53 protein-coding genes (2 of these 53 cut by a window edge) are annotated in these 55,859 nt (G+C 64.5%); 29 read left to right on the forward strand and 24 right to left on the reverse strand.

The genetic code is table 11. The annotated features are described in order from the left end of the window. A protein-coding gene (locus AB7A72_RS01455; RefSeq protein WP_369458807.1) for a hypothetical protein crosses the window boundary here: on the reverse strand, positions 1–867 show its 5' portion. 750 nt of this gene lie to the left of the window's left edge; 867 of the gene's 1,617 nt are visible here — the first part of the coding sequence; the start codon lies at positions 865–867; its stop codon lies beyond the left edge, outside the window. Positions 868–1,123: 256 nt separating this feature from the next. Here AB7A72_RS01455 and AB7A72_RS01460 point away from each other — a divergent pair, with 256 nt between their 5' ends. Together AB7A72_RS01460 and AB7A72_RS01465 are read left to right on the forward strand one after the other, a co-directional pair. Further along, positions 1,124–2,320 carry a M20 aminoacylase family protein gene (locus AB7A72_RS01460; RefSeq protein WP_369458808.1) on the forward strand — a complete coding sequence of 399 codons (1,197 nt, stop codon included), beginning with the start codon at positions 1,124–1,126 and terminating at the stop codon, positions 2,318–2,320. 63 nt (positions 2,321–2,383) lie between these two features. Further along, on the forward strand, positions 2,384–3,505 hold the full coding sequence (locus tag AB7A72_RS01465) for a TraB/GumN family protein (RefSeq protein WP_369458809.1): 1,122 nt from the start codon (positions 2,384–2,386) through the stop codon (positions 3,503–3,505). Between the two features lie 79 nt (positions 3,506–3,584). On the opposite strand, the gene AB7A72_RS01470 is transcribed toward AB7A72_RS01465, so the two are convergent. From AB7A72_RS01470 to ylqF, 3 genes are all read right to left on the reverse strand, one after another. Beyond that, on the reverse strand, positions 3,585–5,558 hold the full coding sequence (locus AB7A72_RS01470) for an ATP-binding protein (RefSeq protein ID WP_369458810.1): 1,974 nt from the start codon (positions 5,556–5,558) through the stop codon (positions 3,585–3,587). 39 nt (positions 5,559–5,597) lie between these two features. Then, complete coding sequence (locus AB7A72_RS01475) at positions 5,598–5,843, reverse strand: hypothetical protein (protein WP_369458811.1); 246 nt, start codon at positions 5,841–5,843, stop codon at positions 5,598–5,600. Between the two features lie 446 nt (positions 5,844–6,289). Beyond that, positions 6,290–7,234 carry a ribosome biogenesis GTPase YlqF gene (gene ylqF, locus AB7A72_RS01480; RefSeq protein WP_369458812.1) on the reverse strand — a complete coding sequence of 315 codons (945 nt, stop codon included), beginning with the start codon at positions 7,232–7,234 and terminating at the stop codon, positions 6,290–6,292. A 70-nt stretch (positions 7,235–7,304) separates the two neighbouring features. On the opposite strand from ylqF, the gene AB7A72_RS01485 reads away from it, so the two are divergent. Then, a complete protein-coding gene (locus AB7A72_RS01485; RefSeq protein WP_021027316.1) occupies positions 7,305–7,556 on the forward strand; it encodes a hypothetical protein in 252 nt (83 codons plus the stop codon). After that, positions 7,553–7,780: an oxidoreductase-like domain-containing protein gene (locus AB7A72_RS01490; protein WP_369458813.1), complete on the forward strand. Its 228-nt coding sequence runs from the start codon at positions 7,553–7,555 to the stop codon at positions 7,778–7,780. Before AB7A72_RS01485 ends, AB7A72_RS01490 begins: the two co-directional genes overlap by 4 nt. A 25-nt stretch (positions 7,781–7,805) precedes the next feature. Here the strand turns inward: AB7A72_RS01490 and AB7A72_RS01495 are convergent, their stop codons facing one another. The 3 genes from AB7A72_RS01495 to AB7A72_RS01505 form a co-directional block, all read right to left on the reverse strand. After that, positions 7,806–10,181: an FUSC family protein gene (locus tag AB7A72_RS01495; RefSeq protein WP_312834713.1), complete on the reverse strand. Its 2,376-nt coding sequence runs from the start codon at positions 10,179–10,181 to the stop codon at positions 7,806–7,808. Positions 10,182–10,358: 177 nt separating this feature from the next. Further along, entirely contained in the window at positions 10,359–11,891 is a 1,533-nt protein-coding gene (gene gshA, locus AB7A72_RS01500; RefSeq protein WP_369458814.1) for a glutamate--cysteine ligase, read from the reverse strand. Positions 11,892–12,067: 176 nt separating this feature from the next. Next, on the reverse strand, positions 12,068–12,985 hold the full coding sequence (locus AB7A72_RS01505; protein WP_369458815.1) for an SDR family NAD(P)-dependent oxidoreductase: 918 nt from the start codon (positions 12,983–12,985) through the stop codon (positions 12,068–12,070). 369 nt (positions 12,986–13,354) lie between these two features. On the opposite strand from AB7A72_RS01505, the gene AB7A72_RS01510 reads away from it, so the two are divergent. The 9 genes from AB7A72_RS01510 to tolA all read left to right on the forward strand — a co-directional run bounded on the left by AB7A72_RS01510 (position 13,355) and on the right by tolA (position 20,112). Then, positions 13,355–13,645, forward strand: a complete 291-nt coding sequence (locus AB7A72_RS01510; RefSeq protein ID WP_239811386.1) for a 2Fe-2S iron-sulfur cluster-binding protein — start codon at positions 13,355–13,357, stop codon at positions 13,643–13,645. 166 nt (positions 13,646–13,811) lie between these two features. After that, entirely contained in the window at positions 13,812–14,933 is a 1,122-nt protein-coding gene (ribBA, locus tag AB7A72_RS01515) for a bifunctional 3,4-dihydroxy-2-butanone-4-phosphate synthase/GTP cyclohydrolase II (RefSeq protein ID WP_239811385.1), read from the forward strand. A 3-nt stretch (positions 14,934–14,936) separates the two neighbouring features. Further along, positions 14,937–15,398 (forward strand): 6,7-dimethyl-8-ribityllumazine synthase, encoded by a 462-nt coding sequence (gene ribH / locus AB7A72_RS01520; protein WP_312462983.1) that lies wholly within the window; start codon positions 14,937–14,939, stop codon positions 15,396–15,398. Beyond that, positions 15,395–15,931: a transcription antitermination factor NusB gene (nusB, locus tag AB7A72_RS01525; protein WP_312409675.1), complete on the forward strand. Its 537-nt coding sequence runs from the start codon at positions 15,395–15,397 to the stop codon at positions 15,929–15,931. Before ribH ends, nusB begins: the two co-directional genes overlap by 4 nt. A gap of 149 nt (positions 15,932–16,080) precedes the next feature. Further along, positions 16,081–17,265 carry a pyridoxal phosphate-dependent aminotransferase gene (locus tag AB7A72_RS01530; protein ID WP_312462982.1) on the forward strand — a complete coding sequence of 395 codons (1,185 nt, stop codon included), beginning with the start codon at positions 16,081–16,083 and terminating at the stop codon, positions 17,263–17,265. Positions 17,266–17,367: 102 nt separating this feature from the next. Then, positions 17,368–17,784 carry a tol-pal system-associated acyl-CoA thioesterase gene (gene ybgC, locus AB7A72_RS01535; protein ID WP_133858038.1) on the forward strand — a complete coding sequence of 139 codons (417 nt, stop codon included), beginning with the start codon at positions 17,368–17,370 and terminating at the stop codon, positions 17,782–17,784. Then, on the forward strand, positions 17,781–18,479 hold the full coding sequence (tolQ, locus tag AB7A72_RS01540; RefSeq protein WP_133858039.1) for a protein TolQ: 699 nt from the start codon (positions 17,781–17,783) through the stop codon (positions 18,477–18,479). The genes ybgC and tolQ overlap by 4 nt, the downstream gene beginning before the upstream one ends. 17 nt (positions 18,480–18,496) lie before the next feature. Next, positions 18,497–18,931, forward strand: coding sequence for an ExbD/TolR family protein (locus tag AB7A72_RS01545; protein ID WP_133858040.1), 435 nt, complete (start codon positions 18,497–18,499; stop codon positions 18,929–18,931). Between the two features lie 11 nt (positions 18,932–18,942). After that, positions 18,943–20,112 carry a cell envelope integrity protein TolA gene (gene tolA, locus AB7A72_RS01550; protein WP_369458816.1) on the forward strand — a complete coding sequence of 390 codons (1,170 nt, stop codon included), beginning with the start codon at positions 18,943–18,945 and terminating at the stop codon, positions 20,110–20,112. A 122-nt stretch (positions 20,113–20,234) separates the two neighbouring features. Here the strand turns inward: tolA and AB7A72_RS01555 are convergent, their stop codons facing one another. From AB7A72_RS01555 to AB7A72_RS01580, 6 genes are all read right to left on the reverse strand, one after another. Then, positions 20,235–20,960 carry an SDR family NAD(P)-dependent oxidoreductase gene (locus AB7A72_RS01555; RefSeq protein WP_369458817.1) on the reverse strand — a complete coding sequence of 242 codons (726 nt, stop codon included), beginning with the start codon at positions 20,958–20,960 and terminating at the stop codon, positions 20,235–20,237. 23 nt (positions 20,961–20,983) lie between these two features. Then, positions 20,984–21,958, reverse strand: a complete 975-nt coding sequence (locus tag AB7A72_RS01560; RefSeq protein WP_407064947.1) for a Bug family tripartite tricarboxylate transporter substrate binding protein — start codon at positions 21,956–21,958, stop codon at positions 20,984–20,986. Positions 21,959–21,997: 39 nt separating this feature from the next. Beyond that, positions 21,998–22,735, reverse strand: a complete 738-nt coding sequence (locus tag AB7A72_RS01565) for an SDR family NAD(P)-dependent oxidoreductase (protein WP_239811378.1) — start codon at positions 22,733–22,735, stop codon at positions 21,998–22,000. Between the two features lies 1 nt (position 22,736). Beyond that, positions 22,737–23,264 (reverse strand): 2,4'-dihydroxyacetophenone dioxygenase family protein, encoded by a 528-nt coding sequence (locus AB7A72_RS01570; protein WP_313333335.1) that lies wholly within the window; start codon positions 23,262–23,264, stop codon positions 22,737–22,739. A gap of 202 nt (positions 23,265–23,466) precedes the next feature. Next, complete coding sequence (locus AB7A72_RS01575; RefSeq protein ID WP_230771421.1) at positions 23,467–24,294, reverse strand: undecaprenyl-diphosphate phosphatase; 828 nt, start codon at positions 24,292–24,294, stop codon at positions 23,467–23,469. 107 nt (positions 24,295–24,401) lie between these two features. After that, complete coding sequence (locus tag AB7A72_RS01580; RefSeq protein ID WP_369458819.1) at positions 24,402–25,037, reverse strand: ABC transporter ATP-binding protein; 636 nt, start codon at positions 25,035–25,037, stop codon at positions 24,402–24,404. Positions 25,038–25,097: 60 nt separating this feature from the next. On the opposite strand from AB7A72_RS01580, the gene AB7A72_RS01585 reads away from it, so the two are divergent. Further along, positions 25,098–25,478: a hypothetical protein gene (locus tag AB7A72_RS01585; protein ID WP_369458821.1), complete on the forward strand. Its 381-nt coding sequence runs from the start codon at positions 25,098–25,100 to the stop codon at positions 25,476–25,478. 12 nt (positions 25,479–25,490) lie between these two features. Here the strand turns inward: AB7A72_RS01585 and argC are convergent, their stop codons facing one another. After that, positions 25,491–26,417 (reverse strand): N-acetyl-gamma-glutamyl-phosphate reductase, encoded by a 927-nt coding sequence (argC, locus tag AB7A72_RS01590; RefSeq protein ID WP_369458822.1) that lies wholly within the window; start codon positions 26,415–26,417, stop codon positions 25,491–25,493. 127 nt (positions 26,418–26,544) lie between these two features. Here argC and AB7A72_RS01595 point away from each other — a divergent pair, with 127 nt between their 5' ends. After that, entirely contained in the window at positions 26,545–27,429 is an 885-nt protein-coding gene (locus AB7A72_RS01595) for a LysR family transcriptional regulator (RefSeq protein WP_369458823.1), read from the forward strand. A 72-nt stretch (positions 27,430–27,501) separates the two neighbouring features. Here the strand turns inward: AB7A72_RS01595 and AB7A72_RS01600 are convergent, their stop codons facing one another. Beyond that, a complete protein-coding gene (locus tag AB7A72_RS01600) occupies positions 27,502–28,458 on the reverse strand; it encodes a DMT family transporter (protein WP_369458824.1) in 957 nt (318 codons plus the stop codon). A gap of 76 nt (positions 28,459–28,534) precedes the next feature. Here AB7A72_RS01600 and AB7A72_RS01605 point away from each other — a divergent pair, with 76 nt between their 5' ends. Beyond that, a complete protein-coding gene (locus AB7A72_RS01605) occupies positions 28,535–29,416 on the forward strand; it encodes a LysR family transcriptional regulator (protein WP_369458825.1) in 882 nt (293 codons plus the stop codon). Between the two features lie 27 nt (positions 29,417–29,443). Here the strand turns inward: AB7A72_RS01605 and AB7A72_RS01610 are convergent, their stop codons facing one another. Next, entirely contained in the window at positions 29,444–30,274 is an 831-nt protein-coding gene (locus tag AB7A72_RS01610; RefSeq protein ID WP_369458826.1) for a TOBE domain-containing protein, read from the reverse strand. A 178-nt stretch (positions 30,275–30,452) separates the two neighbouring features. On the opposite strand from AB7A72_RS01610, the gene modA reads away from it, so the two are divergent. The 3 genes from modA (at position 30,453) to modC (ending at position 33,249) form a co-directional block, all read left to right on the forward strand. After that, positions 30,453–31,208 carry a molybdate ABC transporter substrate-binding protein gene (gene modA / locus AB7A72_RS01615; RefSeq protein ID WP_369458827.1) on the forward strand — a complete coding sequence of 252 codons (756 nt, stop codon included), beginning with the start codon at positions 30,453–30,455 and terminating at the stop codon, positions 31,206–31,208. Positions 31,209–31,417: 209 nt separating this feature from the next. After that, positions 31,418–32,116 carry a molybdate ABC transporter permease subunit gene (modB, locus tag AB7A72_RS01620; protein ID WP_312409698.1) on the forward strand — a complete coding sequence of 233 codons (699 nt, stop codon included), beginning with the start codon at positions 31,418–31,420 and terminating at the stop codon, positions 32,114–32,116. Then, positions 32,113–33,249 (forward strand): molybdenum ABC transporter ATP-binding protein, encoded by a 1,137-nt coding sequence (gene modC, locus AB7A72_RS01625; RefSeq protein ID WP_369458828.1) that lies wholly within the window; start codon positions 32,113–32,115, stop codon positions 33,247–33,249. The genes modB and modC overlap by 4 nt, the downstream gene beginning before the upstream one ends. 81 nt (positions 33,250–33,330) lie before the next feature. Here modC and AB7A72_RS01630 read toward each other — a convergent pair whose 3' ends face one another. Further along, a complete protein-coding gene (locus AB7A72_RS01630; protein ID WP_239811367.1) occupies positions 33,331–33,951 on the reverse strand; it encodes an OmpA family protein in 621 nt (206 codons plus the stop codon). A 447-nt stretch (positions 33,952–34,398) separates the two neighbouring features. Here AB7A72_RS01630 and AB7A72_RS01635 point away from each other — a divergent pair, with 447 nt between their 5' ends. Both AB7A72_RS01635 and AB7A72_RS01640 read left to right on the forward strand, forming a co-directional pair. Continuing rightward, positions 34,399–35,028, forward strand: coding sequence for a TRAP transporter small permease subunit (locus AB7A72_RS01635; RefSeq protein ID WP_230771442.1), 630 nt, complete (start codon positions 34,399–34,401; stop codon positions 35,026–35,028). A 20-nt stretch (positions 35,029–35,048) separates the two neighbouring features. Continuing rightward, positions 35,049–36,881, forward strand: coding sequence for a TRAP transporter large permease (locus AB7A72_RS01640; protein ID WP_239811366.1), 1,833 nt, complete (start codon positions 35,049–35,051; stop codon positions 36,879–36,881). Between the two features lie 231 nt (positions 36,882–37,112). On the opposite strand, the gene AB7A72_RS01645 is transcribed toward AB7A72_RS01640, so the two are convergent. The 4 genes from AB7A72_RS01645 to AB7A72_RS01660 form a co-directional block, all read right to left on the reverse strand. Then, positions 37,113–38,198, reverse strand: a complete 1,086-nt coding sequence (locus AB7A72_RS01645; RefSeq protein ID WP_133858059.1) for a TRAP transporter substrate-binding protein — start codon at positions 38,196–38,198, stop codon at positions 37,113–37,115. 266 nt (positions 38,199–38,464) lie between these two features. Then, positions 38,465–40,378 (reverse strand): 1-deoxy-D-xylulose-5-phosphate synthase, encoded by a 1,914-nt coding sequence (dxs, locus tag AB7A72_RS01650; protein WP_369458829.1) that lies wholly within the window; start codon positions 40,376–40,378, stop codon positions 38,465–38,467. A 124-nt stretch (positions 40,379–40,502) separates the two neighbouring features. After that, positions 40,503–41,411: a polyprenyl synthetase family protein gene (locus AB7A72_RS01655; RefSeq protein WP_239811364.1), complete on the reverse strand. Its 909-nt coding sequence runs from the start codon at positions 41,409–41,411 to the stop codon at positions 40,503–40,505. Between the two features lie 9 nt (positions 41,412–41,420). Beyond that, on the reverse strand, positions 41,421–41,678 hold the full coding sequence (locus AB7A72_RS01660; RefSeq protein WP_369458830.1) for an exodeoxyribonuclease VII small subunit: 258 nt from the start codon (positions 41,676–41,678) through the stop codon (positions 41,421–41,423). A gap of 405 nt (positions 41,679–42,083) precedes the next feature. Here AB7A72_RS01660 and AB7A72_RS01665 point away from each other — a divergent pair, with 405 nt between their 5' ends. From AB7A72_RS01665 to AB7A72_RS01675, 3 genes are all read left to right on the forward strand, one after another. Continuing rightward, positions 42,084–43,223, forward strand: a complete 1,140-nt coding sequence (locus AB7A72_RS01665) for an aromatic ring-hydroxylating oxygenase subunit alpha (RefSeq protein WP_239811362.1) — start codon at positions 42,084–42,086, stop codon at positions 43,221–43,223. 262 nt (positions 43,224–43,485) lie between these two features. After that, positions 43,486–44,367: a DMT family transporter gene (locus AB7A72_RS01670; protein WP_369458831.1), complete on the forward strand. Its 882-nt coding sequence runs from the start codon at positions 43,486–43,488 to the stop codon at positions 44,365–44,367. Between the two features lie 101 nt (positions 44,368–44,468). Next, the gene (locus AB7A72_RS01675) at positions 44,469–45,389 is read left to right on the forward strand and encodes a sulfurtransferase (RefSeq protein ID WP_369458832.1); all 921 of its coding nucleotides are present in this window, start codon (positions 44,469–44,471) and stop codon (positions 45,387–45,389) included. Between the two features lie 69 nt (positions 45,390–45,458). On the opposite strand, the gene AB7A72_RS01680 is transcribed toward AB7A72_RS01675, so the two are convergent. The 3 genes from AB7A72_RS01680 to ppc form a co-directional block, all read right to left on the reverse strand. Next, entirely contained in the window at positions 45,459–47,402 is a 1,944-nt protein-coding gene (locus AB7A72_RS01680) for a trypsin-like peptidase domain-containing protein (RefSeq protein WP_369458833.1), read from the reverse strand. 127 nt (positions 47,403–47,529) lie between these two features. Further along, positions 47,530–47,862 carry an SMR family transporter gene (locus AB7A72_RS01685; protein WP_369458834.1) on the reverse strand — a complete coding sequence of 111 codons (333 nt, stop codon included), beginning with the start codon at positions 47,860–47,862 and terminating at the stop codon, positions 47,530–47,532. Between the two features lie 163 nt (positions 47,863–48,025). Next, positions 48,026–50,911 carry a phosphoenolpyruvate carboxylase gene (ppc, locus tag AB7A72_RS01690; protein ID WP_394681467.1) on the reverse strand — a complete coding sequence of 962 codons (2,886 nt, stop codon included), beginning with the start codon at positions 50,909–50,911 and terminating at the stop codon, positions 48,026–48,028. Positions 50,912–51,080: 169 nt separating this feature from the next. Here ppc and hemC point away from each other — a divergent pair, with 169 nt between their 5' ends. From hemC to AB7A72_RS01715, 5 genes are all read left to right on the forward strand, one after another. Beyond that, entirely contained in the window at positions 51,081–52,001 is a 921-nt protein-coding gene (gene hemC / locus AB7A72_RS01695; protein ID WP_239811358.1) for a hydroxymethylbilane synthase, read from the forward strand. Positions 52,002–52,019: 18 nt separating this feature from the next. Further along, the gene (locus AB7A72_RS01700; RefSeq protein ID WP_369458835.1) at positions 52,020–52,856 is read left to right on the forward strand and encodes a uroporphyrinogen-III synthase; all 837 of its coding nucleotides are present in this window, start codon (positions 52,020–52,022) and stop codon (positions 52,854–52,856) included. Further along, positions 52,853–53,998: a uroporphyrinogen-III C-methyltransferase gene (locus AB7A72_RS01705; protein ID WP_369458836.1), complete on the forward strand. Its 1,146-nt coding sequence runs from the start codon at positions 52,853–52,855 to the stop codon at positions 53,996–53,998. Before AB7A72_RS01700 ends, AB7A72_RS01705 begins: the two co-directional genes overlap by 4 nt. Before the next feature lie 3 nt (positions 53,999–54,001). Further along, positions 54,002–55,288 (forward strand): heme biosynthesis HemY N-terminal domain-containing protein, encoded by a 1,287-nt coding sequence (locus tag AB7A72_RS01710; protein WP_312461960.1) that lies wholly within the window; start codon positions 54,002–54,004, stop codon positions 55,286–55,288. Positions 55,289–55,562: 274 nt separating this feature from the next. Further along, a protein-coding gene (locus tag AB7A72_RS01715; protein ID WP_239811354.1) for a cytochrome b crosses the window boundary here: on the forward strand, positions 55,563–55,859 show its 5' portion. The gene runs 267 nt beyond the window's last position; 297 of the gene's 564 nt are visible here — the first part of the coding sequence; the start codon lies at positions 55,563–55,565; its stop codon lies off the right edge, out of view.

A 55,859-nucleotide genomic window follows, 5' to 3' on the forward strand; every position in this document is an offset into this window, starting at 1 on the left:
CCAGGTGCCGCTGTCGGGAACAACACCTGGAACGGGCCCCGAAGGTGCAGCGGCTGCGGCAGTGTCAAGCGGCTGCGTCTGCAGGCTCTGATCGCTGCCATGCACATACAGCAAGGGGCCTTTGAAAGCTTCGCTGCTACGCTCGGTCTCCAGCACACCAACAAGCTCGTGCAGATAGCGCTGCAGAACCACCCGGTCCAGCACCTCACCATCGTCCTTCAGTCGCTCGCACACCATGGCTTGCCGCACGGGCACCATTTTGCAAGGCCATCGGTTGTCTCGCCATGCACTGGCCTCCCGGTCAAAGCGCGGATACTGAAAATGGGCAACGCCTTGCACATCCATCTCCAGCGTGGCGAGCCTCGGCTCTGCTTCTGGCTCCGAGATGGCGCCCAAGTAAAACACCGCGCGCTGGCCTGGCTGGATCAGTGGATTGTCAAAATAAAAACGCTGGATACGCAGCGGCGGCTCGCCCGGCAAGGTCAAGGTAGCAGTTGTGGCACTGTCAAAATCAACCCTTACCTCTCCTGCTGTATCAAGCTCCTGGGCGTCGCGTGCATCACTGCCAAAGTAACGCCCTGATGTATAACGCTTAAGCGGCGCGACAAACGGGGTGCCTGCGGTCATCTCAAAATTACCGCTCGCCATATAGAAAGTGGGCGAGCCGTCTGGCTCGTAGGCATACAGCTGCAGCACCATCGAGCCAAACTGCACATCCAGCGCCAGTCCACGCCCCGGCTTGCCATCGAGCTCACTGCTCACCACCCAGGTGCCATTTTGTGGCGCGTAGCTCTTTTGCGCATATGCCCCCGATGCACCGAGCACCAACGCACTCATTCCAATACATCTCCACCAATTTATCTTCATGCCAATATCTCCTCCCGAAAACACCCCATTGCAACAATGCTGATTTGAGAGTTTTTATCAGAAAAATTTATATATCCATAAAAATATTCGCAGCAGACATTCAATATCGCTGCACACCTTAGGGCAACAGCCTTTTGAGCCGGCCAACCGAGGTGACAATAGCTGCCAGGGCTGTCTCACATTGATCGTTTCGGCAGCCGCATAATCGATGCCAGCACCCGTCCGGCTGCGGCCCGCGATCCGAGGAAATAAAGCCATGTACATCGACAAAGACCAAGGCCCCAATATCAACCAGCTCACCGCATTCCGCCGCGATCTGCACATGCACCCGGAGCTGAAGTACGAAGAGAACCGCACCGCCGACAAGATCGCAGCCTATCTGACGGCGCTGGGCATCCCGATGGTGCGCGGCCTGGGCACCACCGGCATTGTGGCCAGCATCCATGGCAGGGGGCGCGATGCCAGCAACCCCGGGCCTGCCATCGGCATCCGTGCCGACATGGACGCGCTGCCGGTGCAGGAGACCAACCAGTTCGGCCATATCAGCCAGTACCCGGGCCGCATGCATGCCTGCGGGCACGATGGCCACACGACGATGGTGATGGGTGCGGCCGAGCTGCTGGCCGGCCAGCGTGATTTTGACGGCACCGTGCACCTGATCTTTCAACCCGGCGAAGAAGGCGGTGCCGGCGCCCGCGCGATGATGAACGACGGGCTGTTTACCCGGTTTCCCTGCCAGGCCGTGTTTGCGCTGCACAACTGGCCCGCTCTGCCGCAAGGCCAGATGGGGGTGCGCGTGGGGCCGATCATGGCGGCCGCGCTGCGCTTTGAGATTGTGGTGCGCGGCCGGGGCGGCCATGCGGCACTGCCACACACCACGGTGGACCCGATTCCTGTCGCCTGCTCCATCGTCGGCCAGCTGCAGACCCTGGTCTCGCGCGGCACCGATCCGCTCGATGCGGCCGTGCTGACCGTCGGCAAGATCGAATCCGGTACGGTGGAGAACATCATCCCGGATGAGGCGCGCATCTACGGCACCTGCCGCAACCTGACCCTGGCCTCGCAGCAGTTCCTCATCGATGGGCTGCACCGGGTCTCCAGCCACATCGCCGAGGCGCACTTTGCCAGCGCCGAAGTTATCATCAAACCCGGCTACCCCAACACCACCAACCACCGCAAGGAAGCGCTCTTCATGGGCGAGGTGATGCGCGAGATGGTGGGCGCCACCCATGCCCACACCGATGTGCTGCCGGCCATGACGGCCGAGGACTTTGGCTTCATGCTCGAAGAAGTGCCCGGTGCCTATGGCTGGATCGGCAATGGCGCCGATGGCCAGCCTGGCGTGGGACTGCACAACCCGGGCTATGATTTCAACGACAACAACATCGCCCTGGGCGCCAAGTTCTGGGATCGCCTGGCACGCCGCTGGTTCGATACCCAGGCGCAGCGCTAAGGTCCCATCGCTGCAAGGGCGCGCACATCCGCAAGCCCTTGCGGCCATGATCTGGAGCCCGTTTTGCAGCGTTCAGCCACCCTCTCGCCCCTCCCCCACCGCCGCGCACGCGGCCTGCGCCTGCTGCCACCGCTGCTGCTGGGCCTGGTCTTGCTCGCCGGCGGCCATGCCGCCCAGGCCCGCACGCCGGCAGCAAGCTCGGCCACGCCAGCACCGCAGCTGGCACCAGCGGACAACCCCTCGTGCCCGGCGCCAGCCGCCAAAGATCCTGCGGTCTACCAGGCGGAATCGCGCAAGCCCCACCCGGACCGGGGTGTGCTGTGGGAACTGCGCAAAGGCGATGATCTCGCCTATCTCTGGGGCAGCATCCATGTGGGCCAGCTGCCCTGGATCTTTCCCGGCCCGCGCACCGCGCAAGCGCTGCGCGCAGCCCCCGCGATTGCGCTGGAGCTGGACCCGCTGGACCCCGCCACCCTGAAGGCGCTGACCGAGGCGATGCGCGAAGACAGTGACCGGCAAAAGCTGGTCATGCGCCAGAACCCCGAGCTGCAGACACGCATGGGCCGCATGGCCTTCGAATCCTGCGTGGACCAGACGACCTGGCACACCAATGCCGCCACCCTGGCCCGTCTGATCGCGCTGGGCATGCAGGACATGGCGCGCAGCGGCTACCACCCGGCCTACGGCATCGACCTGAACCTGGCAGCGATGGCGCATGCCGTCGGCAGACCGGTGCAGGCGATCGAGACGGCGCAGGAGCAGTTGCTGGCCATGGGCCTGGGCGGCGGCGGGGTGCCCGCGCAGCTGGCCACGCCCGATGACATCCGCAAGGCGCTGAACGACATCGACAGCGGCAAGAACCGCCAGGTCGCCCAGCAGCTCGCGACCTATTGGGAAAGCGGCGACCTCGCTGGCCTGCAGCAGCTGATGCAGGACTGCCAATGCCTGGGCGATGTGGGCATGCAAGCGGCGCTGCTCGATACCCGCAACCAGCGCATGGCCGAGCGGCTGCCGGCGATGATTGCCGCGCAGCCCAATCTCTTTATCGCCGTGGGCATGCTGCACATGGTGGGCGACAACAACCTGCTGCAGCTGCTGCAAAAGCAGGGCTTTACGGTGCGGCAGTTGACGGGCAAGGGGGCAGATGCCGCAGCGGTTGCCGGCACGCCAGCCAAGGCCCGGTAAGCGCAGACCAGCGCCCATAAAAAACGCCGCCTGCTTTGCAGCAGGCGGCGTAAAAACATCGGCGTCAATGCTGGCGTACTCAGGCCATGTGGGGGCGCTGATCGTGCCTGGCCAGCATCTCTGCATAGGGCTCCAACACCCATTTTTGTTCGGCGGCATCCGGGATCTGCGCCGCACTGGCGAGCACCACCTGGCCATGCGCGGCACACAGCTGCGCCATCGCGGCCGGGCTGATCAGGCCCTCCCGCAGCAGCAAGGCGGTCATCGCCATCAGCAAGGCGTTGTGCTGCACCAGCAGGTCCTGCGCACGCAGCATCTGCGCTTGCAGCAAGGCTTCGATACCGGCATTGGTAGGGGCCACTTCGGTATTGGTGTTGTCGCCGGGCTCCTGGGCCACATCGGTGCGCGACAGGCGCGCACCAAAACCCAGGTGGCGCAGGTAGCGTGCCGCGTCCGCCGTGGCCTGCCGGATGTCCTGCTCGGCGCCGGTGGTACAGGCCTCCTGGCCGAATACATGGCGCTCGGCCGCACGGCCGGCCAGACCCACGCAGACCATGTCCAGCATATTGCGCCGCGAGGTGGCCTGCAGCTCGGTAAAGCTGTTGTAGCCGCCTTCGAAGGTCGCGATATTGATCTTGAGCTCCTGCGGGGTGCGGCCAAACAGCAGCGCATAGACAAGACCATGGCCCGCCTCATGCACCGCCAGCAGCGCGCGGAAATCCGCGCTGGTGCGCTGCTTGACCTTGTTCAGATCCAGCGGCACCGCAAAGCACTGCTGCAGCACCTCGGGCGCATCCGGCAGCGCCAGTTGCACCTGCAGCTGGGCTGCGCCAGCGGCCATCTGCACCTGCAATGGCTGGCCGGCCTGCGCGCCCTGCTCCAACGCCCACAGCGCCGCATCCACCAGCGCACTCGAGAGGATCGTGTGCACTGACGAGAACAGCGGCCGCGTCCCCTGGGTGGGGAAGACGGCGTTCTGGTAGATCTGCGCCAGCACATCGTGGCCGATGACAAAGCGCAGCCCGCAGTTGGCCTCGATGCCCTGCACATAGTTGTGCACCGTGGTCGCAATCAGCTGCTCGTAGGCCGCACGGCTGAACGACGGGTAGATCACATGCTGGTTGCCCAGCCGCGCGATCTGCTCGGGCTTGAAGCGCTCGGCCAGCGCACGCTTGACATCGATCAGCGACAAGCGGCTGGTGAGCCGGTGAAAAATGTCGGCGTCGGTGTCGCAGTCCTCGACGCGGCTGGCCGTCTCCGTGTACATCTCATCGAGGTTGCCACAGACAAAGACCAGCAGCTTGCTGTAATCGGTCTCCCAGGATTGCTGGGAGCTGCGAAACTGGATCAGCAATTGGTGAATGTAGTCATTGCTCCACTGCATGATCTCGAGCAACGGCGCATCGAGCTTGAGGCTGCGCTTGAGTGCCTGCGCGTCCCAGGCATCGATCTTGTAGCGCATTTTCTGCTTTTTGTGCCGCTCCTGCGCATCGTCCTCGTCGGCCCGTTCGGCGTCGTAGAGCGCGTCCGCCAGCTTGCGCTCGATGCTGTGCAACTCCGACAAGGCAGGCGGCAGCTTGCCATCCGACAACAAGGCCCAGACATCCTGGTAGCGCTCGACCTTGCTGTCATCGCCACGGCTGCTCACCGTGCGGTAACGCTGGAACTCATCGAGCACCAGGATGCCGGGCGCAGCTTCCACCAGCCCGGCACTCTCGAGCGTGCCGGAGATGGTCGATGCGCCATAGCTGTCACCGTTCTGGCTGAAGCCGTCCATCTGGACTTCGACAAAGCGATCATAAAAACCCAGCAGCTGCGCCAGGCGGCGCGTCAGCTGGGTCTTGCCCGTGCCTGTCAATCCCCACAGGCACACGATCACGGGGCGGGTAATGAGCTGGGGCATCACATACCAGGCGCGCACAGCGCCCGTCACACGGTCAATCACGTCATCAATACCGATCAATTCGGTTTTCAGCTGGGCCGCAATGGCCTGCAGGTTTTGCTGACGCTCATGCATCTGTACGCGAAGCAATAGCTCCGGGGAGGTTTTCATTTCTTTCATCTGATGGTTCTCTTCATCCGGCGCGGCCGCTCAATCCCCGCAGTCGGCGCGGCGCGTCATCTGTTGCAAGGCCATCCGGTCGGCACGGCGCTGGGCGCCTTGGCTGCGGATGTGCTTGCCCGCAGCGCCGGACAGACGCCGCTGGGCCATGGCCTTGGCAACAGGGTTGAAAGGAGTGGCATCGGCCACGATCAGCAACGCCATAGGTTGCTTCATGCGGCGCAAGGCCTTGACCCGGCCATCTTCAAAGGCGCGGGAAACAGTTTTTGCACTCATCTGTGCGGTTCCTCAGGGGCCTCGCGCGCCAATGGCCTGGTGGCTGGCGCAGCAAAAACCCCAAAACAAAAAGCCCCGGCGCAGTAGCCAGGGCTTTTGTCGATCCCGGCTGCAGTGTGCAGGCGGCGATCTGGGCCAAGGCTAAACCATATGAACATGGTTTAGCCGGGGCAGAAACCGTGTTCAGTGGAGAGGGTTGAACATGAAACAGGACATAGCAAAAACTCCCAATGGTGCGCTGCAGAAGGTCGTTCGTTACTGCAGCGATAAGAAGACGAAAGGTGGACTATAGCGGTAATTTGTTAATTACGCAAGCCCCATATGCAGTCTGTTGCATAAAAATGACCGCCAACCGCTGGCTTCGGCCTCTTTTGCGCGGCTTTGTGCGCATAAAACGTAGCAACGCGCCAACCGGGCAGCCAACCACGGCCGGCGCAGCAGACGGGTCAATAACGCTTGCGGCCAGCCTTGCGGTGCTTGGCATGTTCAGCCTTCTTGGCCTGCTGCAAGGCCTCGGCCGCCTCGCCGGCCGCGCGCCATTGCTCAAACTCTGCCGGGGTCTCCACCGTGATGCGGCCCAGCATCTGGGTGCGAAAGTCGGTGATCAGCAGCTCAGCCGCCTTTTGCATGTTGATGCGCCCGCCGCTCATCACTGCGCCGCGCTTCTTGCCAATCAGGGTCAGCAGCTCGTCATCCGCGAGCGCCGCCATTTCTTCGTCATCGAGACCGAGCTTGTAGCGCTCGTCCAGTTGGCGGGCGTAGTGCTTTTGCAGGTACAGCAGCAGCTCCAGCGCCACCAGCTCGTCGTCATAGGCATTGCGGCCCACCGACCCGCAGGCCGCCAGGTTGTAGCCCGACTCCGGCACGATGATCTTGGGCCAGAGCATGCCGGGGGTGTCCCAGAGGTAGAAGTCATCGGCCAGCACAATGCGCTGCTCGTCCTTGGTCACACCAGCCTCGTCGCCGGCCTTGGCCTGCCCCTTGCCGCTCATGCTGTTGATCAACGTGGACTTGCCCACATTGGGCACGCCGCAGATCAGCACGCGCATGGGCTTGGACAGGCCGCCGCGCCCGGGCGCCAGCTGGCGGCAGGCTTCCACCAGGCGCTTGGCAGGGGCCGGCTCGCTGGCATCGAGCGGCAAGGCCTTGGTTTCGTGCTGGGCCTCGTACCAGGCCACCCATTGCGCGGTGCGGCTGGCATCGGCCATGTCCTGCTTGTTGATGATCTTGAGCGTCGGCTTGTGGCCGGTCAGCTCGGTCAGCGCCGGGTTGGCGCTCGATCCTGGCATGCGCGCATCCAGCACCTCGATGACGACATCGATGTCTTTGATGCGCTCGGCAATCAGCTTGCGCGTCAGGTGCATATGCCCGGGGAACCATTGGATACTCATACTCTTGCTTTCGGGGGGAATGGCAGGCAGGCGGTGCGCAGGCAGGCGCGCTGTGCCGGATAATGCTGCCATGTCTTCTTTATCTCAACGCCAGTGGGATGCGCAGCGCAAATCCGATCAGGACCTGCTCATCAAAGGCATCATCTTGGTCTTGATAGGGCTGGTGATCGTGGTCTCGCCCTATGTCGCTCAGGGCGATATTGTGCAGGGAGTTTTCGCCAAGGCGCCGGCAGTGGGTTGGTTTTCCCTGGTATTGGGCGCGGCTTTTGTGCTGCGCTTTGGCCTGCGCCGCAAGGCCGTGCCTCCCCGGCCCGAGCAGTGAACCCGGCCATCCCCCACATCCAGCCGCTGAGCAGCTTGCGGCAGGCGCGCCAGTGCTTTGCCGCGCTGCAGGCCAGCGCCAGCGCCCGGCAGATCAGCCTGCGCGAGCCCCCGCCAGCGCCCACCACCTGCTGCGGCCGGGGCTGCAATGGCTGCGTCTGGGAAGGCTTTTTTGCCGCTGCGATGTACTGGCAGGAATGCGCGCTGGAAGCGCTGCAGCCTTAAACCCTCGCCTCTTGGCTTGAACCCATTACGTAGATGCCGTCTGTGTAGCTTCCGCCTGCACCGGCGGCAAGGTCTCCTCACGCGCCAGCAACTGGCGGATCTGCGCCGCATCCTGTTGCAGCTGGCTGGCCAGGATGCGTGCAGTAGCCAGGCGCCGCATCAGCCAGGGAATGAGCTGGTCGCGGTCTTCGGGGCCCGGCACACGCTCGGGCGCCGGCATCTTGGCGGGGCGCGGGGCCTCGCCTTCTACAACGGCCGGTTGCTGAGGCGCCTGCAGCAGGCAGGCGTCGATGGTGGCCGCCGTGTCCTTGAGCTGCTGCACCGCAAACGGCGACGGGGTCTGGCCCCGGCGCATCATCAGCATGATCTTGACCGAGGACATCTGGCCCAGCAGCTGGTAGCAATGGGCCTGGAACAGCTCCAGCGCCTGCAGCGGTGGCTGCACGGCGCGCGGCTCCTTGAGCGAACGGTCCACGGCCTGAATCAGTGCAGACAGGCTGTCGTAGGCTTCGCGCCGGGCCAGGCGCCAGGCCAACTCGGGGGCATTGTCGACGGCCTGCAGCTGGTCCACCGCCAGCGAGGTGCTCGCATGCGCCGCCTGGGCCTTGAGCACGCGCTGCACCAGCGCCGGCAGCTGCGAACGCTCCCAGGACGGCAGCACGTAGGCGAAGGCCCAGGCAATGCCGGTGCCGATCAGGGTATCGACCACGCGCTCGAACATATGGAAGGTGGTGCTGCCACCGGCATGCAGCATATGGGCCTGCACCAGCCCCAGCACCGTGGCGCCCATCGCGGTGAACAGGTAACGGCGCAGCGCAAAGCCGTGCGACACGCCCTGGGCCAGGGTCAGGCACAGAATCAGGCCCAGCGGTGACAGATGCGCCGACAGGATGGCCAGTGCCGCCACGCAGCCCAGCAAGGTGCCCAGCACCCGCACCGTGCGCCGCTCCAGGGTCTGCGCCAGGCTGCCGCGCAGTACCACGACAATCGTCAGCAGCACCCAGTAGGCATGGGCATTCCAGGGCAGGACCTGCACGACCAGGTAGCCCACCGCAATGGCCAGCGCCGCACGGATCGCATGGCGCAGCGGAGGCGCATCCCAGCTCATCAGGCCCTTGAACGGCGTCCAGGACCAGGCAGTGGGGCTGACAAACATCTGCCAGCTGGCGCGCACCACGGCCAGATCGGGCTCGATCTCGTCGCGGCCCAGGCCGATCAAACGGTTGACCTCTTCATGGATGCGCACAATGCGTTCGCTCAGCTCACGCGACAGCGCCTGGGGCGACACATCCGTGTCGTAGTGGTCGGGCAGCGATTCCTCCAGCCGCTGGGCCGGCAGCTGGCTGGCCATCTGCATCGGGCGCAGCAACGCATCCAGATTGCTCATCGGCCGGGGCTTGCGGCCCAGCAGCAGGCTGTCGGCCAGGTGCACCACCTCCATCGCCAGCGCACGCAGCATGGCCTGCTGGGCCAGCAGCATCGGCGCCTGCTCGGGCGCCTTGCGCAAATGCTCCAGATCCAGCTCGCAGGCCAACAGGTGGTCGCGGATCTCCAACATCTGCATCAGCATGCCGGCCAGGCGCTGGCGGCGTGGCGTGCGCGGGCTCTCCAGCACGATATCGCGGGCGGCCTGCAACTGGTCTGCAAAGGCCGCGTGCCGGGCCATCAACTGGCCCATGTGCTGCAGCGGTGCACTCCCCCGCGAGAACTTGCCAAAATTGCGGTCCGCCAGGTTGTCGCCATAGGCCTCGCCGTCGACCGTCTCGCCTTCCAGGCCGACATGGCGGGCCGCCTCGGGCAGCACCATGCGGGCCTGCTCCAGCATCAAGGCAGCGAGCGACAGCACGGTATCGGCAATGAACTGCACGCGGTAGCGGAAATTGAGCAAGGTGTTGGCGATGACCGCATACACCAGGAACATGCCGGCACCGATGCTGAAGAACATCGTCGATTCGGCCGCTGCGGCCAGCAGCTGCCCCTCGGCTGGCTTGGGCACCGACATGCCCAGCACCATGGCCAGCACCACCGCAATCGCAATCGGCGCGCCGCGCTTGCCCCAGGCCATCCACAAAAAGCCCAGAAAGGTCGACACCACGGCCACCAGGCCCAGCAGCACCAGGTGCTGGTGCATCAACTGCACCATGAAAAACAGCGGCGCGCCCAGCAAGGGCGCGGGCAGCATGCGCCAGAACTTGCCCCGGCGCGGGGCCGGATTGTCGACAACGATGGTGACGATGACCCCAACCGAGGCCGCCGCCGCATGCTGGGTGCCCCAGATCAGTTGCACCAGGGTTGTGACCAGAAAGAGGCCCAGCGCCACTTCCAGCCCGTTGAGCACATAGTGGTTGAGCAGGCCACGCTTGAAGGTGCGCCAGCTGCGGTCGGAAGAGAAATGCGCCATGGAACAACAATACGAGAAATCAATACCGAATGATGTCGGACAAATGATAGCCAACGCGGGAAGCTATCAAATCAGAAGCACCCAGACTCATGCAAACGTTTGCATTCTGACCGCATCCGCTGCGGTATGCCAGCCACAAAAAAGCCCGCATCAGCGGGCTCTGGGGCAGCAGACCGGTCAGGACACGACCAGGTGCTCAGGCGACATATAGCACTGGCGCCATTCCTCAAACGGACCCGTGTCGGCCGCTTCCATGTCTTTTTGGGCCTGCATCGATTCGGCCGCCCGCTGCTGGTACTTGGCTGTCAGTGCATCGTTCCAGGGGCGGGCCAAGGTCTGCTCGCGGGCCCATTGCGACTGGGCAGCGCCAAAGGCCTTGAACGAGGCGCCGAACTGTTCGCTGACCGCCGCCAGCACCTGGGCCGAGGGTGTCTGCTCAGGGTGGGCCAGCAGATGCTGGGAGTGCTTGAGCGCCTGGCTGTAGTCGGTGGAGCCATGGGCCTGGTCCAGCGCTGCGGCAATCGGCTGGCAGGCTTGCAGAACCTCCTGGGCCCAGTCGGTCAGCAGCACTTCCTTGCCTTGGCGCTGCAGGTGCAGGCCAGGCTCACGGCCGCGCTCGGCCACCATGTGCTGGTTGTGCTTCATCTCGGCGATTTCAGCCGGCGAATCGGGCGGGCTGTCGCTCAGCAGGCAGTGCAGCAGGAAGATGTCGAGCAAGCGCATGGTGGGGGCGGAGATGCCCATGCTGTCGAACGGATTGATGTCCATCAAGCGCACTTCGACGTATTCAACCCCACGCTCGCGCAGCGCATGCAGCGGGCGCTCGCCGCGCTGCACGGTGCGCTTGGGGCGGATGGTGCCGTAGAACTCGTTCTCGATCTGCAGCAGGCTCGTGGCCAGCTGGTTGTACTCGCCACCGGGGTTGAGGATGCCCACCTTTTCATAGGCTGGGTAGGGCTGGGTCAATGCACCGTAGAGCGAATCGGCATAGCCCTTGAGGTGGTTGTAGCTGACGTTGATGGATGCCTGGGCATCGCTTTGGTAACCCAGGCGCCCCATGCGCAGCGAGGTGGCATGCGGCAGGTGCAGCGCACCCTGGCCGTCGCCCAACGGCTGCAGCTGGTGCGGGCGGCCCTGCACGAAACAGGGACAGAGCACCGGCGAGGCCCCAAAGAGGTAGAGCAGCAAAAAGGCCTGGCGGCGGAAATTGCGGATCAACCCGAAGTATTCCTCACTGCCGACGCCGGGCAGCGACCAGTTGTAGTGGATGCCCGAGATGGTCTGCATGCGGCGGCCATAGCGGTGGCCCAGGCCCATGCGGTAGATGCTTTTGGAGCGGCCGATGTGCGAGGTGCCGAAACGGCCCAGCGGAATGTTCTCATCCGACGGCAGCGAGCAGGGCATGCTCGAGATCCACAGGCGCTCGTCGTTGGTCTGCAGCACCTGGTAGACGTACTGGTGCACCTCGGCGAGCTCGTCGAGGCAGGCCTGCACCCCTTGGTGCACGCCGGTGATGATCTCGATCTGCGACTCGCTGAAATCAGTCGTGATGCTGCTGTGCGTGAGCGCCGAGCCCAAGGCAGCCGGGTGCGGCGTGAGGGCCAGCGCGCCGTCATCGTTCACGCGCAAGCCTTCTTTCTCGATGCCGCGACCCATCTGCAGCAGGCGCTGCGCGCCAATGGCATCAATACGTTGTTGGATATGGTTCATCTGCGTTGTTCTTGTCAAAGCCGGGCTGCACGATAGCAGGTTGCCCGGCGACTGGCAGAGTATTGCACGCTCAGCCTGACCGGCCTTCGGGATTTAACCCAGGGACTGACGCATGCCCCGGCAAGTCATAGTAAGAAGCTGTTGCAATCGCGCTATCTGTTGCTTTATGCGCAAGCTCAGTGCAGCTTTTGCTGTGCCTTGCGGATTTCCAGATCGCCTTGCACAAAACCGTTGTCCGGCACGATGTCGCCGCGGCGGTCGGTCAGCTCGGCCCACTGCTGGGCCAGGTGGCTGTCCATCTCATCCACCGGCACACTGTCGGCGCTCAGGTGGACCCCGCGTGTCATCGTGATGTGCGAGGCCTCGAAACTGCCCGCGCCCGCGCAGACAATGGCCCGTGTCGGTGCGCTCTCGTGCACCAGGGCCAGCATCGCGGGGCTGACCAGCTCGGGCCGCAGCGCACGCAGCATCTCGGGCGCCAGCAGGCCATCGGTCATGCGCGTGGCAGCCGTCGGCGCCAGCGCATTCACATGGATGTTGTACTTGGCCCCTTCCAGCGCCAGGGTCTGCATCAGGCCCACCAGCGCCATCTTGGCGGCGGCATAGTTGCTCTGGCCGAAGTTGCCGAACAGGCCCGACGACGAGGTCGTCATCAAGATGCGGCCATAGTTGGCCGCCTGCATATGGGGCCATACGGCCTTGCAGCAGTGCACGCTGCCCATCAGATGCACTTCCAGCACCGCGCGGAAGTCGTCCATCTCCATCTTGGCAAAACTCTTGTCGCGCAAGGTGCCGGCATTGTTGACCAGCACATCCACCTGGCCCCAGCGTTCCATCACCTGGGCGACCATGGCCTGCACGGCCGGCCAGTCGGTCACCGAGGCATGGCTGGCCATGGCGATGCCGCCCAGCGCCTCGATCTCGCGCACCACTTTTTCAGCGGCGGACGAGTTGCCCTGGCCATCCACCGCGCCGCCCGGGTCGTTGACCAGCACCTTGGCCCCGCGCCGGGCCAGCGCCAATGCATGTTCACGCCCCAGCCCGCCGCCGGCCCCCGTCACAATCGCTACCTTGTCGCTGAAATCCAGACCCATACATTCGCACCTTTACACCATGCGGGCGCTTTTGGCGCCCAATATTGGAAGAGGCCTGCTGCCTCTGATGCATTCGCACTGTACGTGTTCACATTTGCTTTGCACGGCGCTTGGGCGACAGACGCGGGGGAGACAACGCCGGCCGAGGCCGGCTACACGCTAGGGTTATCCCGAAAATGGCTGAACAACCATGTGGATAAGTGGCCATCGCGGGCCATTTAACCCGCTAAGCCCATGTTTTTATTAGCCACGTGTTACATTGCCCGCAATTTCAGCAAAACTGGCCTCATCCTTGCTTTCCAGCATCCATGCTTACCACACATGGCTGGGCAGCTATGCTTTTGATACAGGCCCCACTTTCCACACCCCATGCCCATCACCCCCGAGCTCTACAACGCCCAGATCGACAACGAAGACATCCAGGTCGATGCCTGGGCAGATACGCCGCTGCTGCAGTCGCTGGAAGAAGGCGGCGTGGACTGGCCCAGCTCATGCCGCAACGGCACCTGCCGCACCTGTGTCGGCCGGCTCAAATCGGGCAGCGTCCACTATGAGATCGAGTGGCCCGGGCTCAGCGCCGAGGACAAGGAAGCGGGCTGCGTCCTGCCCTGCGTGGCCTATCCGGATGGCAATGTCGTGCTCTTGCGCGGCGAATACTGAGCGCTGCCCGACAGCCAGGCTCGGCCGCAATTGACCCGGCACGCTACTCCCCAGAAGCGGCAAAGCCGCCCAGCAGGGGAGCAGCTGGTCTAAAATTGGGGTTTTTACTGTCTGACCTGCTGCAGATCTGCGGCCAGACATGACACAAGTTCTTTAAAGGCATTCCATGAGCAGCCCCCTGATCCCTGCGCCGATCTCTCCGGTGGAGGACATTGTTGCCGAGATGCGCGCTGGCCGCATGGTCGTTCTGGTCGATGAAGCCGACCGCGAAAATGAAGGTGACCTGGTACTGGCGTCCGACCATGTCACGCCGGAAGCCATCAACTTCATGGCCAAGTGGGGCCGGGGCCTCATCTGCCTGACCTTGACCCGCGAGCGCTGCGAGCGCCTGCAGCTGCGCCAGATGACCGCCAACAACGGTGCGCCGCTGTCCACCGCGTTCACCGTCTCCATCGAGGCGGCCGAAGGCGTGACCACCGGTATTTCCGCCGCCGACCGCGCCCGCACCGTACAGGCTGCGGTGGCACCCAATGCCCAGGCCAGCGATCTGGTGCAACCTGGCCATATCTTCCCGTTGCAGGCAGTCGATGGCGGCGTGCTGATGCGTGCCGGCCATACCGAAGCCGGCTGCGACCTGGCGCGCCTGGCAGGCTGCTCGCCCTCCTCCGTCATCTGCGAAGTGATGAAGGACGACGGCACGATGGCCCGCCTGCCCGATCTGCAGCTGTTCTGCGCAGAGCATGGCATCAAGATCGGCACCATCGCCGACCTGATCGAATACCGCAGCCGCCACGAATCGCTGGTCGAGCGCATCAGCAGCCGCCCGCTGCAAACGGCGCATGGCGAGTTCACCGCCCACCTCTACCAGGACCATGCCAGCCACGCGGTGCACATGGCCCTGGTCAAGGGCAGCGTGCAGGCCGACAGCGATGTGCCCGTGCGTGTGCACGAGCCCCTGTCGGTGATGGACCTGCTCGAGACCGGCCGCGCGATGCACAGCTGGACCCTGGACGCCAGCCTGGCCTACCTGCAGCAGCAAAGCTGTGGCGTCGCCGTGCTGCTCAACTGCAATGAAAGCGCCTCACAGCTGATCCGCCAGTTCGACGGCAAGGCACGCGCCGCGCAAGCCCCCGAGCGGGGCCGCATGGACCTGCGCACCTACGGCATTGGCGCGCAGATCCTGCGTGACTGCGGCGTGCAGAAGATGCGCCTGATGGGCGCGCCCCGACGCCTGCCCAGCATGGCCGGTTACGGGCTTGAGATCACCGGATACATCAACAAGGAATAACACATGTTTGGAGCAGAAAAAGGCAGCGCAGTAAACCTGGACGGCAGCGCGCTCGCCATCGGCATTGTGCAGGCCCGGTTCAACGAAAGCATCACCGACAGCCTGGCCCAGGCCTGCCTGCAGGAGCTGGCCGCGATGGGCGTGCAAGCCGAGAACATCCGCCATGTCAAAGTACCCGGCGCACTCGAAGTGCCCGTGGCACTGCAAGCCATGGCCGAATCCGAAGAATTCGATGCGCTGATCGCGCTGGGCTGCATCATCCGCGGCGAAACCTACCACTTTGAACTGGTGGCCAACGAATCGGGCGCAGGCGTCACGCGCATCGGGCTGGATTTCCAGATCCCCGTTGCCAACGCCATCCTCACTACTGAAAACGAAGCCCAGGCCATTGCCCGCCAGGTCGACAAGGGGCGCGATGCCGCCATCGTCGCCGTCGAGATGGCCAATCTGCTGAAAACACTATGAACGAAAACGACCAGAACGCGCCCTCCTCCAGCCCGCGCCCTCCGCGCCAGGCCCGCAAGGGCCTTACCTCCACCGGCGCGCGCAAGGCTGCCTCCAAGTCCACCCGCAGCCGCTCGCGTGAGTTCGCGCTGCAGGCGCTCTACCAGTACATCCTGAGCGGCAACAGCGCCACCGAGATCGACCTGTTCACGCGCGACCTGGCTGGCTTTCACAAGGCCGATGCCGCCCATTACGACGCACTGCTGCACGGCTGCATCGAATCGGCCGAGCAACTCAATGCGCAGATCGTCCCGCACCTGGACCGCAAGATGGACGAGATCTCGCCCATCGAGCATGCCTGCATGTGGATTGGCGTCTATGAGTTCCAGCACTGCCTGGATGTGCCATGGCGCGTGGTCATCAACGAGAGCATCGAGCTGGCCAAGGAATTTGGCGGCACCGACGGCTACAAGTATGTGAACGCGGTGCTCAACGCGCTGGCCCCGAGCCTGCGCGCCGTTGAGGTGGCGGCCGACCGCAACAACGCGGCCTGATCGCCCTGACAACCGATGCCCATGCCTGCGCGCTGGCATCGGTTTTTTCTAAGGGCTTAGCCGCCGCCAGTTATACTTTTGATAGCACACTCTGTGCTGGCCCATATGCCGCCAACGCTGTGGGTGCCCTCTGATCCAAGCCGAAGACCATGAAAATCGCCACCCGAGCCGAGCGCATTGAGCCGTTTTATGTGATGGAGGTCGCCAAGGCCGCCCAGGCACTGGCGGCCCAGGTGGCGGGCAGCGCGGAGCCGATGATCTTTCTCAACATCGGCGAGCCGGACTTCACCGCACCAGCGCTGGTGCAGCAAGCCGCCGACCGCGCCATCCGCGAAGGCCGCACCCAGTACACACCGGCGCTCGGGATCGAGCCTTTGCGCCAGGCGCTGTCCGATTGGTACCAGCAGCGCTTTGGCGTCGATGTGCCGGCGCGCCGCATCGTCATCACCGCCGGCGCATCGGCTGCCTTGCAGCTGGTCTGCCTGTCGCTGATCAACGCCGGCGACGAGATCCTGATGCCCGACCCCAGCTACCCCTGCAACCGCCACTTTGTCAGTGCGGCAGAAGGCCGGGCCGTGCTGCTGCCCACCACGGCCCAAGAGCGCTTTCAGCTGAGCGCCGATAAGGTGCAGGCCGCCTGGAGCGACCAAACCCGTGGCGTGCTGCTGGCCTCGCCCTCCAACCCCACGGGCAGCTCGATTGCGCCGCAAGAGCTGCGCCGCATCCACGAGGTGGTCAAGGCCCGCGATGGCGTGACCATCATCGACGAGATCTACCTGGGCCTGTCCTATGACGAGGCCTTTGGCCAGACTGCGCTGGCGATCGATGACAACATCATCTCGATCAACAGCTTCAGCAAGTACTTCAACATGACCGGCTGGCGCCTGGGCTGGGCCGTGGTGCCCGAAGCGCTGGTGCCTGTGGTCGAGCGCGTGGCGCAGAACCTGTTCATCTGCGCCAGCACCATTGCCCAGCATGCGGCACTGGCCTGTTTTGCGCCCGAGAGCATGGCCGAGTACGAGCGCCGCCGCGCCGAGTTCAAGGCCCGGCGTGATTACTTCATCCCGGCGCTTGAAGCACTGGGCCTGCCCGTGCCGGTCGCACCCGATGGCGCCTTCTACGCCTGGGCCGACTGCAGCGAGGCTGCCAGGAAGCTCGGCGTTGAAGGCTCCTGGGACTTTGCCTATGCGGTGATGGAGCGGGCCCACCTGGCGATCACCCCGGGCCGCGACTTTGGCAGCCATGACACCGGCCGCTTTGTGCGCTTTTCCACCGCCAACTCGATGGAGCAGCTGCAAGAGGCCATTGCCCGGCTGCGCAAGCTGCTGGCCTGATGATGACCGCTGCGCGCCGCTCTCTGCCAGCATCCTCGCACGAGGATCCGCGCGGCACTGCGCTGTTTCTTCGTTATAGAGCCAATTTGAAAGGCTATATCCATGGCCTTTGAGTTCCCGATCCGCATTTACTGGGAAGACACCGATGCCGGCGGCATCGTCTTCTACGCGAACTACCTCAAGTTCATGGAGCGGGGCCGCACTGAATGGCTGCGCTCGCTGGGACTGGAGCAGCAGCGCCTGCGCGAGCAGGTCGGCGGTATGTTCGTGGTCAGTGAAGCGACTATCAAATATTTACAACCTGCTCGCCTGGACGATGAACTCATCGTCACCGCAGAACTCCAAGATGCGGGGCGCGCCTCCATGCAGATCACACAGCGGGTGCTCTTAAAACAGAAGCAACCAACAGATACACCTCAACTGCTGTGTGAGGGCACAATTCGTATCGGCTGGGTCGACGCTGTCAGCATGCGCCCGGCAAGAATTCCTCAAACCCTGATCCAAACCATCTCCTCATGAATTCCCAAGAAATGTCCATTGCCAGCCTGGTCTTGCACGCCAGCTGGGTGGTGCAACTCGTGATGCTGATCCTGGTGGCCGCCTCGGTCGCCTGCTGGGCAACGATCCTGCGCAAGGTCGGCATGCTCAAAGCCATCAAGAACAAGAATGAGACCTTCGAGAGCGACTTCTGGTCCGGCTCCAGCCTCAACGAGCTCTACCAGAACGCGATGCACAACGTCAAAGCCTGCGGCCCGATGGAACGCATCTTTGCCAGCGGCATGCGCGAGTACCAGAAACTGCGCGAGCGCCACATCACCAACCCCGACACCTTGCTGGACGGCACCCGCCGTGCCATGCGCGCGAGCTTCCAGCGCGAGATGGACGAGATCGAATCGGGCCTGTCGCTGCTGGGCACGATCGGCTCCGTCTCTCCGTACGTCGGCCTGTTCGGCACCGTCTGGGGCGTGATGCACGCCTTCACCGGATTTGCCAGCATGGAGCAGATCACCCTGGCTACCGTTGCGCCCGGCATTGCTGAAGCCCTGGTGGCCACTGCGATGGGTCTGTTCGCGGCCATTCCCGCCGTGACCGCCTACAACCGCTTCTCCAGCGGCATTGACCGCATCGCCAGCCAGCAGGAAACCTTCATCGAAGAGTTCTCCAACATCTTGCAGCGCAACCTGGGCGCCCAGCCGCTGCACGCAGCGCACTAAATACAAAGGAAACAGCCATGCCGGCCGTAGCCTCCCGCGGTAAACGCAACCGCCGCACCGTCAACGAGATCAACATGGTGCCCTTCATCGACGTGATGCTGGTGCTGCTGATCATCTTCATGGTGACCGCTCCCATGCTGACGCCGGGCGCCATCAACCTGCCCAAGGCAGGCAAGAGCGAGCGCCCGCCCACCAAGAACATCGCCCATGTCCTGCTGGACAAGGACGGCTCGATCCAGCTCAAGACCGGCAATGTCACGCAGACCGTGGCCGCTGGCGATCTGGCCGACCGGGCCAAGGCCTGGCAAGCGGACAACCCGCCTGAGGACAGCGCGATGCTGATCGTGGCGGACAAGGACCTGACCTACCAGAAGGTGATCGATACGATGTCGACCCTGCAGAAGGCCGGTGTCAAACGTGTTGCCTTGCAAGTGGCAGGCGGCAGCCAGTAAGAAGAGTCGCCATGTCCCCTCGTCAAGAGCGCGATCAGCTTGCTCCACCCCGTCCACCGTCCCGGACCAAGTCCTGGGCGGTGGCGACTGCCGCCCACCTGTTGGTGGTCGTCGCCCTGCTCTGGACCGTGCGCAACCCGCGCGACAGCGACCAGCCCTCGGTCGAGGCCGAGTTATGGGCGCCCACCAATGAGCAGGCTGCGCCCGCACCGCTGACGCCGCCCCCACCGCCTCCGCCCGTGGCACCGCCACCACCGGCACCGGTGCCGCCGCCTCCCCCGCCCACACCCGCCCCGGCCGTGACCACGCCCAAACCCGTGGCCGCCGTGCCGGACGAGGATGACCGCGAGTCCGAGATTGCGCTGCGCAAGAAGAAGGAGCAGGAAGCCAAGCAGCGCGAGCAAAAGGAGCGTGAACTGGCCCAGCGCAAGGAAGCCGAGCGCAAGAAACAGGCCGAGCAGGACAGGAAGGAGCGCCTGGAAGAAGAGCGCCAGGAACGCCTGCAAAAGGAAAAGGACGCCCGCGAAAAGGCCGAAAAGGCGGAGCGGGACCGCAAGGAAGCCGACCGCAAGAAGCAGGCCGAGCAGGACAAGAAGGACCGTCTGCAGAAGGAAAAGGACGCCCGCGAGAAGGCGGAGAAGGACAAGGCCGAACGCGAGAAGGCAGAAAAAGCCAAGGCAGAAGCCGACGCCAAAGCCAAAGCTGCAGCCGACGCAAAGGCCAAGGCTGCCGCCGATGCCAAGGCCAAGGCCGCTGCAGACGCCAAGGCCAAGGCAGCAGCGGACGCCAAGGCCGCCGAAGCCCAGCGCCAGGCCAATCTGGCACGCATGGCGGGCATGGCCGGTGCGGCAGGCGCCAGCGGCAGCAGCCAGGGCGGCTCGACGTCGGGCACCGCCAGCGGTCAGGGTGGCCCATCGGCCGGCTATGGCGGCAAGGTGGCCGCCAAGGTGCGCCCCAACATCACCTTCCCGGATGACATTCAGGGCAATCCGCGGGCCGAGCTGGAAGTGCGCGCCGCCCCGGATGGCACCATTGTGGGTGTGCGCGTCACCAAGTCCAGCGGCAACAAGGCCTGGGACGATGCCGTCGTCCGCGCCATGCACAAGACCGAGACCCTGCCGCGCGACACCGATGGCCGGGTGCCTTCCAGCCTGGTCATTGGCTTCCGCCCCAAGGACTGAAGACCTGTTCGTCTTCCTGAAAAAAATGCCCTCGGCCACCTTGGCCGAGGGCATTTGTCCTTTGAAAGGAAGCGTGCAGGCACCGCCCTTGCGGGCGCCCGCCATGGAAGGTGTTTACGCGCTCAGGTCACCATGTAGCCGCCATCGACCGGCAGCACCACCCCGGTCATGAAACTGGCTGCCGGCGTGCAGAGGAACACCGCTGCCTGCGCCACATCCTGCGGGGTGCCCCAGCGCCCCAGGGGCGTGCGCGCGAGGATGGGGCCTGAACGGGCCGGGTCGTCCTGCAGCGCCTGGGTCAGCGGCGTCGCAATCCAGCCCGGGGCAATCGCATTCACCCGGATGCCGTCGGCCGCATAGGCAATCGCGAGCGACTTGGTCAGCTGGCCAATACCACCCTTGCTGGCCGCATAGCCGGGCACCAGGCCGCCGCCGAAGAAAGTCAGCATCGATGCGGTGTTGACAATGCAGCCGCGCCGGGCACGCAGCTTGTCGCGCGTGGCGGTGCAGACCCGCATGGTGCCGGTCAGGTTCACCTCCAGCACGCGCTGGAAAACCTCCACATCGTGCTCCAGGCCGCGCTTGATGATGCCCGCGCAGTTGAAGACGATGTCGAGTTCGTCCAGATCGGCCAGCGCCCCATCCAGATCGGCCTGGCGGGTGACATCGGCCTGGCGCACTTCCACCCCGGCGTCCAGCGTGCCGTCGCCGTCGCCCAGGCCCATCGCAATCACCCGCGCGCCCAGCGCGGCCAAATGGTTGGCAATCACCGCGCCAATGCCTTGGGTGGCACCAGCCACCAAGGCAGTCTTGCCTGTCAACAGGTCTTTCTGGTAGGTCGTAGTCATCACTCGCATCACTCGCTTGGGGCTCAGTTCTTCATGTCCAGCAGTTTGATCAGGTCAGCGAAATAGCTCGCGTCCTTCATCATCTGGTTGCGGAAACCCTGGTCGTCGGCATAGACAAAGCCCAGGTTCTGCTTGGCCAGCACCTCCTGGAAGGCGGGCTCATCCACCGTCTTCTTGGCGGCCGTCTTAAGGTAATCCAGCACATCGGCCGGCAGCTTCTTGGGGCCGGCAATGCCGCGCCAGGTGCCAATGTTCAGGTCGATGCCCTTTTCCTTCAACGTGGGCACCTTGTCGAAGTTCTTGACGCGCTGGTCGGCCATCACGGTCAGCATCTTGAGCTTGCCTGCCTGCAGCTGCTGGGCCACTTCGGCCGGGCTCACCGCCACCGCGTCGACGTGGCCGCCCATCAGCGCCAGCACGGCCGGGCCTGCCCCCTGGAATGGAATGTGGTTGAACTTGATGCCGGTCTTGTCGCCCAGCGCGGTGGCTGCAAAGTGCCAGATCGAGCCATTGCCGGCGTTGCCCACGCCCATCTTGCCGGGCTCCTTCTTGGAGGCGGCGAGGAACTCCTCAATCGTGTTCCACGGCGCATCGGCGCGCACGGTGATCGCGGCCGGGTCGGCGTTGAACTGGATGATGGGCTGCACATCGTCGTACGAGAACTTGGCCAGTCCCATCGGCTTGAGGGTGACCAGCTCCACCGTCACCACGGCCAGCTTGTAGCCGTCGGGCTTCGCATTGATCATGTCGGTCCAACCGATGGCGCCGCTGGCTCCGGGTTTGTTGATCACCACCACGCTTTGCGGAATGTGCTTGCGCGCCGCCTCGCCGAAGGCGCGGGCCACGCCGTCGGTGCCGCCACCAGGCTGGAAGGGCACGATCAGCTCGATCTGGCGCGCCGGAAAGTCCGCCGCCGCCGCCCAGCCGCTGATGCCCATCAGCACAGCGCTGGCACCGGCGGCGACAAAGCCCATGGCGCTGCGGCGCGTTTTGTTCATGTTCATACCGTCTCCTGCTTTTTACTTTGTCGTGCAGTTTCAATAGGTCGCACGTCCACCGGATACATCAAACACCGCGCCTGTGCTGAATGAGCAGGCATCCGACGCCAGCCATAGCACCTGGGCGGCAATCTCCTCGGGCTCACCCAGGCGCCCCATCGGACTCTTGGCGACCATCGTGGCCACATGCTCGGGGGCCATCTGCTCCAGAATCGGCGTGCGCACCGCCGCCGGCGCTACCGCATTGACCAGCACACCACTGCCCGCCAGCTCCTTGCCCAGCGACTTGGTCAGCGCCAGCACCCCGGCCTTGGCCGCGCTGTAGGCCGATGCATTAGGCGTGCCTTCCTTGCCCGCGAGCGACGCGATGTTCACCACCCGGCCATAGCCCTGGGTGCGCAGCACCGGCACCACGGCCTTGCAGACGTTGTAGACGCCCACCAGGTTGATCGCAATCACCCGCTGCCAGACAGCATCGTCAAACGCATCCAGTGCCATCGTGGGCCCGGTGATGCCGGCGCTATTGATCAGCATGTCCACACGGCCCAGGCGGGCCAGGGTCTGCGCCAGCGCAGCCTGGATGCTGGCTGGCTCGGTCACATCGACCCGGCAGAACAGCGCGTCGCCGGCGCCTGCTGCGGCAGGCGGCTGCAGATCCCAGACCGCCGCCCGCGCGCCCGCCTGCTGCAAGGCCTGCACCAGGCTGGCACCAATGCCGCTGGCGCCGCCGGTCACCACGGCCACCCGGCCGCCAAATTGGTAGCTGCAATCGGCCATGTCAGCGAATGAACTGGTTCGTGTAATCCGCGCCCAGGCCCACGGCCTCGAAGTGCTTGCGGCACATCTCTATCTTGGTGAACACGTCCTCAAAGCCCATGCCCTTGCCCCAGGGATCGGTGTAATACATGACACCGTTGACCTGGAAGTAGGTGATCATTTCCTCGCAGTCTTCGGGCACGTACAAGGTGTGGGTCTCGCCAGGCGGCTCAAACACATAGCTGCCTTCCTTGGCCCACCAGTCGTGTTCCAGGTATTTCCAGCGGCCCTTGAGCACAAAGCCATGCACCGCCTGCGGGTGGCGGTGGCGGCTGAGCACGCCGGACTTGCGCACTTTGAGCAGGTTCATCCAGTAGCCCTGGCTCGCATTGAGGCACAGGGGACGGAACCAGACGTTCTCCGCCTGCGGCACCCACAGCCGGTCATCGGTGGGGATGGCGCTCTCCACCACGATCTCGGGCAGCGCATCGGGCGGGTTCGGGTACTGGTAGGGCATCAACGGGGTCTGGTCGGGGCTTTCTATGGGCATTTATCCACCATATGGACAGAAGTTCATAATATGGATAATTGTAGAGATCACCGCAAGACCTGCAGCCCAGGCAAACCCCAGGCCTTGGCGGGCACAGACATGTTGGCGACAGAGACCCGACTGCATCAGCGAGCAAACGGGCACAAAAAAGCCCGGCTGTGGAGCCGGGCTTCAGTGTGAAGAGGCGCAAGCCAGTGCGCGATCAGGAATCCACCCAATTGACCATGCCGCTGAAGGCCGTCACCAGCACGATGATGCCAAACACGATGCGGTACCAGGCAAACGGCACAAAACTGTTGGAGGCGATATAGCGCAGCAGCCAGCGCACGCACAGCCAGGCGCTGATGAAAGAGAAGATGAGACCGGTCGCGAACATGGGGATGTCGGCCATCGACAGCAGTGCGCGCTCCTTGTAAAGGCTGTAGACCCCTGCGCCGATCAAGGTGGGGATCGCGAGAAAGAACGAAAAGTCGGTGGCCGCCTGGCGCGACAGGCCCATCAGCATGCCGCCGATGATGGTCGAGCCGCTGCGGCTGGTGCCGGGGATCATCGCCAGACACTGCACCAGGCCCACCTTGAGCGCATCGAGCGGCGTCATTTCATCGACGGTCTGCACCCGCACATGGGCGGACTGGCGCTTTTCGGCCCAGAGGATGACAAAGCCGCCCAGGATAAAGGTGGTGGCCACCACGACCGGCGTGAACAAATGCGCTTTGATGTACTTGCCAAACAACAGGCCCAGCACCACCGCCGGCAAAAAGCCGATGAAGACATTGAGCGCAAAGCGCTGCGCCTGGCGGCTCGATGGCAGCGCTACCACGGTGCTGCGAATCTTTTGCCAGTACACCAGGATCACCGCAAAAATGGCGCCGGTCTGGATCGCGATGTCGAACACCTTGGCCTTGGCATCGTCAAAGCCCAGCAGGCTGCCGGCCAAAATCAAATGGCCTGTCGAGGAGATCGGCAAGAACTCGGTCAGCCCCTCCACCACGCCCATGATGGCGGCTTTGATCAACAGCAAGGTATCCACAACAGTCTTTCAAAAAAATCGGTCTGCCCGATTATCCAGCGACCCAACACGCGCCACAGGGCTGGCCCCCGGGCGCGCACGAAAATTTACACAATGCAGCGCAGCCTCTAGAGCGCTGGCAAGGCCACCACCTGCGCGGCGCCGCCGGCAGGCAGCAAGGGCTCGTAATGCGCCAGCACCAGGTAGCGGCCCTGCGCGGCCAGTTGGGGGGCCGCCGTTTGCAAGGCCTCGCGCAGAAAGCCCAGCGCCGGTTTGTCCAGCCCCGAGGTGGGCTCATCGAGCAGCACCAGCCGGGCGCCGCTGGCCAAGCCCAGCGCGATGACCAGCTTGCGCAGACTGCCGGTGGACAGCGCCAGCAAAGGCTTGGCGCCATGCGGGGCCAGATCAAAGCCCGCTTGCCATTGCCCAAAAAGTGCCTCATCCCAGCCCGGGCAGCCGCGGCGCATCTGCGCGATCCAATCCGCCACCACCGTCGTGCCGGCTGGCATCGTGGCGGGCAGGCGCGGCTCATGCCAGAACACCGCGCCAGCGCTGTTGAGCGCCTGCGCTGTCTGGCCATCGATCCGCAGACTGCCGCCGCTGGCCTGCAACTGCCCGGCCAGCAATTGCAAGGCGGTGGTCTTGCCGGCGCTCAGGCCATCGACCAGCTGCACCAGGCCGGGGGCGGCCTGCCAGTGCCAGCCGGCCAGCAGCGGGCCCGCTTGCGGGTATGAAAAATCCAGCGCATTCCAATCCAGGCTCATAGGGGTATCCGGCTTGCTTGCTTAACTCCTAAAAACATAGCATAAAATCCCGCCATATCGATGAAAACCCCGCACATGCTCGACTATTTGGACTTTGACACCAGCGATGACGGCGAAGGCATCAGCAGCCTGGATGCGATGGCCTACGCCAAGGCCGCCCAATGGCCTGCGCTGGCGGCTGAAGTCACGCAGCTGCTGGCCTGGTGCAGCGATGCCTTTGGCGCCCCCGGCGCGCTGGAAGAGGGGCATGCCTGGGATCTGGACCTGCAGCTGCAAAGCGATGCCGGCGATGCGCTGGCCTTGCAATGGGATGCACGGCAACGCCAGCTGCTGGCCCCCCAGGCCGCGCAGCAGCCCGCGCTGCAACTGAGCCTGACCCTCAGCGGCCCCGATCCCTTTTCCCAACAGGTAACCGAGCAGTTTCTGGGCGATAACGACTAAGCTATCTCCCTCTTAAGCAGCCAGCATCAGGTCCAGGTTCTGCACCGCCGCACCCGATGCGCCTTTGCCCAGGTTGTCAAAAATAGCCGCCAGCAGCACCTGGCCCTGCGCCTCATTGTGGAAGACGCTGAGCTGCATCGCATTCGTGCCGTTGAGCAGTTGCGGATCCAGGTGTTTGAGCGCCTTGGTCTCGTCCAGCGACAGAACCTGCACATCGGGCGCCTGCGCATAATGCCGCGCCAGGCAGGCCTGCAGCGCAGCGGCGTCCACACCGGGCGGCAGCAGGCGCAAGGCCAACGGCACCGTCAGCACGATGCCTTGGCGATAGTCGCCATAAGCGGGCACAAACAGCGGGCGCGCGGCCAGACCGGCGTGCAGCGCAATCTCCGGCGCATGCTTGTGCGCCAGCTCCAGCCCATAGACCTGGAAGGCCGGTGCCGGGCTATCGCCACCGCCCTCATGCGCCTCCACCCCAGCGCGCCCGCGCCCGGAGTAGCCAGACACCGCATGCACGCTGATGGGGTAGCTCGCAGGCAGCAGCCCGGCCTGCACCAACGGCAGCAGCAGGCCCACCGCGCCGGTCGGGTAGCAGCCCGGGTTGCTGACGCGGCGGGCTTGCGCAATGCGCGCTGACTGCGCGGCCGACATCTCCGGAAAACCGTAGACCCAATCGGCCTGGGTGCGGTGCGCCGAACTGGCATCGATCACCCGCACGGCAGGATTGACGATGGACTGCACCGCCTCGCGCGCAGCCGCATCCGGCAAGCAGAGGATGGCGATGTCGCAGGCGTTGATGGCTTCGGCCCGGCGCTGGGCGTTCTTGCGCTCTGCCGCAGGCAAGGTCAGCAGGCGGATATCGGAGCGCCCGCGCAGCCGCTCATGGATTTGCAGACCGGTGGTGCCCTGGTCGCCGTCGATAAAAACAAGAGGAGTGCGCATATGCAGATGACTTCCGAGAATGCGGGCGCTGCCCATCGATGAAGCCGCTATGTTCCTCTGCCCTCTAGAATAATGAAAGTTGAATTTCATAAACCAGACATTCAGATTTTCTGAATTTGGAGCCGCGATGCGAGAAATCAGCCTGGACCGTTTGCGCACCTTGGTGGCGATTGCCGACCAGGGATCGTTCATCAAGGCCGCCCATAGCCTGCACCTGGCACCCCCCACGGTCAGCCTGCATATCGCCGAGTTGGAGGAGCGCATTGGCGCGCCGCTTCTGTCGCGCAAGCGTGGCCAGGTCAGGCCCTCGGCCATTGGGGAGGTGCTGGTCGCACGCGCCCGCCGCCTGCTGGGCGATGCCGAGCAGGCGTTGAGCGACATACAACGCCAGGTGCAAGGGCTGGAAGGGCGGGTGCGGCTGGGCGCCTCGACCGGCGTCATCGCCCATCTGCTGCCGCAGGCGCTCGCCGTGCTGCGCGACCAGCATCCCGGCATTGACATACAGATCAGCGTCCAGACCTCGGAAGAAACACTGGCGCGGCTGGTCGATGGCAGCCTGGATGTGGGGGTGACGGCCCTGCCCCAGCCGGCCGTGGCTGGCCTGGTGATCAAACCCTGGCGCCGCGATCCCGTGATGGCCTTTGTGCCTGCCGATTGGAAAAGCCCAGCCCGTATCACGCCCCAGTGGCTTGCCAGCCAGCCCCTGATCCTCAACGATGCCAGCACACGCCTGTCAGGCCAGACCAGCGAATGGTTTGCCGCCGGCGGCCACCACCCGGTGCCACGCATTGCGCTGAACTACAACGACGCCATCAAGAGCCTGGTCGCCGCCGGCTATGGCGCCACCTTGCTGCCGCACGAGGCCACCGCCCCTGCGCCGGATGCGCGCATCGCCATGCGCCCGCTGCGCCCAGCGCTGTGGCGCCGGCTGGGCATGGCCCACCGCGCCGGCTATGTGGAGCCTTCCACCCAGCATGTGCTGGATGTGCTGTGGGGGCTGCGCCTGGGGTGAGAGGCACACCGGCAAGGCCGGGCTGAAAAGCCAGGCCTGTGCAGCACCCCAGCCGCCCAGTCACTCGCGCGATCAACCGGTCCTTGCACTGTCTGGCGCGATGCGCTTTGGGCGCTGCGCCAGCCGCATGCGGCCCGCATTCATCAGCAGCATCCCGGCAATCGCCGCGCCACCGCCACGCAGCAAGGAAGCCGTGACCGGCTCAGCCAGCCACAGGCTGGACAGCAGCATGCCAAACAAGGGCACCAACGACATATAGGCGGCCGCTGCCCCGGCGCCCAGCTCCTGCACGCCCTTCAGGTACCAGGCATAGGTCAGCGCGGTGGCCCCCAGCGCCAGCGCGACCAGGCTGTACCACACCTCGACGCGCACATGCACCAGGCCTGCCCAGGCGCTTGGCCCCTCCGCCACCAGACTGGCGCCCAGCAGCAACAGCGCGCCGATACTGGCGGTCGCAGCCGTCGTGGTGAGCGGATCGATGCTGGCCAGCACCAGGCGGCCCAGCAAGGTATAGCCCACCCAACAGGCCGCGCAGCCCAGCAGCAGCCATTCGCCGGCCCCCGCAGCGCTACCCTGGGCCCAGCCCCAATGGCCACCGCTCAGGGCATACAAGGCGCCGCCCACCGCCAGCCCCAGGCCGATAAAAATGGGCAGATTGATCCGTTCACGAAACAGCAGCACCGCCAACAGCATCGTCAGCACCGGGTTGAGCGCAACCACCATCGCCGCCTTGCCTGCGGGCACGGTTTTGAGCGCCAGCAAAAAGAACAGCGAGTAGCCCAGCACGCCCACCGCCGACGCAGCCGCCAGCCCGAGCCACTGCCGCCACGCCAGATGCCACAAACGGCCCATGCGCCCGGAATGGCCTAGCCACAGCAGCAGCACGGCACTGGCCAGCAAAAAACGCAGACTGGCCGCAGCCAGCGGCGGCATGGCCTGCGCCACAACGCGGCCCCAGGGCCAGGATGCGCCCCACAGCGCCGCCATGCCGATAAGACCCAGATGGGTGGAGTATTTGGAGGAGTTCATGCGCTGTTACTATCCGCTAATCACCATTGATGGTCGAATGAGCAAATACTCATAGGCCATGTACCTGGTTTCCGCCATGACCTTCACCCAGCTCCACGTGTTTGCCACCCTGGCCAAGGTGGGCAGTTTTTCCCGCGCCGCAGCGGCCCTCGGCATCTCGCAAAGCGGGGTGAGCCATGCGATCAAGCAGCTCGAGGCAGCTTGGTGCGTCAGCCTGTTCAGCCGCGACGGCGCAGCGGTCAGCCTGACGGAGGTCGGCAGCCGCCTGCTGGTGCGCGCCCAGGACATGCTGCAGCAGCAAGAAGCACTGTTACAGGAAGCACAGGCTGCGCAGGGCGTGGCGCGCGGGCGCCTGCATATCGCGTCGTTTGGCGCGACCTCCTCGCTGCGCCTGCTGCCGCAGTTGCTGGCAGCCTTTCGGCAGGCGCATCCGCTGGTCGAGGTGCATATCGAAGAAGCGGTGGACAGTGTGGTGCTGCAGTGGCTGCTGGAGCGCCGCGTGGAGCTGGGCTTTGTGGTCTTGCCCGATGAGCGTTTTGACACCGTAGCGCTGCTCGAAGACGAGCTCGTGGCCGTACTGCCTGCGGCGCACCCCCTGGCCCAGAAGGCCAGCATCAGCGCGCTGGATTTCCATGGCCAGCCATTTATCCGCACCTCCGCAGGCTCGGGCCCCCGGGTCGATCTCTTTCTGGGCCAGAAGGGCTCGGTGCCCAACACCTTGTACCGGTTTGAACAACTCAGCTCGATGATGGGCTTTGTCGCCCAAGGCGATGCGCTGACGATTGCCGCGCGCCTGGCACTACCTGCGCCACCGGCCGGCGTCGTCTACCGCCCGCTGGCGCCGCGCAACCACCGCCACATCGCGCTGGCGGCGCTGCGCTTTGACCGGCTATCGCCCGCAGCGGCAGCCTTCGTCGAGTCCACCCGAAAAGCCCGCAAGCGCCTGGTGATGGAATAAAGCGCCTGGGTGCCAGGAGCAGGCCAGTTACTCCCCGCTCAGCGCAATCACCACGGCCGAGGGCTCCACCGTCACCTGCACCGCAGAACGCACACGCAGCGACGATGCCTGGCGGCTGAAACCCACCAGTTGCACGCCGGACTGCAGGCGCACGGCCAGCTCCTGGACCGTGCCACCCCGCGTGGCACGCGTGACGGCGCCCTGCCAGCCATTGCCGCCCGGCGCCAGCGCGGTGGCCCCGGATGCGGCCTGCACCGTCACTGCGGTGGCCTTGCACATGGCCAGCACCGGTAAGCCCTGGCGCAGGCCCAGCAGCTGCGCGCTCTCGTCGGTGATGTGGGATTGCAGCCCAAATTGCGCCCCGGCAGCGGCGCCCTGCAGCTGGACCTGCACCAGCGGGCCGCTGCGGCTGAGCTGGGCCACCACGCAGGGCCATTGGTTGCGCATGCTGGTCATCACCTGCAAACGCGCCAAGGTGGTGGCGACGGAGATGCCTGCAGCCCCGGCAGTGCGCGCCTGGGGGTCTGCGGCCACCGGCAGTTGCCGCGCATGCTCCAGCTGCACATGCAATTGCTCGCGGGCCTGGCCCATGGCATTGGCCGCTTCGAGCAGCAGCAACGCATCGGCCGTGAGCTGGGCGCCCCCGCCGCCCCTGCCACCCACGCTGCGCTGCACCAGCTCCACGCCTGCCAGGTTGGACAAGGTATCCAAGGCTTGCCAGGCCGCCTTGTAGCTGATGCCCACGCGGCGCGCGGCCTCCGAGATGGAGCCGCATTCCTGGATATGGCGCAGCACGTCGATGCGGCGGTCAGAGCGCTTCTCGGAGAGCGCGGCGGCGAGCGATGCTTGGGGAATCATGGCGCGAATCTTCGCATGCTTTACCACCCGGTGCAGATGCCCATATCGCCACACCAGACATGCAACGCGCGCAATAGCGTGGCAACGCGGCGGCCTATGCCCCCCACCATTTGGCAGGTCCCCGCAATCTCGTTACACTCGCGCTATTCACTAACAGAATAGCGACCTGACGACTGCCATGACCGCACACCGCCTTGCCCCTCTCGCCCTGTCCCTGTTGGCAGCCTTCGCAACCGGTGCCCATGCCGACGAAGTCTCGGTGGCCGTCGCTGCCAACTTCACCGCGCCGATGCAAAAGATTGCCGCCGCGTTCGAAAAGGACAGCGGCCACAAGGCGGTGCTGTCGTTTGGCGCCACCGGCAAGTTCTATGCGCAGATCAACAACGGCGCGCCATTTGGCATTTTGCTGGCCGCCGACGACACGACACCGGCAAAGCTGGCCCAGGAAGGCAAGGGCGTGGCCGCCAGCCGCTTCACCTACGCAATTGGCCAGTTGGTGCTGTGGAGCAGGCAGGCCGGCTATGTGGACGACACCGGCGCCGTGCTCAAGACTGGCGACTACCGCCACATCGCCATCGCCAACCCCAAGCTGGCCCCCTACGGCCTGGCCGCGATGGAAACGCTCCAACACCTGGGCCTGACCGACGCGGTGACGCCGAAGATCGTGCAAGGCGAGAACATCGGCCAGACCTACCAGTTCGCAGCCAGCGGCAATGCCCAGCTGGGTTTTGTGGCACTGTCGCAGGTGATGGAAGACGGCAAGCTGCGCGAGGGCTCGGCCTGGATTGTTCCATCGGCCATGCATGAACCCATCCGCCAGGACGCGGTCTTGCTCAACAGCGCCAAGGACAATGCTGCCGCTACTGCCTTGATGCAATACCTCAAGGGTGACAAGGCGCGCGCGATCATCCAATCCTACGGCTACGCGTTTTAAGAGACGGGTGGAGAACGCGGCCCGCCCGCACGCTGGCCGGTCCTGGTCAGCCAGACGGAAGCTGAGCGGCCAGCCTTTATGCCACCCGCGAGCCAGCGGCTTCAGCGCGTGGGCCCGGCTACACATTCCGCTTGCCGCGCCCGCGCTGAGCGTGCACCATGGGCGCAGCGCCCTCCCCCTTGTTGCCACCTTGCCAGCCCCCGCCTGCCGTGAGTACTTCCTTTCTCAGCCCCGACGATTGGGCCGCCATCTGGCTGACGCTTGAGCTCGCCAGCTTCACGACGATCTTGCTGCTGGTGCTGGCCACGCCGCTGGCCTGGTGGCTGGCGCATACGCCATCGCGCTGGCGCGGCCCCATCGGCGCGGTGGTGACGTTGCCGCTGGTGCTGCCCCCCACGGTGATTGGCTTCTACCTGCTCATCACGATGGGCCCCAACGGCCCGCTGGGCCAGCTCACCCACGCGCTGGGCCTGGGCTATCTGCCGTTTACCTTTGCCGGGCTGGTGGTGGGTTCGCTGGTCTATTCGCTGCCCTTCGCAGTGCAGCCGCTGCAGCGGGCATTCGAGGGCCTGGGCCGCCGCCCATTGGAAGTGGCCGCCACCCTGGGCGCAAGCCGCATCGACAGCTTCTTCAGCGTGGCGCTGCCGCTGGCGCGCCCCGGCTTCATCACCGCTGCCGTACTGACCTTTGCCCATACCGTCGGTGAGTTCGGTATCGTGCTGATGCTGGGCGGCAATATCCCTGGCAAGACGCGCGTGGTTTCGGTACAGATCTATGACCACGTGGAAGCACTGGAATACACCCAGGCGCACTGGCTGGCGGGTGGCATGGTGGTGTTTGCCTTTGTGGTGCTGGTGGCACTGCAATGGCTGCAACCCCGGGACAAGAACCACGCGAGCCCGCTATGACGCACGTCCAGAACATCTATAACGGCATTCACGCGCGCCTGCAGCTGCAGCGCGCCTCGTTCCAGTTGCAGGTCGAGCTGCAGCTGCCCGGCCAGGGTGTCACCGCGCTGTTTGGCCCCTCGGGCTGCGGCAAGACGAGTTGCCTGCGCGCCATCGCAGGGCTGGAGCGTGCCCAGGGCGAGGTCTCTGTCAATGGCGAGCGCTGGCAGGACGACGACAGCGGCCACTGGCTGCCCACGCACCAACGCGCGCTGGGCTATGTCTTTCAGGAGGCGAGCCTGTTCCCGCACCTGAGCGCCCATGACAACATCCGCTACGGCCTGCGCCGCACACCGGCGGCGCGCCAGCGCGTGCAACTGGAGCGGCTGGTGGAGCTGCTGGGCATCGGCCCGCTGCTGGCGCGCAAGCCCGCGACCTTGTCGGGTGGTGAGCGCCAGCGGGTGGCCATTGCCCGTGCGCTGGCCACCAGCCCGCGCGTGCTGCTGATGGACGAGCCGCTGGCCGCGCTGGATGCCGAACGCAAGGCCGAGGTGCTGCCCTACCTCGACCAGCTCAGCGCGCAGCTCCAACTGCCGATTCTTTATGTCAGCCACTCGATCGACGAAGTGGGCCGCCTGGCCGACCAGGTGGTGCTGCTGCAGGCGGGCCGTGTGGTGGCACAAGGGCCGGTGGCAGAGCTGCTGAGCCAGCTTGATACACCGCTTGCGAAAACCTTGCCCGATGCACAGCAGGCCAGCATCCTGGAAGGCCTGGTCTGCGGCCACGATACGCAGGACCACCTGTGGTCGATGCAGATACCGGGCACCCCCCCACAGCAATTGCACTGGACGCAGGCCGATGCCCACTACCAGCAAGGTGAGCGCGTGCGTCTGCGGGTCATGGCACGCGATGTCAGCCTGTCGTTGATGCCACAGGCGGGCAGCTCCATCCTCAACAGCCTGCCGGCCGTGGTGACGGCGATGCAGGCCAGCAGCCCGGGCCAGGTGCTGGTGCAGCTGCGCCTGGCGCCCGGTGGCGCCGACGGCGCGCCCCATCTGCTGGCACTGGTGTCTGCCCGCTCGGCGCGCCTGTTGCAGCTGACGCCGGGCCTGCTCGTGCATGCCCAGCTCAAGGGCGTTGCGGTCCTGCGCTGACCGCCAGAGCCACTGGCGCCTGGCGCCAACAACAAAAAAAGCCCGGACGCATCCGGGCTTTGTCGTTCCAGGTGGGGCCGTTTAAGGGGCCAGCACCACTTCCACGCGGCGGGCTTGGGCATTGTTGCCAGCGTTTTCCACCGCTTCGGGCTTCTTCAGCTCCAGCTTGTCTTCGGTCACGCCCAGGGCCAGCAGCGCATCACGCACGGCAAAGGCGCGTTGCTTGGCCAGCTCGGCGTTCTTGTCCGCGTCGCCGGTGGCATCGGTGTAGCCCGAGATAACCGCACGTTGACCGGCTTTGACGCCAGCGATCACGTCCACCAGCGCTTCGTTGGCGCCCGCAGCCAGCTCGGCCTTGGCGGTGGCGAAGTAAAACTTGACCACACCATTTTCGATGACCACGGCGGCGGCATCGTCGGCAACCACGGCAGCGCCGTTGGCAGCAGCAGCGCCGGCCGCGCCAGCGGCATTGGCCGCCTCAGCAGCACGTGCGGCGGCCACGGCAGGAACGGTACCGCCCAACACCGCACCGCGCTTGGCGCCATCGGCCGTGGCGGTCACGGCGGCGTTGCCGGACTTGGCTCCATGGATGCCCTTGTAAGCACCGAACCAGACGACACCCAACACCACCAAAATGATCAGGGCAAAAACCAGGCCCAAGGCAAAGCGCTCATCACCGTCATTATTTTGCGAAGAACTCACGGTCAGACTCCAGGCACCCGTAGTGCGTAAAAAGACAGAAAAGGAAAATGTTTTGGCAGCAGGCCAGGCCCCCAAGAGCTCCGCCGCTACTGCCAGGTACGCGCGAGATTGTACATGGCAGCACCGCGCCTGCGTGTCGAACCGGCAGCGGCGGCGAACGCCCCCAGCGCCGGCGATCTACGGGTCTGACCGGTAGCGAACGCCCGCCAGTCGCTTGAAAATAGATAGCAGCACATGCCGACACCATGCCGCTCCACTAGTAGTTACCCTTGATTTTGCGGCAGGCGCACAAAAAAATTTTCTTCCTTGCTCCTGTTCACAACATCGACGCATCAATTTGTAGGGCAAAAGGCATAGTTATTCGTAAAATCAGTGCTTTTCGAAAAAGTGCATTTGCTTACCAGCATTGAGCACTTATTACAGGACTAGCCAACCATTGGAGACACCATGCAGGCTTTACTCGCCCTATCCAGGGCCATAGACAGGCTCAACGCCTTCGTCGGCAAATATTCGATATGGCTGATCTTTGCCGCCACCTTCATCAGCGCGGCCAATGCCATTGTCCGCAAGGCCTTTGACGCCAGTTCCAACGCTTTTCTGGAAGTGCAGTGGTACCTGTTCGCGTGGTCCTTTCTGCTGGCCGCCGGCTACACCTTGCTGCACCGGGAGCATGTCCGCATCGATGTGATCAACTCACGCCTGTCCAAGACCAAGCAGGTCTGGATCGACATCATCGGCTTTGCGCTGTTCCTGACGCCGCTGTGCCTGACCATTCTGTGGCTGAGCATGCCCGTGGTCATTCAGATGTACCAGTCCGGTGAAATGTCCGGCAACCCGGGCGGCCTGATCCGCTGGCCCGTATGGGCCGCCATTCCTGTCGGGATCACCTTGCTCATGCTGCAGGGCCTGTCCGAGCTGGTCAAGCGCATCGCCTTTTTGACCGGCGACGGCCCCGATCCAATGGGCAAGCTCAGCGACAAGAGCGCCGAGGAAGAGCTGGCAGAGGCACTGCGTGCCGAAGCTGAAATCAAGCAGGCGCAGGCCGCCGCAGCCCAAGCTGCCGCGCGCCAGGTCTAAGGCCGGCCAGAGGACCTCACATGGACTTTATCGTTACCAACTACGCCCCGATCATGTTCGCGGGCCTGATCGTCTTCCTGCTGCTCGGCTTCCCGGTGGCGTTCAGCCTGGGCGCTGCCGGCCTGATGTTCGGCTTTATCGGCATTGAGCTCAATGTCTTCCCCTCGTCGGTGATGGCCTGGTTGCCCCAGCGCCTGATCGGCATCATGGCCAACGACACCTTGCTGGCCGTGCCCTTTTTCACTTTGATGGGTTTGATACTGGAGCGCAGCGGCATGGCCGAGGACTTGCTCGACACGGTGGGCCAGGTCTTTGGTCCGATCCGGGGCGGTCTGGCGCTCGCCGTGATCTTTGTCGGCGCACTGCTGGCCGCCACCACCGGCGTGGTGGCCGCATCGGTCATCTCGATGGGCCTGATCTCGCTGCCCATCATGCTGCGTTATGGCTATGACCGGCGCCTTGCATCGGGCGTGATTGCCGCGTCGGGCACGCTGGCCCAGATCATTCCCCCATCGCTGGTGCTGATCCTGATGGCCGACCAACTGGGCAAGAGCGTGGGCGACATGTACAAGGGCGCCTTCATCCCCGGCTTCATGCTGATGGGTCTGTATGTGTTGTGGGTCGCGTGTTTGGCGATCTTCAAACCCAAGATGGTGCCAGCCTTGCCTGTTGAGGCCCGTATCTACCGCGAAGCCAATGGCAACGCCGGCTACACCTCGCTGATCGTCGTGATGGGCCTGTCGACCATTGTGGCGATCTTCCTGGCCAACCATATGGCTGACATCCACACCTGGTGGGAAGGCAAGCTGGTCACCGATGTGGCCACCGACGAAAAGATCGTGACGGCCATGTGCGGCGGCACCTTCATCGCCTTCGTGATCGCGTCGATCAACCGCATCTTCAAGCTGGGGCTGCTGTCCAAGCTGGCCGAGCGCGTGACCTTTGTGCTGATCCCGCCACTGCTGCTGATCTTCCTGGTGTTGGGCACCATCTTCCTGGGCATCGCCACCCCCACCGAAGGCGGCGCGATGGGTGCGATGGCTGCCCTGATCATGGGCTTTGCCCGCAAGCGCCTGAACATGAACCTGCTCAAGCAGGCGCTGGGCTCAACCACCAAGCTCGCCAGCTTTGTGATGTTCATCATGATTGGCGCAACCACCTTCAGCCTGGTGTTCCAGGCCGCTGACGGCCCCAAGTGGGTCGAGCACCTGCTGACCAGCCTGCCAGGCGGCCAGACCGGCTTCCTGATCGTGGTCAACATCATGATCTTCTTCCTGGCCTTCTTCCTGGACTACTTCGAGCTGTCCTTCATCGTTGTGCCGCTGCTCGGACCGGTGGCCGACAAAATGGGCATCGACCTGATCTGGTTCGGTGTGCTGCTGGCGGTCAACATGCAGACTTCGTTCATGCACCCGCCATTCGGCTTTGCACTGTTCTTCCTGCGTTCGGTGGCGCCTGACAAGCAGTATGTGGACCGGGTCACGCACAAGGTCATCGAGCCGGTGACCACGATGCAGATCTACAAGGGTGCCGTGCCGTTTGTGCTGATCCAGCTGGTCATGGTGGGTGTGCTGATCGCCTTCCCCGGCATCGTCACCGGCGCATTGGATAAGCCGGTAGCCGTCGATATGCAGAAGGTCAATGAGCAGATGATGAACCAACTGGGCAATGCGGACGGCGGCTACGGGGACAACCCGTTTGCCACCCCGGATGCCCCTGCCGATGCAGGTGCAGCAACCGGTAGCGATGCAGGTGCAGTGCCAGCACCTGCTGCAGAAGGCTATGGCTCGGACGACCCGGCCAAGGCCCTGCAGGACTCGTTGGGCACCGCCCCCGCTGCCGAAAGCAAATAAAGGGCTCCCAGCCCATCCCCCCGAACCCTGGCTTGCCAGGGTTTTTTTATGGCTGCCTGCAGCGGGGCCCAGCCTCTTCTATGCGCCGGCTGCCCGCCCCCCTGCAGCCCCTCTGAATACGCCAGCGGAGCACCAGCACCTGCCTGTGCCCCACAGACGCAAAAAAGCCGCAGCAAGCTGCGGCTCTCACCTTGCACTGCCAAACCTCTAGAGGCCCGGCGCCAGCGGCTATCAGGGCAGTTTGACCTGGGCCATGTACTGGTTGAATGGGTACTCGGAGAAGCGGTTCCACAGGATCTGGTCCTTCTGGAAGGCGCGCATGTCCTGGTGGATCTTCTTGAACTCGGGCGAGCGCGCTTCGTGCTCGGCAAAGGTTTCCATCGAGGCCTTGAAGCCGGCGTCCATCAACTCCTTCGAGAAAGGCTTGAGCTGGGTCTTGTTGGCCACCAGGTTCTTCAGCGCGATGGGGTTGAGCACCTGGTACTTGGCGGTCATGTCGGCCGCTGCCACGCGGGTGGCGGCATCCAGGATGGCCTTGTTCTCGGGCGACAGCGCGTTGTACTTCTTGATGTTGATGAAGAACTCCAGATCGGCCGAGCCTTCCCACCAACCGGGGTAGTAGTAGAACGGCGCGACCTTGTTGAAGCCCAGCTTTTCATCGTCGTAAGGACCGACGAATTCCACGGCGTCCAAGGTGCCCTTTTCCAGCGCCTGGTAGACGTCGCCGGCAGGCATGTTCTGCGCCACCACGCCCAGCTTGGCCATGGCCTCGCCGAACACGCCGCCGCCCATGCGCATCTTCAGGCCCTTCAAGTCGGCCACGGTCTTGATTTCCTTGCGGTACCAGCCGCCCATCTGGGTGGTGGTGTTGCCGGCCGATGCGGTCTTGAAGTTGTACTTTTCAAAGAACGCGTCGAGCAGCTTGCGGCCGTTGCCGTGGTCCTTCCAGCCCGCCATCTGCAGGGTGGTCAGGCCAAAGGGCACCGCGCAGCTGAACGCGAAGATCGGGTCCTTGCCGGTGAAGTAGTAGGCCGCCGTCTGGGCCATGTCGATGGTGTCGCCCTGCAGCGCATCAACCACGCCGAACGCGGGCATCAGCTCGCCTGCGGGGTGGACCGAGATTTCAAACTTGCCGCCCGACATGGCCTTGACGGCCGAGGACAGCTTTTCAGCAGAACCGAAGATGGTGTCAAGCGACTTGGGGAAGCTCGACGCCAGGCGCCAGCGCACTGCTGCCTGCGCATGCACCGCCGGCGCTACGCCAGCAGCCAGCACGCCAGCAATACCGGCATTTTTGATAAGCGAACGACGATCCATGTATGTCTCCAAGTATTTGTAGAAAGTAAAGGTAGCTATCCTGCCATAGGCAAGAGCCGCTTTGAGCTTTGCAAATTGTAGAAATGGTTGCAGTAGTGACTTCAGCGGGTTTTCCCCAGCGTAGGACCCAGGATTTTGTTCGCATTGCGCCACAAGCGAGGCAGAACCAGCAGCGGCGCCGCCGCAGCGCTTTCGCAGGCAACAAAAAGCCCGGTACACCATGACCGGGCTTGTCGCTATGCGCCAGGCGCGGGCCTGGCGGCAGATCAGGCGGCAGCGCTCTGGCCGGCTGCCGCCTCAGGCACCGCAAAGCGCTCGCGAATGCTGCGCTCGATACCGGCGGCATCGAGGCCCTGCATGGCCATCAGCTTGACGGGGTCGCCATGCTCGATAAAGACATCAGGCAGACCCAGCTGCAGCACCGGCACATCGATGTGCAGTTGCTGCAGCGCCTCGAGCACGGCGCTGCCGGCACCGCCCATCAGGCAGCCATCCTCGACGGTGACCAGGGCCTCATGGCTTTGCGCCACCTGCTGCAGCAGCTCGGTATCGAGCGGCTTGGCCCAGCGCATGTTCACCACGCTGGCGTTCAGCGCCTCACCCGCCTGCAAGGCCGGGTAGAGCAAGCTGCCAAAGGCCAGGATGGCGATGCGCGGACGGCCCGCAACGGCAGGCTGGGCCTGGCGGCGGATCTCGCCCTTGCCAAAGGGCAGGCCCTCCAGCGATTCGAGCGGGGCCACACCGGCACCAGCGCCACGCGGGTAGCGCACCGTCACCGGGTGGTTCTGGGCAAAGGCGGTGCTCAGCAGCTGGCGGCATTCGCGCTCATCGGCCGGGCAGGCGACGCTCATGTTGGGAATGGCGCGGGTAAAGGCGATGTCGTAATTGCCGGCATGGGTGGCGCCATCGGCACCCACCAGGCCGGCACGGTCCAGCGCAAACACCACGGGCAGGTTTTGCAGTGCCACATCGTGGATCAGCTGGTCATAGCCGCGCTGCAGGAAAGTCGAGTAGATGGCAACGACGGGCTTGAGCCCTTCGCAGGCCAGACCGGCGGCGAAGGTGACGCTGTGCTGCTCGGCGATGCCGACATCGAAATAGCGCTTGGGAAAGCGCTTTTCAAACTCGACCATGCCCGAGCCTTCGCGCATCGCCGGCGTGATCGCCACCAGGCGCTCGTCCTGCGCTGCCATGTCACACAGCCAGTGGCCAAACACCTGGGTGAAGGTCGGCTTGGGTGGCGTCGCGGGCTTGACCAGGCCGATGGCCGGGTCGAACTTGCCCGGGCCGTGGTAGGCCACCGGATCGGCCTCGGCCAGCTTGTAGCCCTGGCCTTTTTTGGTGACCACATGCAGAAACTGCGGGCCCTTGAGCTGGCGAATGTTTTCCAACGTCGGGATCAGCGAATCGAGGTCATGGCCATCGATGGGGCCGATGTAGTTGAAGCCGAAGTTCTCGAACAACGTGGCAGGCACCACCATGCCCTTGGCCTGCTGCTCCAGGCGCTTGGCCAGCTCCAAGAGCGGCGGTACCTGCTTGAGCACGCTCTTGCCCACGTCGCGCGCCTTGGCATAGAACTGGCCGCTCATCAGTTGCGCCAGGTAGCGGTTGAGCGCACCCACCGGCGGGCTGATGCTCATGTCGTTGTCGTTGAGGATCACCAGCAAGTTGGCATCACTGACCCCGGCGTTGTTCAGCGCCTCGAAGGCCATACCGGCGGTCATCGCCCCGTCACCAATGATGGCGACGGCCTGGTGATCGCTGCCCTTGATCTTGAAGGCCTCGGCCATGCCCAGTGCCGCCGAGATGCTGGTCGACGAGTGGGCCGTGCCGAACGCGTCGTATTCACTTTCGCTGCGCAGCGGGAACCCCGAGATGCCGCCCCACTGGCGCAGCCCCTGCATGCGGTCGCGCCGGCCCGTCAGGATCTTGTGCGGGTAGGTCTGGTGGCCCACATCCCAGACAAAGCGGTCGTGGGGCGTGTCATAGACGGCATGCAACGCGATCGTCAGCTCCACCGTGCCCAGGTTGGAGCTCAGGTGCCCCCCGGTCTTGGACACGCTCTCGAGCACAAACTCCCGCAGCTCACGCGCCAGCGTCTTGAGTTCGGCGCGCGACATCTTGCGCAGATCCGCCGGATCGTTGACGGTGGCTAGCAGGGGAAAGGTCTTCGTGGACATACTATGGTTTGGTCACTTGCTACGCATACCTCGGAAGCATCCGCGCAGTTTTTTTACTGGAATGGCAAGGGGCTATGTTAGCGCCTTGACGCCGGTTAAGCGGTCACAGGCGCATTTGGCCTACTCAATGGCTGCGGCGCACCACCATGTCGGCGAGCGCCGCCAGGGCAGCCGTCTGCGGCAGGCCGCTGCCCGCCAGCGCCTGCTGGGCCTCGGCCAGCAACTCATGGGCGTAGTCACGGGCAGCCTGCAAGCCCATCAGCGACACATAGGTGGGTTTGCCGTGGTCGGCATCCTTGCCGGCCGTTTTGCCCAGCGTCGCAGAGTCGGCGACCACATCGAGCACATCGTCGATCACCTGGAAAGCCAGCCCCAGCGCGGCGCCGTATTGCTGCAGCGCGACCAGGGCCGCGCCCTGGATACCTGCGCAGGTAGCGCCCATTTCGACGCTGGCCTGGAGCAGCGCACCTGTCTTGAGCTTGTGCATTTGCTGGAGCTGCTCACGGCTGAGCTGCTTGCCGACGCTGGCCAGGTCGATCGCCTGGCCACCAGCCATGCCGTTGTAGCCTGCCGCCAGCGCCAGCTGCCGGCACAGGCGCGCCTGCACTGCATCGGGGATGGCACTGCCTTCGGGCACCAGCAGTTCAAAAGCCAGCGCCTGCAATGCGTCGCCGGCCAGCAGTGCCTGGGCCTGGCCAAATTGCACATGGACCGTTGGCTTGCCTCGGCGCAGCACATCATCGTCCATGCAGGGCATGTCGTCATGCACCAGCGAGTAGGCATGGATCAACTCCACCGCACAGCCAGCGCGCAAGGCCGCCTCGGCGGGGCCTGCGGCCAGGCTGCCAGCGGCCTGGGCCGCTGCCAGCACCAGCAGCGGGCGCAGGCGCTTGCCGCCATCGAGCACGGCGTAGCGCATCGGCTCGCCCAGGTTGGCCGGGGCATCGGCAGCAATCCACAGTGTGAGGGCATCCTCCACGCGGGCAAGTTCCTGGCTGCACCAGAGTGCAAAATTATCGTGCGGTGATGTCATTGTTAGCGCTTATTCCTCGCTGGTCCAGGGCTTGAGCTGGCCCTCATCCAGTACTTTGATCTGGTCCTGCACCGCTTCGAGTTTGCCCCGGCAAAAGTTCAGCAGCACAGCGCCCCGCTGGTAGGCGGCCAGCATGTCGCCCAATGGCAGCTGACCCGATTCGATGCGGGCGACCAGGCCTTCGAGCTCCTGCAGCGCACTTTCGTAGTTGTCGGGTTCGGGCAGGTCCGGCGTGGCAGACGTCTTGGGAGCAGTGGCCTTGGGCATGGGCAAAGAGGGCAAAGAGGGCAAACAGCTTGCCCTGGTGCATGGATGTAAAGGCTCGATTTTAGGCGCAGCAGAAGCACACGCGGGCGCAGCCGCCGCCGCCCGCCTGACGGCGGACCCCAGGCTGGGGCCAATTCCCACAAAAGATCCCGGCGATCTATTGTGAAATATGAGGCCACAGCTATCAATTTGATAATATTGCCAGCCTGTCGATGGGAGGATGAAACGTGGCCGACCGAGGTCACCATGGCTCAATTCACGCATGGACGGAACGGGAATAACCCCACTGGGTATAATCCCATTTTTCGCGAAACCGGCCATCCTTTGTTGTTGCTGCCGGTTTTATTTTTTCTCAGCGTGCGCACACGCACCCTCCCTGTGGGGAGTCTTTAGGTCAGGTCACCCATGTCTGATTTAAGTCTTCAACTGCAGCAGGCCGCAAGCCAACTTCCAGTTTCAAGCTACTTTGATCAAGCGCTGTTCGAGCGCGAGATGCAAACCATCTTCCAGAACGGCCCCAAGTACGTGGGCCACCAGCTGGCGATTCCCGAGATTGGCGACTACTACGCCCTGCCCCATGAGAAGGAAGGGCGTGCGCTGGTGCGCAATGCTGCGGGCCAGGCCGAGCTGATCTCCAACGTCTGCCGCCACCGCCAGGCGGTGATGCTGAAGGGCCGCGGCTCGCTCAATCACCAGCAAAAAGGCAGCGCCGGCGGCAACATCGTCTGCCCGCTGCACCGCTGGACCTACAGCCCCAGCGGCGAGCTGCTGGGCGCGCCGCATTTTGCCCAGGACCCCTGTCTCAACCTGAACAACTACAAGTTGCAGGAATGGAATGGCTTGCTGTTCGAGGACAACGGCCGCAACATCCAGGCAGACCTCGCCAACATGGGCCCGGCCGCTGCACTGAATTTTGACGGCTTTGTACTCAACCATGTCGAGATGCATGAGTGCAACTACAACTGGAAGACCTTCATCGAGGTCTATCTGGAGGACTACCATGTCGGCCCCTTCCACCCCGGACTGGGCAATTTCGTCACCTGCGACGACCTGAGATGGGAGTTTGCCAAGGAGTACTCGGTGCAGACGGTGGGCGTGGCGCCCACCTTTGCGAAGCCCGGCTCGGACATCTACAAGACCTGGCACGAGGTGCTGCTGAACTACCGTGACGGAAAAATGCCCGAACACGGCGCAATCTGGCTGACCTACTACCCGCACATCATGGTGGAGTGGTACCCGCATGTGCTGACGGTCTCGACCCTGCACCCGCTGAGCGTGGACCGAACCCTGAATGTCGTGGAGTTCTACTACCCCGAGGAAATCAGCGCCTTCGAGCCCGAGTTCGTGCAGGCCCAGCGAGCCGCTTATATGGAAACCGCCATCGAGGATGACGAGATTGGCGAGCGCATGGATGCCGGCCGCAAGGCCTTGTATGAGCGGGGCGACAACGAAGTCGGCCCCTACCAGAGTCCTATGGAAGACGGCATGCAGCACTTCCACGAGTGGTATCGGGGTATGATGCAGGCCGCTGTTCCAGACAAGTGATCTGCCACAGCCAGGCACTCCCAACTATCTAGACCGGTCTAGACCTATATAGCTGTCAGGGACGCTTTGCATAACCCTCGCCAAGCGGGATGGATGCGGATCGGGATGAGACGCAAGGCGTCTTTTGCGGTCAATAGCCGTAGCTATTGACAAGAAAGACAACGCAGCGGATCGCCCGAGACCGCGTTCAGACCACGGCAGGGAGTTTTGCAGAGGGTCCCTTCCGCTTTGCGATAGCAGCTTTTTTATTTAGAAGTTTCCCATGCAAGCCCTTTGGATGGTGGCCGCGGCGTTCATGTTTGCACTCATGGGCGTGTGCATCAAGTTCGCCTCTGTGTATTTCAACGCGGCCGAGATCGTGTTCTACCGGGGGCTCATCAGCATGGCGCTGATCTGGTGGCTCACCCGGCGCCAGAATATCTCCTTGACCACCCGCTACCCCCGGATGCATGCCTGGCGCAGCTGCATCGGCGTCACGTCGATGGGCATGTGGTTCTATGCGATCGGCAAGCTGCCGCTGGCCACCGCGATGACCCTGAACTATATGAGCAGCCTCTGGGTAGCGGCCTTTGTCGTGGGCAGCGCCCTGCTCACCTGGCGCCCCAAGGGCGAGGGCGACCAGCCCGCGCTGAATATTCCGCTGGTACTGACGGTGATCAGTGGCTTTTGCGGCGTCATCCTGATGCTGCGCCCCAATATCGAGGCAGACCAGATGTTTGCCGGTCTGGTGGGGCTGATGTCCGGGCTGATCTCGGCCTTTGCCTACATGCAGGTGGTGGCCTTGTCGCGCATGGGCGAGCCCGAGCAGCGCGTGGTGTTCTACTTTGCCGTGGGTTCGGCCATCGCTGGCGGCCTGGCCACCTTGTTTGTCGGTACCTCCCGCTTCCCCGGCTGGCCCGCGCTGTGGCTGATCCCCGTCGGCATTCTGGCCGCCGGTGCACAACTGGCGATGACGCGCGCCTACGGATCGGCCACGACGCGCCGCGCCACCCTGGTCGTCGCCAACCTGCAGTATTCAGGCATCGTGTTTGCGGGCCTGTTCAGCATCGTCGTCTTTGGCGACCAGATTCCGGCCATCGGCTGGATGGGCATGGCCTTGATCGTCGGCAGCGGCATCGTCGCGACGGTACTGCGCAAGCGCTGATCCAGGCAGACGCCCTGCGGCATGGTGATGCCACCCGGGTTGGCTGCAGCGGGCGCGGCACTGCCACATAATGTTTGCAAGATTCTTCCTGGAGCTCTGCCATGGCCACCACACCCCTTACCGCTGCCTACACCACCCTGATCACGGTCACCCAGTTGCAGGCGCTGCAGCAGTCCAGCCCGCAGCAGGTGATGGTGTTTGACTGCAGCTTTGACCTGACCAAGCCCGCCGCCGGTGCCGAGCAGTTTGCCCAGGCCCATATTGCGGGCGCCGTCTACGCCAATCTCGACAAGGACCTGAGCGCCCCGCATGGCGCCCTGAGCCACGGCCAAAGCATTGCGGCCACCGACCTGGGCCCGCCAGCCTCCGGCGGCCGCCATCCGCTGCCCAGCCGGGAGCGCTTTGCGGTGTGGCTGTCGCAGGTCGGCTTTCGCAACGACATGCAGGCGGTCGTCTATGACCGCAATGGCGTGAACTATGCTGGCCGCCTGTGGTGGATGCTCAAATGGGCCGGCCACGATGCCGTGGCCGTGCTCGACGGCGGCCTGCAGGCCTGGCAGGCGGCGGGTGGTGCGGTGGAGGCGGGCGAGCCTGCCAGCCATTTTCAAAGCAATTTTGAACTGCGCCCGGCGCTGCGCACGCTCAAAACTGCCAGCGAGGTGCAGCAGGCGCTGGGCGCACAGCAGACTGTGATCGATGCGCGTGCGCCGGCGCGTTACCGCGGGGAAGTCGAACCGCTGGACCCGGTGGCCGGCCACATTCCTGGCGCGCTCAACCGCCCGTTCACAACGAACATCGGACCTGACGGCCGCTTCAAACCTGCTGCCGAACTGCGCGCCGAGTTCGAGGCACTGCTGGCCGGGCACGATCCGCAGACGGTGGTGCACCAGTGCGGCAGCGGGGTCAGCGCATTGCCCAATTTGATGGCGATGGAGATTGCCGGCTACGCGCCGACGGCGCTGTTCGCCGGCAGCTGGAGCGAATGGTGCAGCGACCCATCGCGCCCCGTCGAGCGAGGCTGATGAATCGCTGCTGATTCCCAGGCCTGACCACCCTCCAGCCGGCGGTCAGGCGCGGTCGGTGCAGCCGCCTTACTGGCTGCCCCAAACGTAGTAGGCCACGCCCTCGAACCTGAACTGAGGATAGGTCCGCTCCACAAAATCACGCTCTGCGCTATTGGTGGTGTAGAAGTGCGCACCGGTGAGGGTATTGTTGAAACGGTACATGGGCACCGAGCCCTCTCCCGCTGCCTGGCGCGCATACCAGGCCTCCCCTTCTGCGTTGAACTGCGGATAGTTCGCGATCACAAACGCCCGCTCGTCGGCGTTGATGGTATAGAAGTGCGAGCCCGAGAGGGTGTTGTAGAAGCGGTAGACCGCCTGTGGCGCTGCAGCCGTCTGCGTGGACGCATAGAAGCCGATATTTTCATACTGGAAGCTCGGGGCACCTTGGATCAAGGCGTCACGCTCCTGCGCGTTGGCAGTGAAGAAGTGCGTGCCATTTTGCGTGTTGTAGAAGCGGTAAACCGGAATGCGGCCCGATGCGGGAGGGGTGGTCGCGCCACCACCGGCATCCACCAGCCACTTGCGCAAGGCGGGCATCACGCTGTTCAAACTGGGGTAGAAGCTGTAGGCACCGGCACCATTGGCGCGGCAGCTCGCTTCCGATGCGCCGGTCAACACACCGGTCACGGCGCCGTTGTTGAACAGCGGCGAGCCGCTGCTGCCCTGCTGGGTCAGGCCCATGGACCAGGGCACATAGTAGTAGTTGCCGGAATTGGGCGCAGAGGTGCAGAACACACTCTTGCCATCGAGGTGGCAGTCATAGCGTGAGGACATGACCCCCATGCTGATTTTCTGCAAGCCGCCATCGGGGTGGTGCACACCGACCACAGGCGTGTTGTTCGGCACGATGCTGCTGTCCCAGCCCAGGAACACGGCGCCAGCCGGCGGCGTGTCATGGAGCTTGAGCAAGGTGACATCCGGGTTGGCGCTGCTGTAGAGCAGCTGGGCCCCATTGCGCAGATTCACGCTGCTCGGGGAGAGGCTGTTGCTGGAGCAGCGGGTGGAGGTATAGAACCAGTCGGTCTCCAGCGCCGATGCCAGCGTCTGGGTCGACATGCAGTGCGCCGCCGTCAGGAAATACGGCGTCCTCGAGCCCTGGGCGTCATTGAGCAGGCTGCCGGTGCACAGCCCATAGTAGTAGCTGCCATCGGCCATGCGTTCGGTCACATAGGCCATGCGGGCCACGCCTTTGCGCTCCAGCTGCAGCTGGGGATAGCAGTTGACATCCAGGTGGCAATCCACTGGATTGCCCAGCGGCAGGGACTTGGCGTCCTCCTGCGCAGCATCCACCTCATCCGTGCCCAGCGGCAGCGACAGGTTCTCGTAGATGTGCATGACCTGCGGCAGCGAGACCTTGAGCTGCGCTGGCGAGGTGCCTGGAGGCAACTCAATCTCCAGGGTTACCTGCTCGCCGGAGCTGCTCGGCGTCCACCAGGTGCGGCCTGCTTCGCTGTGGTCACCCGCATCCAGGTTGGCCTGCAGGATTTGCATGACGCGCTGGCCCGCGATCTCGAAAACCGCCGAAGGCTGGTGGTCGGTATAGAGGCGCAGCATCGCGCTGCCAGGCAACTGCTCCACCACCAGGCCCAGGCGCATGCCCTGGGCACCGCCAGAGCGCACGCTCAAGGCCGCCACGGCGCCGCCGTTGGCCGATGTGCGCCATTGCAGCAGCTGCGCCGTCTGCGTGGCCGACTGGGCTTGCGGCACGGTGCGCGAGGCACCCATGATCCGCACAGGTAACTCAGGGGTGGATTTCAGGCCTGCCCACTCACCCAGGTCAATCGCGACGGGCTGGATGGCCAGACCGGCCTCCATGCTCTTGGTACGCACAAACTCCTGCGGCACACCCGCTGGCTGCTCCAGCGCCGGCACCTTGAAGACCTGATCGGTCTGGCCCGGCGAACCCGCCGCAGCAGCCAATCCCGCCATCGCGCCCCAGCTGACCAGACTGGCCACGCTTATTTTTGCCATCCACCCCATGCCGGTACCCCTTCAGTGCTATCGATACAAAACCAAGCATTCTAAGATTTATTTTAGAAATCGCTAATGAAGTTTGCGAGTCAATAGCTGCGGCCAGCGTATCCATGGACAACAAGCATCAATGCCCTGCCGACTTCGAGAACAGGTTGATCACCAGCACCCCGGCAATGATCAAGCCCATGCCCGCCATCGCTCCGGCATCGAGCTTTTGCCCATGCAAGGCCCAGGCGATCAGCGAGATCGCCACAATCCCCACGCCCGACCAGATCGCATAGGCAATGCCGGTGGGCACCGTCTTTAAGGTCTGCGCCAGCAGGTAGAACGACAGCACATAGCCAATGCCGCAGATCAGGCTGGGCACCAGGCGGGTAAAGCCCACGGAGGACTTCATCGCGGTGGTGGCCATCACTTCCAGCGCAATGGCCCCACCCAGGTAGACATAGGCATTCATCACGATTCCTTTTTCGTTTCTCTTTCTGGTGGGCAGCTGCGCTGCAAAGGCAGACAAGCCAGCCGCCCCGTCAAAATAACAAAGGCCCCGGCGTGCCGCCAGGGCCTCGTCAAGCTGGGGCAGAAGACGCTTGCCAATGGCAAGGTGCCCCGCCCGGATCACCTCAACCGGTATTGCGCAGCGCAGCCGCGATTCCGTTGATGGAGATATGGATACCAGTCTTCACCCGCTCATTGTCCTCGCCATTGCGCCAGCGGCGGATCAGCTCGACCTGCAGGTGGTGCAGAGGATCGATGTAGGGAAAGCGGTGGCGTATCGAGCGCTCGAGCGCCGGGTTGTTGGCCAGGCGGTTGGCCTCCCCGGTGATCAGCGCCAGCGCTTCGGCGGTGCTCTTCCATTCGGCCTCGATGGCCTGGAACACGCGCTTGCGCAAACGCGTATCTGCCACCAGTTCGCTGTAGCGCAGCGCCAGCGCCATATCGCTCTTGGCCAGCACCATGTCCATGTTGGACAGCAGGGTGCGGAAGAAGGGCCACTGCCGGTACATCTTCTGCAGCAAGGCCCATTGCAGCTTGGCGGTCTTGCCCTCCTGGCTGACAAAGGCCTGCACGGCTGAGCCAAAGCCATACCAGCCCGGCAAGGTCAGGCGGCACTGGCCCCAGCTGAAGCCCCAGGGAATGGCGCGCAAATCCTCGATGCGCTGGCTGGCCTTGCGCGATGCAGGGCGCGAGCCGATATTGAGCTCGGCAATCTCGCGGATCGGCGTGGAGCTGAAGAAATAGCTCTCGAAGCCCTTGGTGCCGTACACCAGATCGCGGTAGGCAGCCATGCTGGCGGCCGACAGATCAGCGGCCGCATCCAGAAATGCCTGGCTGGCAGGCTTGGTGGGCTGCAGCAACGTGGCCTCCAACGTGGCGGCCACGAGCGTCTCCAGATTGCGCCGGCCGATCTCGGGGTTGGCGTACTTGGAGGCAATCACCTCGCCCTGCTCGGTCAGGCGGATCTGGCCGCGCACGGTGCCTGGCGGCTGGGCCAGGATCGCCTGGTAGCTGGGGCCGCCGCCACGCCCGACGGTACCGCCCCGGCCATGGAACAGGCGCAGCTGCACCGGGTTGGGCTGGCTCAGCTCGTCAAACAGCGCCACCAGCGCCAGCTCGGCCTGGTACAGCTCCCAGTTGCTGGTGAAGATACCGCCGTCCTTGTTGCTGTCGCTGTAGCCCAGCATGATGTCCTGCTCGGCACCACTGCGCTGGATCAGCGCGGCGATATGGGGCAGCGCATAGTACTCGCGCATGATGGTGGCCGCATGGCGCAGGTCGTCGATGGTCTCGAACAGCGGACTCACGATCAAGGTCGCGCGCGACTGGCCATCGTTGATGCGGCCACTCAGCAAGCCCACCTCCTTTTGCAGCAGCAGCACCTCGAGCAGGTCGCTGACCGACTCGGTGTGGCTGATGATGTAGTGCCGGATGGCGTCCTGGCCGTAGAGCTGCACCGACAGGCGTGCACGCTCGAAGATCGCCATTTCGCTGAGGCAGCGCTCGCTGTAGCTGGCACCCACTACGCGCAGCGGGCGGGCATCGCTGAGCAACTGCAGCAGCAGCTCGCGCTTGGCTGTCTCGTTCAGCTGGCTGTAATCGGCCTGCAGCCCGGCCGTAGCCAGCAGCTCGCTGATCACGGCCTCGTGCTGGTCAGAGCTTTGGCGCAGATCGACCGTCGCCAGGTGGAAGCCGAACACCTGCACCGCACGGATCAGCGGTGACAGCCGCTGCTCGGCCAGTGCGCGGCCATGGTTGTCGCGCAGCGAGTCTTCGATGACGCGCAGATCGGCCAGGAACTCCTCGCTCGCCAGATAGGGGTTTTGCGGCGCCACCGCATGGCGTGCGGCCTCTCCGCCGCTGAGGTTCTTCAAGGTCGCGGCCAGCCGCGCATAGACGCCGATCAGCGCGCGGCGGTAGGGCTCGTCCTCGCGGTGCTGGCTGGTATCGGGGGAGCGTGACGCCAGCGCCTGCAACGCGGCGGTGGTGCCAGCCAGGCGCTGGGACATCGACAGCTCACCGCCCAGGTAGTGCACCTCGGTCAGGTAGTGGCGCAGCACCAGGTCGGACTGGCGGCGCAGCGCCTCCTGCAGGCTCTTGGCGGTGACATTCGGGTTGCCATCGCGGTCGCCACCAATCCACTGGCCCATGCGCAAGAAGGTGGCCAGGTCGCGCTCGCCCAGCTCGCGCTCCAGCGCGGCGTAGAGCTTGGGGATCTCGGTCAGGAACGTGGCCTGGTAGTAGCTCAGCGCGTTGTCGATCTCGTCCTCGACCGTCAGCTTGGAGTAGCGCAGCAGCCGCGTCTGCCACAGTTGGGTGACCTGCGCGCTCAGCTGCAGCTCGTTGTCGGCCAGCTGGCGCGGCGTCAACGTATCCTTGCTGCTGTTGAAGAGCTGGGCGCGCTGGGCAATATCGTCGCGCTCCACCAGCAACGCGGCAATCGCACGCTCGGCATCCAGAATGCTCTTGCGCTGCACCTCGGTCGGGTGGGCGGTGAGTACGGGCGAGATCAGGCTGTGCGCCAGTGTCTGTGATACCGCCTTGACGGGAATGCCCGCCCAGCGCAGGCGCGCCAGCGCCACCTCGATGCTGCCTTCTTGCGTGTTACCGGCGCGCTCATGGATCTCGCGCCGGCGGATGTGGTGGCGGTCTTCGGCCAGGTTGGCCAGGTGCGAGAAATAGGTGAAGGCGCGGATCACGCTGACCGTCTGGTCGCCTGACAGGCCTTTGAGCAGCGATTTGAGCGATTTCTCCGCATCCTGGTCGTCATTGCGGCGGTAGGCCACCGACAGCTGGCGCACCTGCTCGATCAGATCGAAGGCGGCCTGGCCCTCCTGCTCACGGATGACATCGCCCAGAATCCGGCCCAAAAGCCGGATGTCGTCCATCAAGGGCTGGTCCTTGTCGGCGCGGCGGGTGACGGCCTGGGTGGCGGCAGTGCTGCCCGCCTTGGTTTTGCGCGCCGGGGGCTTGGCGACTGCAGGGGTGTCTTTTTTGCTGGCAGTGGTCATGGGCGAAGAAGCAAAGGGCTGAAAGATCCACGCCGCCCCAAAGTCGCACTGCGCCAAAGAGCGGCGCTGCACATGCTAGCATCAGCCGCCTGTTGTGAACCGCTTGTTGACCACGTATCGTGCCCGCCGCCTGTAAAGCGCAGACCGGCCTGGCGTGGCGCCCCATCCCATGAGCTCTTTGTCCCTGACCATCGCCACCCGCGAAAGCCAGCTTGCCCTGTGGCAGGCTGAACATGTGCAACATATCCTGCAACGCCTGGGCCACCAGGTCGGCCTGCTGGGGATGACCACCCTGGGCGACCAGATTCTGGACCGCACCCTGTCCAAGGTCGGCGGCAAGGGCCTGTTCGTCAAGGAGCTGGAGACGGCGCTGGAGACCGGCCGCGCCGATCTGGCCGTGCACTCGCTCAAGGATGTGCCGATGGAGCTGCCCCCGGGTTTTGCGCTGGCCGCCGTGCTCAAACGCGAAGACCCGCGTGATGCCTGGGTCTCCAACCACTACGCCAGCCTGCAGGATCTGCCCCAGGGTGCGGTCGTCGGCACCTCCAGCCTGCGCCGCCAGGTGCTGCTGCGCGCGCTGCGGCCTGACCTCGATGTCCAGCCGCTGCGCGGCAACGTCAACACCCGCTTGCGCAAGCTCGACGAAGGCCAGTACGACGGTATCGTGTTGGCGGCGGCCGGCCTCAAGCGCCTGGCGCTGGATGGGCGCATCCGCCACGCTTTCGGCACCGACACCATGCTGCCGGCCGCCGGCCAGGGCGCGCTGGGCATTGAGGTGCGCAGCGACCGGCAGGATCTGCTGGACCTGTTTGCCGGTCTGGCCGACCAGGCCACCTGGCAGACGGTGACGGCCGAGCGCGCCGTCAGCCGCTGCATGGGCGGCAGCTGCTCCATGCCGTTGGCGGCACACGGCGAATGGCAAGGCGAACAGCTGTGGCTGCGCGCCGCCTGGGGGGATGAAATCAACCCGAATGCGCCGCTGGTGTCTGCCCAGGCCAGCGCCGCCGTGACCGACCTGGCCAGCGCCGATGCACTGGGCCAGCATGTGGCGTCCCTGCTGCAGCAAGCAGGTGCGCAGGTGCGCCGCTGAGCGCCGGTCCCGATTGCCATGGGTCAGCCGCAGCGCCGCATCATCATCACCCGCCCGCAGCCTGAAGCGGACGGTTGGGTGGCCCAGCTGCGCCAGCGCGGATGGGCGGCCGAGGCGCTGCCGCTGATCGACATTGCTGCGGCCGACAGCCCGGCCCACCAGGCAGCCCGCATGGATGCGCGTCAGCACTGGGCACGCTATGGCGCGCTGATGCTGGTCAGCACCAATGCAGCCCGTTTTTTTCTGGATCCGGCGCTGGTGCAGGCGCTGGCCGGGCAGCCGCGCAGCGCCTCCGCTACCCGGCTGTGGTGCCCCGGGCCCGGTACGGCACGCGCAGCCCAGGCACTGGGCATTCCCAGCGCGCTGATCGACCAGCCAGCGACCGATGCGCCGCAGTTCGACTCTGAATCGCTATGGGCCGAGGTGGGGCCCCAAGCCACCGCGATGGCGGCATCGGGCCGGCGCGTGCTGGTGGTGCGGGGTGCCAGTGCGGGCACTGCCATCGACCAACTGGTCACCGGCTCGGGCCGCGAATGGCTGGCCCGCCAATTGCAGGAGGCAGGTATCGGCGTGGATTTTGTTGGCGTGTACCAGCGCCAGGCGCCCGCGTGGACAGCTGCACAGCTGGCACTGGCCACCCAGGCGTTGGCCGATGGCAGCATCTGGCTGTTCAGCAGTTCCGAGGCAGTGATGCATTTACGCAACAGATTCGGCGCTGCCGCTCTGGCACCTGCCCAGGCGCTCGCCACCCATGCACGCATCGCCCAAGCCACCCGCGCGGCAGGATTTGTCCACATTCAGCAGTGCAGGCCTTCGTTGGAAGACGTGGTGGCGTCGTTAGAATCTGCGCTATGACGCTGCCCGAGCACGCACTGAACCCCACGCCTTCCCCAACGACCCCCGCCCCCAGCCCGGTCAGCCCTGCTGGTACCCGCCTGCCGCAAGTCTGGGTCTGGACGTCCGTGGCCCTGGGCGTTGCTGCAGCGATAGCGATCATCAGTGCGGCCATGCTCTGGCAACGGCTCAACAATATCCAGCAGCAGCTGGCACTGCAAAGCGCCGACTCACGCTCCCAGGCGGTGGAAGCCCGCACCCTGGCCCGCCAGGCTGATGACGTCTCACGCGATACCGCCTCACGCATGTCGGTGATGGAAGCGCGTGTCGGCGAAGTCGCGCTGCAGCGCGGACAGCTGGAAGAGCTGGTGCAAAGCCTCTCGCGCAACCGCGATGACACGATGGTCGGCGACATCGAAAGTGCCGTGCGCTTTGCGATGCAGCAAAGCCAATTGAGCGGCAGCCCCGACCCGCTCGTCAGCGCGCTGAAGATCGCCCAGCAACGCGTGAGCGTCTCCGCACAACCAAGGCTGGCCCCGTTGCAGCGCGCCATTGCCCGTGACCTGGACCGCATCGCCACCAGCAAATCGCTCGACACCGCCGGTCTGCTGGCCCGCATGGATGATGTGCTGCGCCAGATCGATGATTTGCCGCTGCAAAACGATGTGCTGGATAAGAACGCGCGCCGTTCCGCACCTGCCCGGGGCCGGACGGGCCAGCCAGCGCCCGCCGCAGCCGCGACGGCCTCTGCCAGCGCCAATGCGACCGCGGACGATCCCGCCGCACCTAGCTGGTGGCTTTCTGCGCTGTCCACCGCATGGGGCGTGGTGCATGAGGAAGCCCGCAGCCTGGTGCGCGTGCGCCGCATCGACTACCCCGATGCCGTGCTGCTCTCGCCTACCCAGGCATTCTTTGTCCGCGAAAACCTCAAACTTCGCATCATGAATGCCCGCATGGCCTTGCTGGGCCGCCAGATGAATGCGTCGCGCAATGACCTGGCCGCTGCCGCCGATGCAGTGCACAAGTATTTCGATGTCTCGTCGCGACGTGGCCAGCAGGCGGCCCAGCAGATCAACCAGCTCCAGCAGGCGATGCAGGATGTGGAAGTGCCCCGCGCCAATGACACCCTGGCGGCGCTGGCCACCGCTGCCGCAGGACGTTAAGCGATGAGAGCCGCAATTTGGTTGATCGGTTTGTTTGCCGTTGCAGTGGCGGCGGCGCTGTTTGCCGGCAGCAACCAGGGCAGCGTCACCCTGCACTGGCCCCCCTACCGCATAGACTTTTCGCTGAACCTGGTCGTTGTGCTGCTGCTGCTGGCCTTTGTACTGGTCTATGGCGCGCTGCGCGGCGTCAGCGCGATGTTCGAGCTGCCGCGCCAGGCCAAGCGCTGGCGCATCCAGCAAAAGGAGCGGGCGATGCATGGCGCCGCGCTCGATGCCGTCACCCAGTTGCAGGCGGGCCGCTTTGTGCGGGCCCGCAAGGCCGCGCTGTCGGCGCTGGCCCAGGAGCAAGCCTTGCAGGACAGCGGCGCCGCGATCCCCAATGGCCTGCAACTGCGTGTGCTGGGCCATGTGCTGGCTGCCGAAAGCTCACATGCGTTGCAAGACCAGGCCCAGCGCGACCAGCACTGGGAGATGGCGATGCAGGAAGCCACCGCCCCCCGCGCCAGCCACCTGCCTGAGCTGGCCGAAGGCACCCAGTTGCGCGCCGCCCAGTGGGCGCTGGATGACCACAACGCCCACAGCGCGATCGAACAACTGGCGCGCCTGCCGCAGGGTGCAGCGCGCCGCACTCTGGCGTTGCGCCTCAAGCTCAAGGCGGCACGCCAGCTGCGCCAAGCCTTGACCGCGCTGGACACCGCACGGCTGCTGGCCAAGCACCGCGCTTTTTCTGCGGCTGCAGCGCAAAGCATCATCAAGGGCCTGGCTACCGAGCTGATCAACGACGCCCATGACCCCGAGCAGCTGATGCAGGCCTGGCGCAGCCTGGACACCGCCGAGCGCAATCTGCCTGAAGTTGGCATCCATGCGGCGCGGCGCCTGCAGCAACTGGGTGGCGACCCGCAGCAGATGCGCGAATGGCTGCTGCCGGCCTGGGAGCGTTACACCAACAGCAACAACGGCCTGCCCAGCCTGCAGGCCGAGCGTCTGGTGCGGGTGCTCGAAGACAGCATGGGTGCGCTCGATGCCAGTTGGCTGGCCCGCATCGAAGCGGCCCAGCAGCGCCGCCCGCACGATGCGTATCTGCAGTACCTGGCCGGATGCGCTTGCCTGCAGCGCCAGCTCTGGGGTAAGGCGCAGCAATGGCTGCAGCAGGCAGCGCCTTCGCTGCAGGAGGAGTCGCTGCGCCGCCGCGCCTGGCAGCATCTGGCCCGGCAGGCCGAATACCGCGGCGATGCGGCGGCCGCCGCCCAGGCCTGGAAGCAGGCGGCACTGGCGGGCGAGCAAAGCTGAGGCACTGACCATGCCGGGGCCGGTTTGTGCCGGCCGATGTACAAGGCGATACAAACTACCCGGTCTTAACTGTTGTAAGGACCGCGTTGAGAACTGCCTGTTTTAGCCTGCTCAGCATATGCTTATGAGGATTGGTTCTGGAACCATCCAGGGCAAGGTCGATCAATTCAATTAATTTGAACTTCGCCATCAATCGGGCTGAACTTCTGCCGGTTGATCCGCTCCTACACTCGCTTCAAACAATTCCGCTGCATCCTTCGCTGCAGCGTTTTTTATGGCTACCACGACCAATAACACCCGCTATACCGGCACCGCGATTGCACTGCACTGGATTTTGGCCCTGGCCCTGATTGGCATCTTCGCCTTTGGCCTGTACATGACCAGCCTGCCCTTCTCCCCCACGCGCCTCAAATACTTCAATTGGCACAAATGGGCCGGCATGACGATCCTGATCCTGTCGGCTGTGCGCATTCTGTGGCGCTTTACCCACCGCCCACCGGCACTGCCCGAAGCGACCGCCCGCGCGATGCCCGCCTGGCAACATGTCGCCCACCACGGCGTTCACCACCTG

It is taken from the genome of Comamonas sediminis, from assembly GCF_041107495.1.
Taxonomy (GTDB): domain Bacteria; phylum Pseudomonadota; class Gammaproteobacteria; order Burkholderiales; family Burkholderiaceae_C; genus Comamonas; species Comamonas sediminis.

Bases quoted from the DNA above. Each gene is read 5' to 3' on its own strand.
- AB7A72_RS01460 (WP_369458808.1), top strand. From the start codon at position 1,124: ATGTACATCGACAAAGACCAAGGCCCCAATATCAACCAGCTCACCGCA.
- AB7A72_RS01470 (WP_369458810.1), bottom strand. From the start codon at position 5,558: ATGAAAACCTCCCCGGAGCTATTGCTTCGCGTACAGATGCATGAGCGT.
- AB7A72_RS01475 (WP_369458811.1), bottom strand. From the start codon at position 5,843: ATGAGTGCAAAAACTGTTTCCCGCGCCTTTGAAGATGGCCGGGTCAAG.
- ylqF (WP_369458812.1), bottom strand. From the start codon at position 7,234: ATGAGTATCCAATGGTTCCCCGGGCATATGCACCTGACGCGCAAGCTG.
- AB7A72_RS01485 (WP_021027316.1), top strand. From the start codon at position 7,305: ATGTCTTCTTTATCTCAACGCCAGTGGGATGCGCAGCGCAAATCCGAT.
- AB7A72_RS01495 (WP_312834713.1), bottom strand. From the start codon at position 10,181: ATGGCGCATTTCTCTTCCGACCGCAGCTGGCGCACCTTCAAGCGTGGC.
- gshA (WP_369458814.1), bottom strand. From the start codon at position 11,891: ATGAACCATATCCAACAACGTATTGATGCCATTGGCGCGCAGCGCCTG.
- AB7A72_RS01505 (WP_369458815.1), bottom strand. From the start codon at position 12,985: ATGGGTCTGGATTTCAGCGACAAGGTAGCGATTGTGACGGGGGCCGGC.
- AB7A72_RS01510 (WP_239811386.1), top strand. From the start codon at position 13,355: ATGCCCATCACCCCCGAGCTCTACAACGCCCAGATCGACAACGAAGAC.
- ribBA (WP_239811385.1), top strand. From the start codon at position 13,812: ATGAGCAGCCCCCTGATCCCTGCGCCGATCTCTCCGGTGGAGGACATT.
- ribH (WP_312462983.1), top strand. From the start codon at position 14,937: ATGTTTGGAGCAGAAAAAGGCAGCGCAGTAAACCTGGACGGCAGCGCG.
- nusB (WP_312409675.1), top strand. From the start codon at position 15,395: ATGAACGAAAACGACCAGAACGCGCCCTCCTCCAGCCCGCGCCCTCCG.
- AB7A72_RS01530 (WP_312462982.1), top strand. From the start codon at position 16,081: ATGAAAATCGCCACCCGAGCCGAGCGCATTGAGCCGTTTTATGTGATG.
- ybgC (WP_133858038.1), top strand. From the start codon at position 17,368: ATGGCCTTTGAGTTCCCGATCCGCATTTACTGGGAAGACACCGATGCC.
- tolQ (WP_133858039.1), top strand. From the start codon at position 17,781: ATGAATTCCCAAGAAATGTCCATTGCCAGCCTGGTCTTGCACGCCAGC.
- AB7A72_RS01545 (WP_133858040.1), top strand. From the start codon at position 18,497: ATGCCGGCCGTAGCCTCCCGCGGTAAACGCAACCGCCGCACCGTCAAC.
- tolA (WP_369458816.1), top strand. From the start codon at position 18,943: ATGTCCCCTCGTCAAGAGCGCGATCAGCTTGCTCCACCCCGTCCACCG.
- AB7A72_RS01555 (WP_369458817.1), bottom strand. From the start codon at position 20,960: ATGACTACGACCTACCAGAAAGACCTGTTGACAGGCAAGACTGCCTTG.
- AB7A72_RS01560 (WP_407064947.1), bottom strand. From the start codon at position 21,958: ATGAACAAAACGCGCCGCAGCGCCATGGGCTTTGTCGCCGCCGGTGCC.
- AB7A72_RS01565 (WP_239811378.1), bottom strand. From the start codon at position 22,735: ATGGCCGATTGCAGCTACCAATTTGGCGGCCGGGTGGCCGTGGTGACC.
- AB7A72_RS01570 (WP_313333335.1), bottom strand. From the start codon at position 23,264: ATGCCCATAGAAAGCCCCGACCAGACCCCGTTGATGCCCTACCAGTAC.
- AB7A72_RS01580 (WP_369458819.1), bottom strand. From the start codon at position 25,037: ATGAGCCTGGATTGGAATGCGCTGGATTTTTCATACCCGCAAGCGGGC.
- AB7A72_RS01585 (WP_369458821.1), top strand. From the start codon at position 25,098: ATGAAAACCCCGCACATGCTCGACTATTTGGACTTTGACACCAGCGAT.
- argC (WP_369458822.1), bottom strand. From the start codon at position 26,417: ATGCGCACTCCTCTTGTTTTTATCGACGGCGACCAGGGCACCACCGGT.
- AB7A72_RS01595 (WP_369458823.1), top strand. From the start codon at position 26,545: ATGCGAGAAATCAGCCTGGACCGTTTGCGCACCTTGGTGGCGATTGCC.
- AB7A72_RS01600 (WP_369458824.1), bottom strand. From the start codon at position 28,458: ATGAACTCCTCCAAATACTCCACCCATCTGGGTCTTATCGGCATGGCG.
- AB7A72_RS01605 (WP_369458825.1), top strand. From the start codon at position 28,535: ATGACCTTCACCCAGCTCCACGTGTTTGCCACCCTGGCCAAGGTGGGC.
- AB7A72_RS01610 (WP_369458826.1), bottom strand. From the start codon at position 30,274: ATGATTCCCCAAGCATCGCTCGCCGCCGCGCTCTCCGAGAAGCGCTCT.
- modA (WP_369458827.1), top strand. From the start codon at position 30,453: ATGACCGCACACCGCCTTGCCCCTCTCGCCCTGTCCCTGTTGGCAGCC.
- modC (WP_369458828.1), top strand. From the start codon at position 32,113: ATGACGCACGTCCAGAACATCTATAACGGCATTCACGCGCGCCTGCAG.
- AB7A72_RS01635 (WP_230771442.1), top strand. From the start codon at position 34,399: ATGCAGGCTTTACTCGCCCTATCCAGGGCCATAGACAGGCTCAACGCC.
- AB7A72_RS01640 (WP_239811366.1), top strand. From the start codon at position 35,049: ATGGACTTTATCGTTACCAACTACGCCCCGATCATGTTCGCGGGCCTG.
- AB7A72_RS01645 (WP_133858059.1), bottom strand. From the start codon at position 38,198: ATGGATCGTCGTTCGCTTATCAAAAATGCCGGTATTGCTGGCGTGCTG.
- dxs (WP_369458829.1), bottom strand. From the start codon at position 40,378: ATGTCCACGAAGACCTTTCCCCTGCTAGCCACCGTCAACGATCCGGCG.
- AB7A72_RS01655 (WP_239811364.1), bottom strand. From the start codon at position 41,411: ATGACATCACCGCACGATAATTTTGCACTCTGGTGCAGCCAGGAACTT.
- AB7A72_RS01660 (WP_369458830.1), bottom strand. From the start codon at position 41,678: ATGCCCAAGGCCACTGCTCCCAAGACGTCTGCCACGCCGGACCTGCCC.
- AB7A72_RS01665 (WP_239811362.1), top strand. From the start codon at position 42,084: ATGTCTGATTTAAGTCTTCAACTGCAGCAGGCCGCAAGCCAACTTCCA.
- AB7A72_RS01670 (WP_369458831.1), top strand. From the start codon at position 43,486: ATGCAAGCCCTTTGGATGGTGGCCGCGGCGTTCATGTTTGCACTCATG.
- AB7A72_RS01675 (WP_369458832.1), top strand. From the start codon at position 44,469: ATGGCCACCACACCCCTTACCGCTGCCTACACCACCCTGATCACGGTC.
- AB7A72_RS01680 (WP_369458833.1), bottom strand. From the start codon at position 47,402: ATGGCAAAAATAAGCGTGGCCAGTCTGGTCAGCTGGGGCGCGATGGCG.
- AB7A72_RS01685 (WP_369458834.1), bottom strand. From the start codon at position 47,862: ATGAATGCCTATGTCTACCTGGGTGGGGCCATTGCGCTGGAAGTGATG.
- ppc (WP_394681467.1), bottom strand. From the start codon at position 50,911: ATGACCACTGCCAGCAAAAAAGACACCCCTGCAGTCGCCAAGCCCCCG.
- hemC (WP_239811358.1), top strand. From the start codon at position 51,081: ATGAGCTCTTTGTCCCTGACCATCGCCACCCGCGAAAGCCAGCTTGCC.
- AB7A72_RS01700 (WP_369458835.1), top strand. From the start codon at position 52,020: ATGGGTCAGCCGCAGCGCCGCATCATCATCACCCGCCCGCAGCCTGAA.
- AB7A72_RS01705 (WP_369458836.1), top strand. From the start codon at position 52,853: ATGACGCTGCCCGAGCACGCACTGAACCCCACGCCTTCCCCAACGACC.
- AB7A72_RS01710 (WP_312461960.1), top strand. From the start codon at position 54,002: ATGAGAGCCGCAATTTGGTTGATCGGTTTGTTTGCCGTTGCAGTGGCG.